Source organism: Aestuariibaculum marinum (genome assembly GCF_014596975.1).
Lineage (GTDB): Bacteria > Bacteroidota > Bacteroidia > Flavobacteriales > Flavobacteriaceae > Aestuariibaculum > Aestuariibaculum marinum.
This window is the reverse complement of the sequence record NZ_JACVXD010000002.1, coordinates 366,280-423,950: the sequence shown is the minus strand read 5'-3', so window position 1 is coordinate 423,950 and position 57,671 is coordinate 366,280. Positions and strand designations below refer to the sequence as shown.

Below are 57,671 nucleotides of genomic sequence, written 5' to 3'. Positions count from 1 at the left end.
TATTAAAAACGATAAGCATGATGAACCCTGTACTAATTGCAACGTCAGCAATGTTAAAAACAGGTTCAAAGAAATTAAAGCGTTTACCTCCTGAAATGGGAAACCATTCGGGCAAATCAACAGAAAATAAAGGAAAGTAAAGCATATCGACAACCTTACCATGCAAAAGAGAATCGTAACCTCCTGCTTCAGGTAAAAACTGCGCCACCTGATTAAAACTATCGTCGAACAAAACACCATAAAATACCGAGTCGATAATATTCCCGAGAGCTCCAGCGAAGATTAAGGCTATTGCTAGAATTAATGTTTTAGAGCTTTGCTTTTTAGTCGCATCATACAGCCAGTAACCAATACCAAATATGGCAACTATTCTAAAAACGGTTAAAGCTATTTTAGCCGTACGCTCTGAAATAAAAGAAGTGAAATCGCTAATTTTTGTACCCCATGCCATCCCGTCGTTTTCAATAAAATAGATTTGAAACCAACTAAAAATTTCAATATTCTCCTGTAACTTAAAATGAGTTTTAATGTAAACTTTACTCACCTGATCGATAAGTAAAATAATAAAGATTAAGACTATTGATTTTTTTAAGGACATAAATAGTTTAGCGATTATATAGAAGCATCCCTCTATAAAAGAAAACGCCCCGATAATTAAACCGGGACGTTAATATTGTATACGTTAAGATTTATTGTTGCATATTTTTAGCCTCGATGCTTAAAGTAGCATGCGGTACTAATTTTAAACGCTCTTTATTAATTAACTTACCAGTAACGCGACATACACCGTATGTTTTGTTTTCAATTCTAATAAGCGCATTTTTTAAGTCGCGAATAAATTTTTCCTGACGGATTGCTAAAGCCGAATTCGACTCTTTACTCATTACTTCACTTCCTTCATCGAAAGCTTTAAAAGTAGGTGACGTATCCTCAGTTCCATTGGTATGGTCGTTCATATACGCACTTTTAATAAGCTCTAAATCGTGCTGTGCTTTAACAATTTTCTCTTGAATAAGTTCCTTGAACTCCGCTAAATCCTTGTCAGAATATCTAACATTTAAATCTAAACTCATAACTTTAATGCTTTTGTATAAACAATTTGGTATTTACATCATCAAATACAACATCTATACCATTCTCTAATTCATCAATTATCTCGAGTTCATTAGCTAATGTTTCAGCTTTAATATATGCCATATTCGCACCTACAGCATTAGCAACTTGCTCGTCGTTCTGAAGGATTACGTCTATTCTATCGGTAAGCTCGAAGCCTGAATCTTTTCTTAAGTTTTGAATACGATTTATAAGCTCTCTCGCAATACCCTCTTTTCTTAAGTCGTCGGTTATGGCAACATCCAGAGCAACTGTTAAAGCTCCTTCGTTTGCGACTAACCATCCTTCAATATCCTGAGATGTTATCTCTACATCTCCTCGCTCTAAAGTAATACTTTTTCCGTTGATATCTACGTCTAAAATACCATTTTGCTCGATTTTTTTGATATCATCTGCAGTAAAGTTATTAACTAACTGAGCCACAGCTTTCATGTCTTTTCCAAATCTAGGTCCTAACACTTTAAAGTTTGGTTTTATGTTTTTCACCAGAATATCTGATGCATCTTCTAAAACTTCAACTTCTTTTACGTTAACCTCAGACTTTATAAGGTCTGCCACTGCTAAAATCTCATTTTTCTGTGTTTCGTTATCGATAGGAATCATGATTTTTTGAAGCGGTTGACGCACTTTTATCTTCTCTTTAGCTCTTAACGAAAGCACTAAAGATGAGATAGTTTGAGCACTTTCCATCTTTCTTTCTAATGACTTATCAACAAACGATTCATCGAATTTCGGGAAATCAGCTAAGTGAACGCTGTCAAATTCTTCTTTCTTCGTTACCGAATTTAAATCTAAATACAAACGATCCATAAAGAAAGGAGCGATAGGAGCACCCAATTTAGCAATGGTTACCATACAGGTATATAACGTTTGATATGCCGAAATCTTATCTTTTTGATAATCGCCTTTCCAGAAACGTCTTCTGCTTAAACGCACAAACCAGTTACTTAAGTAATCTTGCGTAAAATCAGAGATGGCACGCGCCGCTCTTGTTGGCTCGTATTCAGCGTAAAACTCATCTACCTTCTTAATTAAGGTATGCAATTCTGAAAGAATCCAACGGTCTATTTCCGGACGCTCATCTAATGGAATATCGGCTTCAGCATAGGTGAAGTTATCCAGATTTGTATATAGTGTAAAGAACGAATACGTGTTATATAAGGTTCCGAAGAACTTACGTTTTACTTCCTCTACTCCATCTAAGTCAAATTTTAAGTTATCCCAAGGATTGGCATTACTAATCATGTACCAACGTGTCGCATCGGCACCGTAGTTTCCTAAAGTTTCAAACGGATCGACAGCATTTCCAAGACGCTTAGACATTTTTTGTCCGTTCTTATCTAATACCAATCCGTTAGATACTACATTTTTATACGCTACAGAATCGAATACCATGGTACCAATAGCATGGAGTGTATAGAACCAACCACGTGTTTGATCGACACCTTCAGCAATAAAGTCAGCAGGATACGAGGTTCCGTTATCAATTAATTCTTTATTTTCAAATGGATAATGCCACTGTGCATAAGGCATAGACCCCGAATCGAACCACACATCGATTAGATCGCTTTCGCGGAACATTTTCTGTCCTGATGGCGATACTAATACAATCTCATCAACGATATTTTTATGTAAATCTATTTTATCGTAGTTGTCTTCCGAATTGTTTCCAACTTCAAAATCAGCAAAAATATCTTTTGCTAAGACACCCGCTTCAACAGCTTTTGCCATTTCAGCTTTTAATTCTTCAACAGATCCGATACAAATTTCTTCCTTACCATCTTCTGTTCTCCAGATTGGTAACGGAATACCCCAGTAACGTGAACGTGATAAATTCCAGTCGTTCGCATTGGCTAACCAGTTTCCAAAACGACCTGTCCCTGTAGCTTTCGGTTTCCAGTTGATGGTGTCGTTAAGCGCTACCATACGTTCTTTAACATCGGTAACCTTAATAAACCAAGAATCTAATGGATAGTACAAAATTGGTTTATCGGTTCTCCAGCAGTTCGGGTAGCTATGTTTATATTTTTCAACCTTAAAGGCTTTGTTTTCTATCTTTAACTGAATAGCGATTTCAACATCAACTGATTTCTCTGGTGCTTCACCTTCGTTATAGTACTCATTCTTCACATATTTACCGGCATACTCACCCATTTCTGGTCTGAACTTCCCTTGTAAATCTACCAACGGTACTAGATTTCCATTTTCATCTTTCACCAACATTGGTGGCACTTCAGGTGTTGCTTGTTTCGCCACCAAGGCATCATCGGCACCAAAGGTAGGCGCAGTATGTACAATACCTGTACCGTCTTCAGTGGTTACGAAATCTCCGGAAATGACTCTAAAAGCGTTTTCAGGATTATCGTTTGGTAATGCATAAGGTAATAATTGTTCGTAAGTGATGCCTACTAAGTCTTTACCAACAAACTCTTTTAAGATGTAAAACGGTATTTTTTTATCACCTTCTTTGTAAGCAGCAACTTCAGACTGATCTTCAACCTGCTTGAATTTCCCCGAAAACTGGTAGCTTACTAATTTTTTAGCTAACACCACTTTAATCGGCTCGAAAGTATACTGGTTGTATGTTTCAACTAAAACATACACAATTTTTGGCCCAACAGTTAACGCGGTGTTACTTGGTAAGGTCCAAGGTGTCGTCGTCCAGGCTAAGAAGTGAATATCACCTTCGTTCTGTAAAAATTGAGGTAATGACTCCTGCTTCGTTTTAAACTGAGCAACAATGGTTGTATCGGTAACATCCTGATAGGTTCCCGGCTGATTCAACTCATGCGAACTTAATCCAGTTCCTGCTTTAGGCGAATACGGCTGAATGGTATACCCTTTGTACAACAAGTTTTTGCTGTAAATCTGTTTTAGTAACCACCAAACAGACTCCATGTATTTTGGCTTGTAGGTAATGTACGGATCGTCCATATCTACCCAATATCCCATCTTTTCCGTCAAGTCATTCCAGATATCTGTATAACGCATGACTGCCTTACGACACGCTTCGTTATATTCTTCAACAGAAATGGTTTTACCAATATCTTCTTTAGTAATTCCTAACTCCTTTTCAACTCCTAACTCCACAGGAAGACCGTGTGTATCCCAACCTGCTTTACGTTTTACCTGATATCCTTTTTGCGTTTTATAACGGCAGAAAATATCTTTAATGGCTCGTGCCATAACGTGGTGTATTCCTGGAAGACCATTTGCAGAAGGAGGTCCTTCGAAAAACACATAGGATTCGTTGTTTTCTCTGGTAGAAACACTCTTTTCAAAAATATTGTTTTCCTGCCAATAGTTAAGAATTTCTTCTGCTACTTTAGGCAAGTCAAGACCTTTATATTCAGGGAATTTAGCACTCATTTTATCAATTTTCATTTCGAGCAGCGAAATTAAGGAATTTTGATAAAATAGCGGTGCCGATTACAAGTAAATTAAACAATAAAACCAACCAAATCTTCTATTTTTGATATCATTTGAACTTTTATAGCCGTATTCTTGAGAGAAATCTTATTGTACTTAGACACGAAGATGGTTGAAAACCCTAATTTTTCAGCTTCTAAAATACGTTGCTCTACGCGTTGAACGGGACGAATTTCTCCAGACAAACCTACTTCTGCTGCAAAACAAAAATCCTTTTCTAAAGCAACATCTTCGTTTGAAGATAAAATAGATGCAACTACCGCCAAATCGATAGCCGGGTCATCGACCGTAATTCCTCCCGTAATATTTAAAAAGACGTCTTTTGCTCCAAGTCTGAATCCAGCTCGTTTTTCTAAAACTGCCAGTAACATGTTCAATCGCTTAGCATTAAACCCTGTCGCACTGCGTTGTGGCGTACCATAAACTGCGGTACTCACTAATGCCTGAACTTCAATCATTAACGGACGCATACCTTCCAACGTGGCAGCGACAGCATTCCCTGAAAGCTCTTCATCTTTTTTAGAAATTAAAATTTCGGAAGGATTAGTCACTTCTCGTAATCCAGAGCCCTGCATTTCGTAAATTCCCAGTTCGTTAGTGGAACCAAATCGGTTTTTATTTGCTCTTAAAATTCTAAATATATGATTGCGATCACCTTCAAACTGAAGCACTGTATCAACCATATGCTCTAATATTTTTGGTCCAGCGATATTCCCATCTTTGGTTATATGACCAATTAAAATGACAGGCGTCGCCGTTTCTTTTGCAAATTTAATCAGCTCTGTAGTACACTCTTTAATTTGGGAAATACTCCCTGAAGACGATTCGATATAATCGCTATGCAAGGTTTGAATAGAATCAACAATAACCACATCAGGTTCTAAAGCTTCAATTTGCTTAAAGATATTCTGAGTTTTTGTCTCGGTAAGAATATAACAATTGTTGTTATTCGGATTAATACGCTCGGCACGCATTTTAATCTGCTTTTGACTTTCTTCACCAGAAACATAAAGTGTTTTATAAGGCAGCTTTAAAGAAATTTGAAGCAGCAAGGTGCTTTTTCCTATTCCCGGTTCACCTCCTAAAAGCGTTAACGACCCCGGAACAATACCTCCACCTAAAACACGATTTAACTCCCCATCGAACGTATCTAAACGCGGTTCCTTTGATACATCAATATCTTTTACGCGTAAGGGTACAGCTGCCTTTTTAACTGTTGAAGTTGGCGATTTCCAATCACTTTTTTCAGGTGTTTGAATCACCTCTTCAACAATAGTATTCCACTCCTTACAAGCATTACACTGTCCTTGCCATTTCGCATATTGCGACCCGCAACTCTGACAAAAAAATGTTGTCTTAACTTTTGCCATTAATACCCAAAATCTGTTTTAATTGCTTCTGCTTTCTCTACCATTAAATCTTTGGTAATGCCACCAATTTCATCTAAAATATATGCAGACTGATACGTTTTCATTGCCTTTTTTGCTTCTCCGGTTTCTTCATAAAAACGGGCCAAATAATAGTTTCCTAACAAAGTTTCAGGATACGCATCTCGTGCTAAATCGCCCAGACGTTCATAATATTCAAAAGCCTCTTTCTTCTCAATAGCCGCGGCTATCGCCCTAAAATCATTTACTAAAATCGGTTTTTTAATTCCGAATAAATCGAAAATTGACTGATACTTTTCTTCTAAGTACGCAACTGGAGAGTCTTCTAATTTTAAAATTACATCCTGATATTCCTGCTTACTAATAGGTTTATAGATACTAAAAATAGTTTCTATAGCATTTGGTAGCGCATGCGCCGGAGCCGAGTAATGTGAAGGCCCTTCAAACCCCTGATATTTATAAACCACATTGTCATTACTAACTGCAGCCATATCTTGATTTAACACCTTAGCCATATCTTTTACAGAGCCAATATCGTTATTGGTATACGATAAATAGTAAAATATTTTAGAAGGTGTTTTACTTAACTGCCCCGGAAGATAGGAAATCATTCCGGGCGCCAAAACCGGACTAATAGCAATATAGCCCTGAAATAAAGGCTGTGATTTTAACAAAAAGTAGTTTATAAAATTGGCTGTTTCGCCATGACCTACAGCTACTTTAAAATTTCCGACGTTATAATTCTTTTCTATATGAGGAATCAATTCCATACCAACAAACTCGAAAAAACTTGCTCCGGTTTCAATAGGTAATGAATTTTGCTCAGAATATAAACAGTCATCATACCGCTTACCATACTGGTTAACCCCGACAACAATAGCCTCCGGCATATCTTCCCAATACGAGTAATAATCTGTATTTCCGGCTACAGCTTCAAATAAATAATCACCATCAAAAACAATAAACAATGGATAGGTTTTGTTTTTATCACCACCATATCCACGAGGTAACTGGATTTTTATTTCGCGAGTATCGCCCAATCTTGAAGATTCGATTTTCTCGAATTTTACCTGAGCCTGAGTTACATTAAACGAAACCAAAAGCACTAAAACAGAAAGTATACATTTCATGGCTAGAAAATGATTTGAGATTTATTACGGCAAGTTATGAAATAAACTACAACTATAAAACGGGTTAACCCTTGTTTTTTCGGTTGTAGATTGGCAGATATACGAGAGAGAGTCCGCCAAAAATAATAATCATAAGGGTTTGAGACGCCCACATAATCCAACCAAAAGCAATACTTGGCTCTTCCGCAATTCCAAACAATGAAAAGGCGGCGTAAACCGCCAAAGGATAGGACCCAATACCACCATTTGTGGCCGCTATACTAAAGCTTGCAGATATAAACCCTACTAAAATAACACCCAACGATATACCTTTTAAATCAGGAATTGCAAAGGACGTCACGTAAAACATAAGCACATACATAGCCCAGATAAACAAGGTATGAAAGATGAACGCCCATTTTTTCTTCATTTTAAAAATACTCAACAAACCTTCAACTAACCCCGAAATAAAGGTTTTGATTTTTTGAGCATATTTAGAATCGCTTCGCTTTAAATAATTAAAAAACAGAAGCACCCCGATAATCCCCACAATGACCAAAATTCCAATTTTTATGGGATTTAATCGTTCAATAAAAAAACCGTAAATAAAATCGAATTGAAGAAAAAGGGTTGCAGTAATAATTCCCATCATAACAATTAAATCAGCAATACGCTCAGCAACGATGGTACCGAAACCTTTTTCAAAAGGAACCTCTTCGTAATTTGAAAGAATAGAAGCACGCGCAACCTCGCCTGCTCTAGGTATGGTATAATTAATTAGGTAGGTGGCAAAAACCGCCATAAAGCTATTAGCGTAGCGAACATGATATCCCATAGGTTCCAACTGAAATCGCCAACGGTACGCTCGAGACATGTGACTCAATAGTCCCAAAAACACACCAAAAACAATCCAACCATAATCAGATTCTTTTAGATATTGCCATATTTCACCTATTGAAACTTTAGACAACGAATACCAGACTAAAAACACTCCCAATAAAAGAGGAAGTACGATTTTTAAGACCTTGGTTATCTTCAGCTTCAAATAATTGAAAATTTATTTTAACAGATTTGTTGCTTCGTCTGGGAATACTAAAGAAGGCTTAAAAGTTTTAGCTTCTTCAAAATCCATTATAGCATAGGTAATAAGAATTAATGTATCTCCTACCGCTACTTTACGCGCTGCTGCACCGTTAAGAGTAATCTCTCCAGTATTACGAGGGCCAGGAATACAATACGTTTCTAAACGCTCACCATTGTCGTTATTTACAATTTGAACTTTCTCGCCTTGTATAATATTGGCAGCTTCCATTAAATCCTCATCAATAGTAATACTACCAATGTAATTAAGTTCCGCACCGGTACACTTAACTCTGTGAATCTTAGATTTTACGACTTGAATTTGCATGTGGCAAAGGTAATTAATTTAGAGCAATATTATCAATCAGTCTAATATCATCTGCATATACTGCAATAAACGCTCTGTATTGTTTATTATTTTCTTTTTCTGTTACGGTTTTAAGAGTTAAAACGTCGGCTATGATAAAATATTCCAATTCTAACAACTTCTGACTTCGAAACTCATTTTCAACCCATTGCGTTACTTCCTCAGCACTTTTTGTGCCAAAATAATCTTTGGCAGTTGTTAAAGTTTTGTAAATAAAAGGTGCTGCTTCCAGGTATTCTGATTTAAGACGTGTATTACGAGAACTCATTGCCAAACCAGAATCTTCTCTATAAATATCACACCCTACAATATTTACAGGTATATTATGCTTTTCTACCAGCTTTTTTACAATTTGTAATTGCTGAAAATCTTTCTCTCCAAAATAGGCCGAATTCGGTTTTACGATTTCGAATAACCGCTTTACAATCGTTCCTACGCCATTAAAGTGTCCGTCGCGAAAACGTCCTTCCATTTCATGCTCCAGACCATCATAATCGAAATGCTCTGCTTCCAGTTTTCCTTCATAAACATCATCAACCGATGGCGCATAAACAATTATATTATCTTTACTAACCCCCTCTAAGAGTTGCACATCACGCTCTAACGTTCGTGGGTATTTTTGTAAATCGTCTTTATTATCGAACTGCGTTGGGTTTACAAAAATACTAACAACAGCCTTATCGTTATCTTGTAATGCTTTTTCTACTAATGCCAAATGACCTTTATGCAAAGCCCCCATAGTTGGTACCAAGCCAACGGTTAAATTTTGGTCTTTAAAAGCACTTAATACTTTCGTAATTTGTTGTTTTTCTGAGTAAACTTCCACAGTTCTATATAAATTAAGCGGGTGCAAACTTAAGATTTTACAGCCAATCTGCATAAATTTTTGTACTTTTGCGTGTTTTTTATTTTGAACTAAAAAAAGCAAAGCCTTATTAAAACAAAGAAACTGTATTTCTAAAACCATAGAAATACCGCATTATTGTTGCATTAGGCTACGAAAAACAAACTAAAACAAACGTTATGTAGGTTAGCCCCTGTTTAACATCAATAAGTACTTATAAAGCAATAAATAAAAACACATGAAAGATAAGAGGATATTGTATGTATCATCTGAAGTAGTGCCTTATTTACCGGAAACCGAAATTTCTTCAATGTCTTTTGAAGCCCCAAGATTAGTGAATCAGCAAGGTGGACAAATAAGGATTTTTATGCCCCGATACGGCAACATTAACGAGAGAAGACATCAATTACATGAAGTTATAAGACTTTCAGGTATCAATCTAGTAATTAACGACCTAGACATGCCGCTAATTATAAAAGTAGCATCGATACCAAAAGAGCGCATTCAGGTGTATTTTATTGATAACGACGAGTATTTTAAAAGAAAAGCCACGTTAACCGACGAAGACGGAAACTTATTTCCAGACAATGATGAGCGTGCTATCTTTTTCGCCAAAGGCGTTATCGAAACGGTAAAAAAATTAAACTGGTCTCCCGACATTATTCATGTTCACGGATGGTTGGCTTCATTACTTCCTGTATACCTTAAAGAATACTATAAAGATGAGCCTTTATTTAATGAAAGTAAGATTGTTACTTCGGTTTACAGCCAAAGTTTTAACAATTCATTAAATGAAGATATGGTTAATAAAGTTAAATTTGACAATATTAACGAAGATGCCATCAAAGTTCTTGAAGAACCTTCGTATACAAATTTAATGAAAGTAGCCATAGATTATTCTGATGCTCTTATTATTGGATCTGAAGATATCCCTGAAGATTTAAAAGCTTATGTAGAAGCATCTGAAAAACCTACTTTAGAATACAAACCTAAAGACGAATTTGGTCCGGCTTACACAACATTTTTTAACGAAAGTGTGTTATAAGTAAACCAAATATTCTTTTAAAATTACATATGAAAAAGACCATTAGTGCCCTTAAATTTTGTGCAGTTTGTTCAGTAATTATCTCTTCCTTTTTGGCTTGCGACAAGGAGTTTGCTTCTGTTGACAGTGACGTTTTAGGAGAAGACAACACAAATTTCCAAACCAATAAAGAGTCCTTACCTATACTAGCGTACAACAAAAAATTAAACGCGTTACAAATTGACGGGTTAACATCTAACCTTCTTGGTGTTTTTAACGATCCTGCTTTTGGTCAAACTACAGCAAGTATAGTAACTCAGGTTACACCTTCCAGCTATAGTCCAAATTTTGGAGATGATACCGTTATTGATTCTGTAGTCATGACCATTCCTTATTTTAGTCGTGTTATCGGGTTGGATGACGAAGGATTAAATGAATATACAATTGCAGATTCGTTATATGGAAATGACGAAGCTCCTATAAAATTAACGGTTTTTAAAAATGAATATTTCTTAAGAGATTTTGATCCTACTGCCCCATTAGGAGAGGCGCAGTACTACTATTCAATAGCTGACGGAGAAATAAATGTTACCGATAATTTCGCATTAAACGGATCTTCAACCATTAATTTTGACGAGCATAAATATACCAATGATACGATTTTAAAAATTGCATCTTTTTTACCTGATCCATCCAGAATTCGATTAGATACATACGACGATGAAGGCGAGACGACTGGAACAACTTATAGCGCTCCTGCGCTTAGAGTAAAATTAGATCACGATTTCTGGCAATCACATATTATAGACCAAGAAGATAATGATGTATTAACAAGTGCTAGTGCTTTTCAAAACTATTTTAGAGGTTTGTATTTTAAAGCTGAAGCAACTTCGGCCGATGGGCATATGCTTATGTTAAACTTAGGCTCTTCTGATGCTAATATCGTTATTTACTACTCCTATTCAACCACAACAGGTACGGGCGAAAATGAAACTACCACAACTTCAAATAGCACCTACACCCTAAGTTTTTCAGGGAAGCGTTTAAATACATTCATAAATAATTATAATTTACAAACTTTAGCTGACGGAAACACTACCGAAGGTGATGGTAAATTATACTTAAAAGGAACCGAAGGTTCTATGGCTGTTGTAGATTTATTCCCTACGGATGAAGATTTAAAATCATTTATAGACAATCATAGGGTACTTCTTGAAAACGGCGAATACAAAAAAGACGAAAGAGGCAACTATATTTTACAACGTTTAATTAATGACGCCCAATTAATCGTTTATGAAGACCAAAGCATAAACACTGGAGGTGACGAAGATTTTCATAAATACGACCGTCTTTACGCCTACGATGTTAATAATAATATACCTTTAACAGACTATGCTTTAGACCCAATTTCGAATACAGCAGATCCTTTCAATTCAATTATTGTGCATTTAGGGCAACGGAGAGAAAATGATGAAAACGGACAAGCTAAATACAAAATCCGAATCACAGAGCACCTGAATAACATCTTATTAAGAGATTCTACAAATACAAAAGTTGGTTTAGTTTTATCGACTAATGTAAACTCAACCACGAATGCTAGAATATTAAATAGTGAAGGTAGCGACGTTACTACTGTCCCTGCTGCTTCCATTATAACTCCAAGAGGAACCATTTTGCACGGAACAAATACAACTGTTCCTCAGAAAATGACATTAGAAGTATTTTTTACTGAACCTAAGGAATAAATTTTATGTGTGGAATTGTTGGATATATTGGCAAGCGTGAAGCCTACCCTATTATTATTGAAGGCTTAAAACGTCTTGAATATAGAGGTTACGATAGTGCCGGTATAGCACTTTATGATGGTGACAACCTAAAAATTTCTAAAACCAAAGGCAAAGTATCCGACCTAGAGGAACGTTGCGAAACCGAAAACAATAAAGCTGGAAATATAGGCATTGGTCATACCCGTTGGGCAACCCACGGAGTACCAAACGATGTTAATTCACATCCTCATGTGTCCAACTCAGGTAATCTGGCGATTATCCATAACGGAATTATTGAAAATTACGAATCGCTTAAAAAAGAATTAATCTCAAGAGGCTATACGTTTAAATCTGATACAGACACCGAAGTTCTAATCAACCTTATTGAAGACATTCAAATACAAGAAGATGTAAAACTTGGTAAAGCCGTTCAAATTGCATTAAACCAGGTTATCGGAGCCTACGCCATTGCGGTGTTCGACCAAAATAATCCGGACGAAATTGTTATTGCGCGTTTAGGAAGCCCGTTAACAATTGGTGTTGGCGAAGAAGAATTCTTTATTGCCAGTGATGCATCCCCGTTTTTAGAATACACTAAAAATGCCATTTATCTGGAAGATGAAGAAATGGCTATTGTTAGATTGCATCGTGAGATTAAAGTTAGAAAAATTAAAGACGATTCTTTAGTCGACCCATATATTCAAGAATTAAAATTAAATCTTGAGCAAATAGAAAAAGGCGGTTACGAGCATTTCATGTTAAAAGAAATCCACGAACAGCCAAAAGCTATTACCGACACCTATCGCGGTCGATTATTAAGAAATGAAGCCATCATTAAAATGGCTGGTGTTGAGGATAACATGAAGAAATTCCTTAATGCTAACCGAATTATAATCGTTGCTTGTGGAACCTCTTGGCACGCTGGTTTAGTTGCAGAATATATATTTGAAGACTTATCAAGAATTCCTGTCGAAGTTGAATATGCTTCAGAGTTCAGATACAGAAATCCGATTATAGACGAGAACGATATTGTCATTGCTATTTCACAATCTGGTGAAACAGCAGATACCTTAGCCGCTATAAAACTTGCAAAATCTAAAGGCGCTTTTGTTTTTGGTGTTTGTAATGTAGTAGGATCTTCTATTGCGCGTGAAACTCACGCCGGTGCTTATACACATGCCGGACCAGAAATTGGGGTAGCTTCAACCAAAGCCTTTACAACACAAATTACCGTGTTAACGCTTATGGCTTTAAGATTAGCTAGAGCTAAAGGAACCATTAGCAGCTCAGAATTCCGTCAACATTTATTGGAATTAGAAATGATTCCTAATAAAGTAGAAAAAGCCTTAGAAGCCGATGCTCATATTAGAGAAATTGCGGATTTATATAAAGATTCTCGTAACTGCTTATATCTAGGTCGTGGATACAATTTCCCGGTTGCCTTAGAAGGCGCATTAAAACTTAAGGAGATTTCATATATCCATGCTGAAGGTTATCCTGCTGCAGAAATGAAGCACGGACCAATTGCTTTGATTGACGAAAATATGCCTATCGTCGTTATCGCCACCAAAAAAGGGCATTACGAAAAAGTAGTGAGTAACATTCAGGAGATTAAATCAAGAAAAGGAAAAATTATCGGAATTGTCACCGAAGGAGACGAACAAGTTAGAGCGCTTGCTGATCATGTGATTGAAGTTCCGGAAACCTTAGAATCGTTATCGCCATTATTAACGACCATTCCTCTTCAATTGCTATCCTATCATATTGCGGTATTATTAGGTAAAAATGTAGATCAACCTAGAAACTTAGCAAAATCGGTTACTGTTGAATAGATAAAATAGGAACACATTATAAAAAGCGCCAAAATTCGAAATGAATTTTGGCGCTTTTCTTTTCATCAGAACATCTAAAAATATGTACTAATTTATCTATCAGATATCATTTCGGACACCTCTTACATAGCCTAAACTTAATTTTAGTAAAAATCTAAAATCGGCTATTATGAAGACTCTAAACAAAACCATCTCTCTTTTTATTACGCTATTTAGCGCAACATTACTTGCGCAAACCACCATTTCAGGATCGGTTGTAGACTCCAATAACCAACCACTTATTGATGCACATATTATTATAGAAAATTCTATTTATGGAACCTATACCGACACAGAAGGTCATTTCATTTTAACAGTGGATATGAGACCTCCTTTTAATCTTTCAGCGAGTCGCATAGGTTACGAAACTCTTTCAATTCAAGTTTTAAATAATAATCAAATTATTAACTTCATCTTAAAAGAAGGAACCGACCTAGATGACACGGTCGTTTATGGCTCTAGAAAACCAGAAAGTGTTCGGGAATCTCCAGTTCCTATTGAAATTTTTGACGCGACAGATATTAGAGTAAGTACAGCAACACCAAATTTCTATACCAGTCTTGAAAATTTAAAAGGTGTTGATATCAATCACGGTAGTTTAACCTTCAATTCCGTTAATACACGTGGTTTTGCAACTTTCGCAAATAACCGATTCGTTCAGCTTATTGACGGTATGGATAATGCCTCTCCAGCCCTAAACTTTGTTATGGGAAATCTGGTTGGTATGAACGAGCTCGATGTACACAGTGTCGAGTTACTTCCGGGTGCTTCTTCCGCCTTATATGGCGCCAATGCGTTTAATGGTATTTTATTCATGACCAGTAAAAACCCTTTCAATTTTGAAGGCATTAGTGCTTATTACAAACAAGGTATTACTTCGCAAGACGCAGCAGGCGACAACACTTACAGAGATTTCGGAATAAGAGCAGCTCACAAATTCAGTGATAAATTTGCCGGAAAAGCTTCCTTTTCATATTTAAAAGGTACCGATTGGTATGCTACAGATTATAATGAATATAATAGAGGATCTGTTGGTACACCTGATAACATTTCACCCTTTAGATCAAGTCCCGCCCACGACGGATTAAATATATATGGAGATGAAATTTCATTAGGTGCTGCCCTGGGAATGAATTTAAAAGAACTCGTTCAAACTTATGAAGGAATCCTGTTCCCTATAGGTTCATCTATATTGGTTCCTGAAAACAATGTTGCCAGAACAGGATACAGAGAGCAAGATTTAACAGATTATAATGCCAATAGTTTAAAGGCAGACTTTGCTTTACATTACAGACCTCTTGCTGACGATTTAGAAATTATCTGGAATTCCAGATTAGGTCGAGGTAATACCATTTTTCAGGGAGGCAATAGGTATCAACTCAAAAACTTCTTTATTCAGCAACATCGACTGGAAATCAAGAACGATGATTTCTTTTTAAGAGGGTACACAACCAGTGAAAAAGCTGGCGATTCTTACGATATGTTTTTTACAGGTCTTAATATGAACAAAGTTGGCGCCGAAGAATGGTTTGGTACCTATGCCGGGGCTTACCTTCAAGGAGCAGCTCAAGTTCAGGCAAGTGGAGGCAATCCATTTGATCCAACTATTCAGGAACAGCTCCACACTGCTTCCAGAAATGCTGCCGATCAATTAGTAACCATACAACCAGGAACCCCCCAATTTAAAACCCTGTTTAATCAAATAACGTCAGATCCAGATGTTAATACTGGTTCTAAATTTATCGACAATTCTAAAATGTATGTTGTTGAAGGTAATTATAACTTTAGTCGTCTTTTAAAGGATGCTGTGGATTTACAAATTGGTGGCTCTGCCAGACAGTATGCATTGAATTCTCAAGGAACTATTTTCACAGATTACGATGGCCCAATTAAGTACGATGAATTCGGTGCTTATATTCAGGGCATAAAAAAACTAGCTGATGACCGATTAAAAGTTACAGCCTCGATTCGCTATGACAAAAATGAATTTTTTGATGCGAATTTGTCTCCAAGAATTTCCCTAGTTTATTTTGCGGGAGCAAACAAAAACCATAACATTAGAGCCTCCTTTCAAACAGGCTTCAGAAATCCTCATACCCAATCCCTTTTTATTGGACTTAATGTTGGTGATGTTCTTTTGGTTGGAGGTGCCCCAGCTAATCTAGATAAAAACTTACCAAACACGAACTTAACGGCCAGAGATGCCTATTTCGATTCCTACTCGCTAGCTTCCTTTCTGGCTTTTGCCGCATCGCAAGGTACCTCCCCCATAGAACCAGTAAATGGAACGGGAATGACCCCGCTTGTAGAGCCAGAAAAAGTAAAGGCATTCGATCTTGGTTACCGCGGCACAGTTGGCCCTGTAGACATCGATTTTAGTGCGTATTATAACAATTACGACAATTTCCTCGCCGAGAAAGTAGTTATAACTCCAAATTCAGGTTCAACTAGTGATTTAAGCGGTATTGCAGATATTGCCTCAGGAAATTATACTATATTTCAATTGAATACAAATTCATCTGCAGACATCAGTTCTTATGGCGCCATTATAGGATTATCAACACGAATAGCCAAAGATTTTAAATTGAGTGCAAGTTATAACTTTGCCAAATTCGACTTCGATCAATCTTCCGACCCGGATTTCAGTGCTGGATTCAACACCCCTGAACATAAAGTTAAAATATCCTTTGGTAATACTAATCTTTTTAAAAATTTGGGGTTTCAAGTTAACGGACGTTGGAGTGACGAATACCTATGGCAAGCCAATATAGCCAACGCCATGATACCCTCAAGAACTGTTATCGATGCTCAAATAAATTACACCATACCCGCTATAAAATCAATTTTTAAAATTGGCGGAACCAATTTAGGAGGAAAAGAATATCAAAGTGCTGTGGGTACAGGTTATATTGGGCAACAATACTTTATTTCGTGGACAATCAATAACTTATAAATTATTCTATAATTTTAGATAAAAAGCGTATTGAATTCAATACGCTTTTCTTTTATTTTAGCACTTTGGATTAAAGAATACACAAAATACAGTCATTTTTTTTGCAAAATATACTATGCATGCATAATTTTTTATATTTTTAGCAATACACAATTGCTTTTTGTGTCATACTAAACTAAAACGTAACTAATTTTAAATGAAAACATTTCTCCCTCTCTATGTATTATTATGGTGTTTTGCCTCCTATGCGCAAACAAAAATTTCTGGTGTTGTTAAGGATGATAATAATCTCCCTCTTCCAGGTGCAAACATATTTGTTTTAGGAACATCTACTGGAACCGTAAGTGATTTTGATGGAAATTTCAGTTTAACTGTAAATCTAACTCCACCGTTTAAAATACAAGCCAGTAGTGTTGGTTTCGATACGGCCACTGAAGAAATAACTACAGATGGACAAGTACTCACTTTTATATTAAAAGAAGGAACCTCATTAGATGAAGTGGTTATTTCAGCATCGCGAACTCCTGAACGTATTTTTGAATCACCCGTTACGGTTGAACGCTTCGGCCTTCGTGATATTAAAAACACAACCTCTGTCGATTTTTATGATGGACTGGAAAACTTAAAAGGTGTCGATGTCAATACCAATAGTTTAACCTTTAAATCGGTTAACACACGTGGTTTCGCAACCTTTGCCAACAACCGTTTTATGCAATTGGTTGATGGTATGGATAATTCTACTCCTGCTTTAAACTTCCCGATAGGAAATTTAGTAGGTATGACTGAAACTGATGTAGAAAGCGTAGAACTATTACCGGGGGCTTCTTCTGCGTTATATGGGGCTAATGCCTTCAACGGAATTTTATTCATGAGAAGTAAAAACCCCTTTAAACACCAAGGTATTAGTGCCTCGGTAAAACGTGGTATTACCTCTCAAAACGCAGCAGGAGACAACCCTTATACCGATGTTAGTTTTAGAGCAGCACATAAATTCACCGAACACTTTGCTGCCAAAGTGAATTTTGGGTATTTAAAAGGTACCGACTGGGCTGCAACCAGCGAAGCCGATAAAATGACCCCCGGTGGCACCAGACAAAATCCTAACTACGACGGAATAAATGTATATGGAGACGAAGTTTCCACTAACATAAAAGAAGTTGCTGTTGCCCTAGAGGGCTTAGGCATTTTACCTGCCGGTGCTAATGCGCTGGTTCCATCTGTAGACGTAAGTAGAACAGGATATAACGAGAAGTATTTAACCGATTATAACGCAGAAAGTATTAAAGCCGATTGGGGTTTATATTTCAGACCTTGGGCTAACGACTTCGAAATTCAATATGTTGGAAAAGTAGGTACAGGAACCACTTTATACCAAGGCACCAACCGCTACTATATTGATGGTTTCTTTCAGCAACAACATAAACTAGAAGTTAAAAACGATAACTTCTTTGTTAGAACTTATGTAGTAACCGATAAAGCTGGTGATTCTTATGATATGGTCTTTACCGGAATCAATATCAACAGAGCATGGAAAGATGATGAAACCTGGTTTGGTGAATATGCGGGCACTTTTGTTCAGGCATCCCTTGGTGGTGCTACAGAAGAACAGGCACATGCCATGGCGAGATCGGTAGCCGATACAGGGCGTTACCTTCCGGGGACACCACAATATATTGCTGCATTTAACAGAAGTATTAATGACCCGGATTTATCGACAGGTTCAAAATTTCAGGATGCTTCAGAATATTATCATACCGATGCCAATTACAATTTCAGCCATTTAATTGACTGGGCTGAAATTCAAGTTGGAGGGTCGTACAGAAAATATAGTTTGAATTCCTTCGGAACCATTTACACAGACACCGATGGCACTATTGATTACTCTGAATATGGTATTTACACACAAATTCAGAAAGCATTCGATTTAAATGAAAGTTTAAACCTAAAATTAACCGGATCGATTCGTTACGATAAATCGGAGTTTTTTGACGGGTTCTATTCCCCAAGACTTTCGGCCGGTTTAACCATTAATAAAGACCATAACATCAGAGCTTCTGTTCAAACCGGGTTTAGAAATCCAACAACTCAGGATTTGTTCATCGGTCTTGATGCAGGTCGTGCCATCTTAGTAGGATCGGCTCCTGAGAATTTAGATCGTTGGTCCAGAACTTATAATGTTAGTGCTACAGGACAAACGTTATACGGTCAACCATCAACCATCACACAAACCGGGGCTGTTGCCTACAATAACTCTTATACATCAAGTTCAGTTGCCCTATTAGAAGAAACAGGAGACCCTGGCGTATTAGAAATTTCTAACCCGGAACTTGTTAAACCAGAAAAAGTAACATCGGGAGAAATAGGGTATCGCGGAAAAATAAACAGTTTCGTGATAGATTTTAGTGCTTACTACAACTCTTATAAAGATTTCTTGTCACAAGAAGTAGTGGTTTCACCTTACTACGGAACCGTGGGAGATGGCGGTTTATCGGTTGCGGCGATTTCTAATAGCGATTTTCAGGCTTATAGTACGTATACCAACTCCCCTGCAAACGTTAATTCCTATGGAGCATCGATCAGTTTATCGACTAAACTTTTTGGAAATTATGATTTAAGCGGAAGTTATACCTATGCAAAATTAGATTTCAACCAAAGTAGGTATCCGGATTTTACGACATTCTTTAATACACCGGAACACAAATTTAAAGCTGCTTTTGGAAACCCTGAAGTTATTAAAAACTTAGGCTTTAATATCTCGTACAGATTTAGTGACGATTATTATTGGGAAGCTACTTTTGGGAATGGCGCTATTCCAGAATTCCACGTTTTGGATGCTCAAATCAGTTACACCGTACCTAAAATTAAATCACAATTTAAAATTGGAGGTACCAACCTGACAGGTAAAGAATACTATACGGCGTTTGGTACCGGTTACATTGGTTCTATGTACTATGTGTCTTGGGTAATTAACAACTTATAAAATGAAAATCATGAATTTAAAATATATTGCCCTGTTATTCATTGCTTCAGGGTTTACAGCGTGTAACGACTTGGAAGATGTTAACCGGGAAGAAGCAGAAGTTATTCTACCGGAATTAAATTCGGGAACCGCCGATTTTTCAACCTATGTTTCTTTAGGCAACTCACTTACAGCTGGATTTACAGATAACGCTCTGTTTATTGCCTCACAGGAAAATTCAATGCCCAATATTCTGGCTTCTAAATTTGCTTTAGCCGGTGGTGGGGAATTCAAACAACCTTTAATGAACGATAATTACGGCGGATTAGCTTACGGCGGAAACAGAATTACCGAGCCTCGTTTAGTCTTTAACGGCTCAGGTCCTGCGGCTTTAGAATCTGTAATTGGCCCAGTAACAGTTTCAACAGATTTAGCATTAAATAATCCAACAGGACCATTCAACAATATGGGAGTGCCCGGAGCAAAATCCTATCATTTATTATATGATGGCTTTGGAAATCCTTCGGGGTTACTAACAGACCCAATGACAGCCAATCCATATTTTGTACGCATGGCATCAAGTAATTCGGCAACGGTTTTAGGTGATGCTATGGCACAATCGCCGACCTTCTTTTCGTTATGGATTGGGAATAATGATGTTTTAGGATACGCCTTATCAGGCGGAGATGGCAGCAACCCAATTACACCTTTAGATGGTGCCATTGGAGTTGGCTTTACCCAAACGTATGGTGCTATAATTGCAACACTAACCTCACAAGGAGCTAAAGGTGTTGTGGCTAATATTCCTGATGTGACCAGCATTCCACATTTCACGACAGTACCTTATAATCCAGTTCCATTAGATGCTACCACTGCTGCGTATTTAAATAGTACATCGGCTTACGGTGCTTATAATGCAGGCATTGTTCAGGCATTTGCATATCTTGTTGGAAATGGACTAATAACGCAAGAAGCTGCCGATACAGAAATTGCTAAAAGAACCATAACTTTTGAGGCTTCAGAAACTAACGCTGTAGTAATTATGGATGAAAGTTTAACCGATTTAACCGGTTTAAATCCAGCACTAATAAGCATGAGACAAGCTACAGCAGACGACCTATTAGTCTTATCGGCTTCAACATTTATTGGTACCGAAGCTGTTCCTGGGAATCCTCAAACAGTTAATGGCGTTGCAATTCCTTTAGCCGATAAATGGGTTTTAACCCCTGAAGAACAGGAAGAAATCGCAACAGCTACTACAAGTTTTAATGCGATAATAGACAATATAAGACAACAAGCCGGTTTAGCCTTGGTAAACACGAATGAAATACTAAATCAATTGGCTAGTGGTGGTATAACAAGCGGAGATTACACTCTAACATCGAATTTAGTTGTAGGCGGTGCCTTTTCTTTAGATGGCGTTCATTTAACCTCGAGAGGATATGCTTTTTTAGCTAATGAGTTTATGAAGGCTATTGATGAAACTTACGATTCTAATTTTGTTGATTCTGGACAGTTGGTTGATATAGGAAATTACCCTACCAATTATTCACCAACACTGCAATAACAAGCCTTTTAATAACATTTTTTAACACCTTCATTATGAGGGTGTTTTTTTATTCTAAAAAACCTGAAAAAACAAGTTTCATTTTAAATTAAAAAAATTATCTTTGCAGCCGAAAACTAGAAGTGTTTTCATTGAATTAAAACGCATAATATTAAACATATAAGTAATGTCTAAAGTTACAGGTAAAGTTGCACAAATAGTAGGTCCGGTTATCGACGTTGAGTTTGGAGCTGGTTCAGAACTTCCAAAAATTTACGATTCATTAGAAATTAAGAAAGCTGATGGTTCTACATTAGTATTAGAGGTACAGTCTCACATTGGTGAAGATACTGTACGTACCATTGCTATGGATTCATCAGATGGTTTAAGTAGAGGAACTGAAGTTGTTGCAACTGGAGCGCCTATACAAATGCCGATTGGAGATGATGTTTACGGACGTTTATTCAATGTAATTGGTGACGCTATCGACGGACTTGGTGATTTACCTAAAGCTGGTGAAGCTGGTTTACCAATTCACAGACAAGCACCAAAATTCGAAGATTTATCAACTTCTACAGAAGTTTTATTTACAGGTATTAAAGTAATCGACTTAATTGAGCCTTACGCAAAAGGAGGTAAAATTGGATTATTTGGTGGTGCTGGTGTAGGTAAAACAGTATTAATTCAGGAGTTAATTAACAATATTGCAAAAGGTCACGGTGGTTTATCAGTATTTGCTGGTGTAGGAGAAAGAACTCGTGAAGGAAATGACCTTTTAAGAGAGATGTTAGAGTCTGGAATTATCCGTTACGGTGAAGACTTTATGCACTCTATGGAAGATGGCGGATGGGATTTATCTAAAGTAGATAAATCTAAAATGAAAGAATCTAAAGCGACTTTCGTATTCGGACAGATGAATGAGCCACCAGGAGCACGTGCACGTGTTGCTTTATCTGGTTTAACAATCGCTGAGTACTTCCGTGATGGAGCTGGAGACGGACAAGGAAAAGACGTACTTTTCTTCGTTGATAACATTTTCCGTTTTACACAAGCTGGTTCTGAGGTATCTGCATTATTAGGTCGTATGCCTTCTGCGGTAGGTTACCAACCAACATTAGCAACAGAGATGGGTGCGATGCAAGAGCGTATTACTTCAACTAAAAAAGGATCGATTACATCTGTACAAGCGGTTTACGTACCTGCGGATGATTTAACTGACCCGGCGCCTGCAACAACCTTCGCTCACTTAGATGCTACAACCGTATTATCTCGTAAAATTGCTGAGTTAGGTATTTACCCAGCGGTAGACCCGTTAGATTCTACGTCTCGTATCTTAACAGCTGATATTTTAGGAAATGAGCACTACGATTGTGCGCAACGTGTAAAAGAGTTATTACAACGTTACAAAGAGTTACAAGACATTATTGCTATCCTTGGTATGGAAGAGTTATCTGAAGAAGATAAATTAGCCGTATCTCGTGCTAGACGTGTTCAACGTTTCTTATCTCAACCATTCCACGTAGCAGAGCAGTTTACTGGTATTCCAGGGGTGTTAGTAGATATTAAAGAAACGATTAAAGGATTTAACATGATTATGGATGGTGAATTAGATCACTTACCAGAAGCAGCGTTCAACCTTAAAGGAACTATTGAAGAAGCAATCGAGGCTGGAGAGAAAATGTTAGCTGAAGCTTAATATTCAATAGAAAACTATAAAACATTATGAATTTAGAAATTGTATCACCAGAAGCTACCCTTTTTAACTCAGAAGTTGATTCTGTAGCATTACCTGGTATTAATGGTGAGTTTCAGATTTTAAATGATCACGCCGCAATCGTGTCTATTTTAACTGAAGGAACCATTAAAATTCATACCCACACACAAAGTCACTTAGAATTTGATGCGTTACATTCTGAAGTTAATCCTCACCATGATGATAACAAAGTTTTAACCTTGAAAATCAAATCAGGGACTATTGAAATGAAAGATAATAAAGTGATTGTTTTAGTTGACTAAACACTACTTTATTCAGAATAGAAAAACGCGAAACCTTTAGTTTCGCGTTTTTTTATGCGCATTTTTATACGATGCTTATTTCTGAATTTTGTTTTAATAAATCGTTTACAAGTTCGTCGTTACTTTCGGGAGCAATATAAACCTCATCATATTTATTAAACTTAACAATTAATCCATTTGTTGACAAAGCAGGTTTAATACCGCTCCACTTTGTTTTTCCCTTAGCAATTTCTCTAATACTGCTTATTTTAATTTTACCCCTTAGAAAAGCTGAACGATAATATAAATTACCATCACTTACCTTATAAGTAGTATCAAAATAAATCCAAATCAATAAAATTAATGGCCCTGCAAGTGGCATAAGTAATATCGGACGCTGCGCGAAAGTATTTTTATCGAGAATGAAGATAACTATTGGTAATACTAAGGCTCCAAAAAGCAAATAATTAATAAGTCCTTTTCTCTTAGCCTTGTATATTTTCATTATAAAAAATCAATAAAATTTTACACCTTTTTAATCACATTGGTTACAATACCCCAAATGATGAATTCGTTCTCTTCGGTTATTTTAATAATGGGGTAATTCGGGTTTTCTGGTTTTAACCAAATCTCTCCCTGTTCAACCCGAAGTCGTTTCACTGTAAATTCGCCATCTAAAAAACACACAGCTATACGGTTGTTTTGAGGTTCAAGACTCCGGTCTATGACTAACAAATCGTTATCTTCTAATCCAGCACCAATCATACTTTGTCCGCTAACACGTGCAAAAAAGGTGGTTTCCCGGTTTCTTACTAACTCTTTATCTAACGATAAACGTTGCTCATTAAAATCTTCGGCAGGTGCCGGAAATCCACAGGAAATACCTGTATCAAAAAATACAGTACCAAGCTCGTTTGAAGCTTCAGGTGTAAAAAAAGTTAAGCTATTAGATTCATTTGCTATCATAACCTTTCATTTAGCTCAAATATACATATTTAAAGCTTTCATTGTACTTTAAACGCATCATTCTCAACAGAATTTTGAAACCCACTTAAACTTTAATAAAAACCTTCTTTCGGTACAAGTAGAAACCTAAGCCTAAGTAAAATAATACCACAACCATAGCGTAGCAAAGAGAAGAAAACTTATTACTTAATGTTTCGTGGGCAAAAACTGAGCTATACAACCAATTATGAATATTTGAATCTTCACCGATAGGAATTAAATAAAAGCTTTTCGCAATAAACTCTGAAAGAAAATAAATAGTAATCGCATTCATACCAACCATTTTAAAGACTCCTCCAAAATGCCACTGTTTCACATCAACAATATAGTAGATTAAAGATAAAATAATGGTTCCATACCCAGCTGTTACCAAAACAAAACTACTACTCCAAAGTGCTTTGTTTATAGGGAACCAAATACTAAACAGACATCCGGAAGCTAACAAGATTATACCTATAGAAAACAATATAAACGCTTTACGGTCTATAGGGTTATCTAGCACCTTTCCTACTAAGACACCAAGTAAACAGGTGGCTATCGAAGAAACTGTTCCTAGCAGTCCTTCTGGATCGTAATCGGGTTGCCACATGTGTGTACCTAAAACTTGAAAATCGATATAGTTAGCCCAATTATTAGGTGCACGGTCAAACGTTGGCATCGTACCACTTGGTAACGGCACAAAACCAAGCCATAACCAATAACCTAAAAGAATAACAACTACGACTCCTGACAGCGCTTTCCAATTAAAATTTAAATACATGATGGCTGAGATGAAAAAGACAATACCTATGCGTTGCAACACACCCATAAATCGGATACTTTCCCAATCCTGAATAAAAGGCACCGTAGGGATAAATGCCTTTAAAAAAAGTCCCAACCCAATTAATTTTAAACTTCTAACAGCTATCTTTTTATAAGTTGTTGTATTTGGTTGCTTATTCTTATAGGCGTAGTAGATTGATATTCCGACAATAAACAAAAAGAACGGAAAAATAAGGTCGGTTGGTGTTAAACCATGCCACTCCGCATGTGACAATGGCGTGTAAATATGTGACCAATCTCCAGGGTTATTAACTAAAATCATAGCGACAATAGTGATACCTCGTAATAAATCTACCGACTGAATTCTTTGCTTTGCTACCATATTAACATACCGCTTTCTTTTTATTAGTTATCGGTATCATCATTAGTGTTCAGAATACGTTCGCGGGTTATTTTAACATAATTCCTACCTATAGGAATTCTTCTGTTCGATATTTCAACCATATTTCCTTCTACAGAATTAACCTTATTTATTGAAATAGTATACGAGCGATGCACCCTCAAAAAGTTTGACTGCGGTAATTCTTCTGAAATGGCTGTTAGGGATTTGTGCACAACGTAATCACCAAGGGTGGTAATTACTTTTATATAGTCTTTAAGGCTTTCGATAATTAAAATATCGTTCAGGTTTACCTTTACTAATTTCTTTCCCACTTTTAGAAAAATATGTGGTTCCTGCTGAAAACCTAAATCATTGGAAGTATTATTAACATATACCTGCTGATACACTTTATTAATGGTTTTTAAAAAGCGATTAAACGGAATAGGTTTCACGAGGTAATCTAAAACATCGAGTTCGAAGCTTTTTACTGCATATTCTCTGTAGGCCGTTGTGATAACGATATGAGGCTTATAACTTAAGTTCTCGATAAACGCAAACCCGTTAAGTTGTGGCATATTAATATCAAGAAAAACCACATCAATTTTTTCTTGCTCTAAAACACCATAGGCTTTTAAAGGGTTGGTAAAAGTCCCTACAATTTCAACATGATCGAAGTTCTTTAAATGATCTTCAATTACCTCAATCGCCAGTGCTTCATCATCAATGATTACACATTTTATTTTCATCGAATAGGTATTTTTAAGTAAAGGTTGTACATATTGTTCTCTACAGTAGTTTTAAACTCATAATCACTGTTAAACAAAAGGCTTAACCTGCGTTTGGTATTGGCTATTCCAATACCTTGTTCGTTGTTTATACTAGATTTGGCATTAAAAGTATTCGACAATTTAAACTCTAAATAGTCTTTATTTAATACTTCAAAACTCATGTTTACCCTTACGTTTTCACAACCTTTTAATCCATGTTTGAAACAATTTTCGATAAACGTCAGGAATAACAACGGCGGAACATTAATATCTTCAATATCTCCGATAATATCCATTTCACATTCTACACGCTCATTAAAACGCATACGCTCCACATCAATATAGGTGTTAATATGATTAATTTCTTCAAGTAAATCGGCCTTAGAGCTATTAACTTCATACAAGACATACTGCATGAGATCTGATATTTTAATTACCATTTGCGGGGCACTATCAGACTTTTTTAAAGTCAGTGCATATAAATTATTAAGCGTATTAAAAAAGAAATGTGGCTGTATCTGGGTTCGTAAATATTTCAATTCGGTACTTAATTGAAGCTTTGCCAGTTTTTCATTTCTTCGCTTTTCCAGACTCCAATCGATTACGAGTTTTATAGCCGATACAAAACCTATAACGTAGAGTTCTCCTAAAACAACCGCGATGATATGATTAAGCTGCATAAACTCCCCCGTTCCACCGGCTTCTGGCCATATATCTCTGGTAACTAGCACATAATTCAAACTGGTTCTCACCAAATACACAATAGCCAACATAAAAACCAGACTTAACACATAGGTTAAATACCGTCGTTTTAGTATAAGTCGAGGAATCAAGTAGTAAATATTAATATAAACCACAATAACATGGATTGGAAACTCTACAAGGTTCGATTTAAAAGAATACCAGTAATCATTAAAATAACTACCCCATCTAATAACATTAAACAGGAAATAAACAAGCCAAAAAAGCACATGGTATTTAGGGGAAATGGTATTCTTGATCTTAAGTCTCAACAAGGGTCTTGGTTTAAATTATTATTAAAAATTCGACAAATAGATTAAATTATCTCAAGCAATTTTAAGAATATAATAATTAATTAACAATAATTTCATTAAGAGTTTATATTCGCAAAATCATTTATCGATAATTCTCTGTCTTCTGTGTGTAAAATGGTGTAGTTCAGATATTTTTTTTTAAAACAACTTTTATAATAAATAACATTGATAGCAAATAACAAGACTAAACATTCAAATTATGAAGTATTACTTAAAAACGACACTCTTGTTTTCCTTCTTATTCTTCAGCATACAGTTGTTTGCTCAGGAAAAGGAAATTAAAGGAACTGTTACCTCGAAAGCAGACGGTATGCCAATCGCCGGAGGTAATGTTATTATTGATGGCACAACTACAGGTACGCTTACCGACTTTGATGGAAAATACACCATCATGGCTAAAGCTGGTGACGTGTTAACATTTTCATTCTTAGGAATGACTACCGAAAAAGTAACCGTTTCTGGTTCAAACACTATCAATGTTCAATTAGCAGAAGACAACGAACAGCTTGCTGAAGTTGTTGTTACGGCTTTAGGTATTAAGAAAGAGAAAAAAGCACTTACCTATTCTGCTCAGGAAGTTGGCGGTGACGAACTTACTCGAGTAAAACAAACCAACCCAATTAACAGTTTATCAGGTAAATCTGCCGGAATTACAATCGCCAGAAGTTCATCTGGTTTAGGGGGTGCAACTAAAGTAATTTTAAGGGGTAATGCCTCTACAACTTACAACGATCCGCTTTATGTTATTGATGGTATCCCTGTGCTAAACAGTGGTAACGGAGCCAACGGAAATGAGCCAGGAACAGACATTTTTGGTAGTCAGACTGGTAACCGAGACGGTGGTGACGCGATGTCGTTAATCAACCCGGATGATATTGAAAGCATGACCGTGTTAAAAGGAGCATCTGCTTCGGCACTTTATGGTAGTCAAGGGGCAAACGGGGTTATTTTAATTACCACAAAAAAAGGTAAGGAAGGCGCTTTAAGCGTAAACTTCAATTCTAGTTTTACTGCCGACAACGTGATGTCGTTACCAAAATTACAATCAGAATACCAAAGTAATTCAGTTGGACAACCAATCGCTGAAAACGGAAATGTAACCGACCCTAAATCTTGGGGAGCACAATCTTCAGGATTGAAAAATGATGCTGAATCGTTCTTTAATACAGGATTCACTTCTATTAATGCGCTTTCGTTAACCGCAGGTAATCAAAAAGCGCAAACCTATTTATCATACGCTAATACAATTGGTGAAGGGGTTATTCCTGAAAACCGCTTAACAAGAAACAATATTACCTTAAGAGAAACCGCTAAGTTTTTAGATGAAAAAATAGATGTTTCTGCAAGTGTAAACTTATCAGACCAACGCATCTGGAACCGTCCTACAAATGGTTTATACGCCAACCCACTAACAGGTCATTATTTAAACCCTGTGGGAATCGATAGAAATAGTTACAAAGACCAATTTGAATATTTCAATACCGCTTTAAACCAAATGGATCAGTATGCCACTTCTTTCGACGAGAACATTCAGCAAAACCCATATTGGTTAGCATACAGAACACCAAGTAAAGATATTGCGCAACGTGTTTTAATTAACGCTTCGTTAAAATATCAAATTACTGATGCCTTCTCTTTACAATCGAGAGCAAGCTACGATAAATCATTCTTTACTTACGAAAAGAAACAATACGCCGGAACAGACCCAGTAAACTCTGGTGATAACGGACGATATATTTTAGAAAAAACTGAAAACAATCAACAGTACGTTGATTTCATTGCAAACTATAACAAAGATTTTGGAGAGAACTTTTCTTTCACCGGATTATTAGGAACAAGTTTAACCAAATCTACGATTGGAGACAAAGTTCTTTTAGATTCAGGTCGTGATGGTGCTGGACTTAAATACCCTAATTACTTCACGATTGCCAACTTTGTAACAACAAATAATATTTCACAAAGTATCGGAAGAAAAGAAATGCAATCGGTATTTGCTTCGGTAAACTTTGGTTATAAAAACATGTTATTCTTAGATGTTACAGGGAGAAATGACTGGTCTTCAACTTTAGCGCTTACAGACAGCTACTCGTTCTTCTACCCTTCTGTTGGTTTAACAGGAATCATTAGCGATATGGTTGAATTACCACAAGCTATCTCATTCGCAAAAGCAAGAGTATCGTATGCCGAAGTAGGAACCGATATTCCAAATTATGCAACCATTCCATTATACAACATCAGTGCTACGTCTAATAATATTCTTAAACCATCTGTTGGCCCAAAAGAGGGAGAAACTTTAAAACCACAGTTACAACAGTCTCTAGAATTTGGTACAGAGTGGCGTTTCTTTGGTAACCGTTTAGGATTCGATTTCACATATTACGACACAAAAACTACAAATCAGATTTTCTACATTCAGGCAGAACCAAATCCTTACGGATATTCTCAAAACATTGTAAATGCTGGTGAAATTTCTAATAAAGGTTTCGAGATTGTTCTTAACGGAAAACCTGTAGTTGGAGAAAACTTTAACTGGGATACAGCATTTAACTTTGCCCAAAACGATAATACAGTGGTGTCTGTTCACCCTGCTTTACAAAACGGAGACGCAGTTATTACGGCTCGTGGTGTAAACGGTTATGAGTACTCTTTAATAGAAGGAGAAGACTTTGGTAGTATTAAAGCGCGTTCTTTAGTTAGAGATGAAAACGGAACTCCTGTCATCAACGATTCAGGAGCTTTAATGTCTACAGATTTTGAAACTGTAGCTCATGCACAACCAGATTTCACTTTAGGATGGAATAACAACTTTACATTCGGAAACTTCAACTTTAACTTCTTAATCGATGGTAAATTTGGTGGTGACGTTATGAGTGTAACTGAAGCAGTAAATGATTACTACGGAGTGTCTCAATCCACTGCCGATGCCAGAAATGCTAACGGAGGTATGATTAATGTTGTTGACGAATCTGGGAACGCATCACAAATTACAGCTCAAGAATATTACAATGCTGTTGGTGGTAGGGCCGGGATGTTAGGTGAGTATGTATACGATGCCACTAATGTGAGCTTAAGAGAACTTTCTGTAGGTTACAAATTAATTATGGGACAAAGTGATTTTATAGACAACATTAACTTCTCAATCATCGCAAATAACTTATTCTTCTTCTATAAGGATGCACCTTTCGATCCAAATATTGCAGCAAGTACCGGTTTAGGATTACAAGGTGTAGATATTTATAACCAGCCTTCTACAAGAAGCGTAGGGTTAAACATTAACATAAATTTCTAAGACATATGAAAAATATATTAAAATATACTCTGGCTTCGGTTGTGGCCATTAGCTTAACAAATTGTACCGACCACTTTGAAGACTTAAATACCGATCCTTACGGTGAAGAACTGGTTGGTGGATTAACACAACAAAACAACCACATTGGTTCTAATTTTGCTCCAATGTTCGCCAATGTTATACGTGTAGAACCAGCATGGAACTACCAGTTACAGCAAAACCTGAATGCTGATGTATTCTCTGGTTATATGACAGCACCAACACCGTTTGCCGGTAACATCAATAACCAAACTTATGCTTTGGTGAATGGTTGGAACGGTTTTATCTGGGCTGATGCCTACGATTCTCAAAATGGGAATGGGGTTATGCCTTATGCCAGAGACATTGCTCAAATGGTTGAATTAACCGGAGATCCATCGGGAGAGAAATTTGTTTTCTTAGGAAACATCATAAAAGTAATGGCAATGCACCGCGTATCGGATGTATTCGGACCTATCAGATATTCAAAATTTAATGACTTTTCAACCACTGGAGAATACGACTCTCAGGAAACCGCTTATAAAACATTCTTTGCCCAATTAGGCGAAGCTATCGACGGTCTTGAAACTTATGAAGGTGATGCGCAATTCATTCCTTTCGATCAATCGTCTTTAGGTGGAGACATTGCCAAGTGGCGTATGTTCGCAAACTCATTACGTTTACGTTTAGCCATTCGTGTATCGAAAGTTGATCCGACTTTGGCAAAAACTGAAGGTGAAAAATCCTTATCTAATAATGCGGGTTTAATGGAAACAGAAAACATGTTGGTTGATATGGGTGGCTTTGTTCACCCTGTATATACCATTAGTAATGTTTGGGGAGACATTTGTATGAGTGCCGAAATGGAATCTATCTTAAAAGGATTCAATGATGGCAGAATAGAAAAATACTTTAACGCTCCGGCTGATGCATCTTTAGGAGACTATAAAGGTATTCGTCAAGGTATTGAAATTGAAGCCAAAGGACAATACGGAAGTCACTCTACTATTGGTCAGGTGGTGGAAGGCACCGATAAAATCTGGATGACCTCTGCCGAAGTTTATTTTTTGAAAGCAGAAGCCGCTTTGCGCGGATGGGCAGGCGCAGGCGATGCAAAAACAAACTACGAAATGGGCGTTAAGGCTTCTTTCTCTCAGTTTGGTGTTGGTGGTGTTGATTCATATTTAGCCGATAACACAAGTACTCCATCCGACTTCGTTGATGCTTTAAATGCTGCTAACGATTATGCTTACCCAAGTGATGTTACTATTGCTTTTGATGATGCCGGAACCAACGAAGAAAAGCTAGAGCAAATCATTACTCAAAAATGGATTGCTATGTTCCCTGATGGTCAGGAAGCATGGAGTGAATTCAGACGTACTGGCTACCCAAGAGTATTCCCTGTAGTTATAAATAACAGTGGTGGTACTATAGACACCGATATTCAAATCCGTAGAATCAACTTCGTAGATGTTGAGAAAAACACCAATGGTGCCAATGTAGAAACTGCAGTAGGCATGTTAAAAGGTGCTGACAATGGTGGTACGAGATTATGGTGGGATACAGGAGCTGCAAATTTTTAAGATTTTCATAAGCATATATTTTTTGGTTTAGTTTAAACAGAGCACGCTCTAATTGAAGAAGCTCTCAACAAGCAAGCAGAACAATGTTCTGCTTGCTTTTAAAAACAGATGAAATGAAAGTAGATATCACTGATTATAAAAGTATAGCCTACAGAGAGGCTGGTAAATTTGAAGAAACACGCTTTGAAAAAATACACAATGTTATTTTCGAATCTTCACTTGAAGCTTCAACTATTGTAGCCCAGGAAATCGCCTCTTTAATTCGTGATAAACAATCGCAAGGTCTACCTTGTATTCTTGGTTTAGCCACCGGATCGTCTCCTATAAAAGTGTACGAAGAACTGGTACGTATGCACAAAGAGGAAGGCTTAAGTTTCTCTAATGTAGTCACCTTTAACCTGGATGAATACTTTCCAATGGATAAACACAACATTCAGAGTTATCACTACTTTATGCACGAACATTTGTTCAACCATATCGATATCCTTTCTGAAAACATCAACATCCCCGATGGTAAAGTACCTACCGACGAACTATACCAATTCTGCATAGATTATGAAATGAAAATTAAATCCTATGGCGGACTAGATTTTCAATTATTAGGCATTGGACGAACAGGGCATATCGGTTTTAACGAACCCGGATCACACCTCAACTCTGGCACACGAAGCATTACTCTAGATCACATTACACGTGTTGATGCCGCCTCATCTTTTTTAGGCATTGATAACGTGCCACGTAAAGCCATCACTATGGGTATTGGCACCATAAAAAGCGCCAAACGTATTGTGTTATTAGCATGGGGAAATAATAAAGCACAAATTATACAACAAGCCATTGAAGGCGAAATAACCGCAAACATTCCTGCAACTTATTTACAGGAACATCATAACACCACTTTTGTATTAGATCATGAAGCAGCACTGGAACTTACCCGAGTAAAAACCCCTTGGTTAGTTACCTCTTGCTTATGGACCAATATTTTAAAATTAAAGGCCGTGGTTTGGCTTAGTGAACTACTAAATAAACCTATTTTAAAACTAACTGATAAGGATTATAACGATAATGGCATGTCTGGTTTATTAACCGAAGAAGGCACTGCTTACGATTTAAACATTAAAATGTTTAATCAACTACAACATACAATTACAGGATGGCCCGGAGGAAAACCTAATGCCGATGATACTTACCGTCCTGAACGGGCTACACCCGAAAAAAAGCGCATCATCATTTTTAGTCCACACCCCGACGACGACGTTATTTCTATGGGAGGTACTTTCGATCGCCTTGTGGAGCAAGGTCACGACGTGCATGTGGCTTACCAAACTTCAGGAAACATTGCTGTTTCGGATGAAGAAAGCTTAAAATTTGCAGAAATAGCAAACCTTTTCGAACCGAATGCAGAAATAGATAAAATAATTTCATACCTCAAAACAAAGCGAGAGAGCGACATCGACTGCTTAGAAGTACGCAATTTAAAAGGAAAAATTCGTCGAGGTGAATCTCTTGGCGCTACAAGATATTTAGGCTTGAAAGATGAAAATGTACACTTTTTAGATCTTCCGTTTTACGAAACCGGAACCATAAAAAAAGGCCATTTAACGTCTGCCGATATTAATATCATCTGCGATTTAATTGAACGCATAAAACCGCATCAAATTTATGCTGCAGGCGATTTAGCCGATCCGCATGGCACACATCGTGTGTGTTTAAATGCCTTATTTATGGCTTTAGATGAATTAAAACTAAAACCCTACATGAACGATTGCTGGGTGTGGTTATATCGCGGCGCCTGGCACGAATGGGAATCGTATGAAATTGATATGGCGATTCCTATGAGTCCCGATCAAGTGCTTAAAAAACGTCATGCCATTTTCTATCACCAGTCGCAAAAAGACGGGGTGATGTTTCAGGGAGATGACTCCAGAGAGTTCTGGGTACGCGCCGAAGATCGAAACCGCCTGACCGCAAAAAAATACAATGATTTAGGCTTAGCCGAATATGCCGCTATTGAAGCCTTTAAACGCTACCACTTTTAAAAATTAAAATGAATAGACTAATTGCCATACTTTGCCTAATCGCACTAAATTGTTTCTCTCAATCCAATTTGAAAGAGACTTATAATTTAATGCCCTGGCCAAAATCAATAGAGGAAAATAACCACCGTTTTGTTATAGATGAAAACCTAACCGTATCCATTGAAGGTGATTCCCCAAAACGGGTTCAACATGCAGTAACATCTTTTTTAAGACGCCTATCAAACCGAAGTGGCGTATTTATCAATGAAGGTTTTGCAATGCCTTTATCTGAAAACCAGCAAGCATCAATTCAAATATCTTTTAAAGAATCTGCTAAGTTAATCGTTGACGACGACGAGTCCTACAAATTAGATATACAGTCTAATAAAGTAACGCTTGTTGCCCATACAGATGTTGGGGCTATTCGTGGATTGGAAACCCTTTTACAATTACTAACGAATAACGATTCTGAATACTATCTACCCGGTGTTTCCATCTCCGATGCCCCGCGTTTTGTTTGGCGTGGCTTAATGATTGACGTGTCTAGACACTTTCACCCCATAGACGTGATAAAACGTAATCTGGATGCTATGGCTTCGGTTAAAATGAATGTCTTTCACTGGCATTTAACAGACGACCAAGGCTTTAGAATCGAGTCAAAAATCTATCCAAAGCTTCATGAATTAGCTTCCGACGGACTGTATTATACTCAGGACCAGATTAAAGAAATTGTAGAGTATGCCTCTATTCTTGGTATTCGAGTAATTCCGGAATTTGATGTTCCTGGGCACGCAACGGCTATCTTAACCGCTTACCCAGAATTAGGAAGTAAACCCGGAGCAACCTATAAAATTGAACGTTATGCCGGTGTTTTCGATCCGACCTTAGACCCTACAAACGAGGACGTCTATGTTTTTCTAGAAAACTTATTTACTGAAATAGCGCCGTTGTTTCCAGATTTTTATTTTCATATAGGTGGTGATGAAAACGAAGGTAAACACTGGGATGCCAACGAACAGATTCAAAAGTTTAAAAAAGACCACAATCTTTCTACTAATCACGATTTACAAACCTATTTCAATATCCGATTAGAAAAAATTCTGAATAAACTGGATAAAAAACTAGTAGGCTGGGATGAAATAATGACACCAAACATGCCCAAAACGGCAATCATTCATTCATGGCGAGGTGAACATGAAGGTTTAGCAAAGGGCGGCACTTTAATTGAAGCTGCCAAAAAAGGCTATAACACGATTTTATCTAACGGATTTTACATCGACCGTATGGAATCGGTGGTGAAACATTACCAAACCGAACCGATTGGAGATGTACAATTAACTGAAGACGAACGCAGCCGTATTTTAGGAGGCGAAGTAACCATGTGGAGCGAATTGGTAACACCCTTAACCATCGACTCCAGAATCTGGCCACGAACAGCTGCCATAGCCGAACGTTTATGGTCTCCTAAAAATATTACCGATACCGATAACATGCTTAAACGCCTAGAAGTTATCAATTACAGACTTGAAGATGTTGGCATTACCCATATTAGAAACAAAGATGTTATTTTAAGAAACCTCAGTAACAATCAGGATATTTCGGCATTAGAGGTACTATCTCACGTTTGTGAACCGCTTAAAATTTACAGCCGAAATGAAGGAGGCACAGAATATAAAACCTACTCCCCGTTCACCTTGTTTGCCGACGCCTGCAATGTAGACGCTAAAGATGCTTTAAAATTTAAAAAAGCCGTTACAAACTATTCCAAAACCCATTCCGAAGCTCATAAAACAGACATTATTTCGCTATTAGAAATCTGGTCGAAAAACCATGAAGCTTTTCAAAAAATAGATAAAAACCCTAAGATAACTCCATTGGAAACTTTATCGTATAACCTATCAGAAGTTTCAAAGTTCCTGTTAAAAAGAATTAAAAATGAAAGGACATCGAAAAAAGATATGAAGACATTTAAGTCTCAAATTGAAACTTTAAAACAACCTTTTGCAGATGTAGAACTGGTAATTGTAAACGATTTGGAAAACTTATTTGAAGCCTTAAAATAACTTACCAGCTTCAATAATGGTAAATCCGGTTCGCTTATAATCGACTTTTTTACCATTAGCACAAAACTGATATCTGCCTTTAGATTTTTGCTCTGAGGCAGATATTAAAACAACCTCATCTACCGAACAATTATAATCTTTAGCCACTTTTCGCTTAACATCATCAATAGTTGCTCTACCTTTCTTTAACTGCGATTGAATTTTACCATTCAACTTAGGCTCCTCATAATCGGCTCCTAAATTACAAGCATCATCAGTTTTAGTTGCTTCTGAAATATCATTTTTTGAAACTTCCTTAGGTGCAGCATCAATATATTCCCAGGTATAATCAGCTTTTAGCAACACTCGGCGACCGTCTTCCGTTTCAACAATGTAATTATTTTGAGCAAAAGTCGCAGACGTGATAAAAAATAATAAAAGGAAAATAATAGATTTCATAAAAAGAAAGTTAATTCGATGAATTCAAAAGTACAAATTTAATCTTCAACATATTCCAGAATATCACTTGGCTGACATTCTAAAGCTTTGCAAATGGCTTCTAATGTTGAAAAGCGAATAGCCTTTGCTTTACCCGATTTTAAAATAGAAAGATTCGCCTCGGTAATTCCAATAATTTCAGCCAAATCTTTACTCTTTATTTTACGCTGCGCCAACACAACATCTAAATTTACAACTATAGACATGGTTATATGGTTAAGTCGTTTTCTTGTTTTAACAAAACACCTTCCTTAAATATTTCGGCCATTACAAATGATAATAACACCAAAAAAAGAGGCACAAATGGAATTGAAAGTTTACTTATTCCTCCCTGTTCAAAACCAATGTAATAATAACTCGTTAAAAAAGCATATATTAAAATGAATACGCCCAATCTTCTGAAAGATTTCACATTCCCCAAACCAAATGTTTCAACTTGTTTTACCGATTTAATAACTTTTGAAAATTCTTTTACACATAAAAACAAAACAACTAAAATTCCTGTAAGCTTTAAATACATTCTGTAAAGTGAAGTCATCTTAATTTTATTGAGTTTATAAATCTGACTATAGTCCTCAACTGACTTATCTTTCCATTTATATATCAGACTATACCCACCTGAGTTGGTTTCAAAATTAAATGTTCCTTTATCAAAGTAACTTTTATCTATTTGGAGATAAATGAATACAACTGTTAATCCTAAAAAAGAAAAAACTAAAAAACCTCTTAAAATATTGCATATCGCAATGGTCATTTTAAGCAAAACATTTTTTGTCATAGCAAATTTTATTATCGTTTAACAATAACAAATATAACAAAATTATTGAAAAACAATAATAATTTATTGAAAAAGAGATATTTCTAACGCTGTTTAGACGACAACCACGCTTTTCTGGCTACTTTTTGTTTGGTATTCAACTTTAGATGGTTAGCTTCAAACAGGCTTAAACTATATGCTCTGTTTGGTAGTAAAGTCACTTTTGTTTGCTTCGTCACACCAAACCGTTCAAACTCAATTTGAATACTATCGTTTGGTTTTAAACTGGCTATTAAAGCATTGAAATCCTTAGCAGAAGTAAAATCTGTTCCGCTTACCTTTAAAATTCTATCTCCTTCCTCCAATCCAGCGTTATAGGCTGCTGTTCCGATAATGGTGTTTTTGGAAATAAAACCTTCGTCATTTACTGAAACTCCAAAATCGGGTTTATCTAAATCCTGAGTTAAAGTCACACCTACAGAATTTAATAAAGCCTTCATATCTGGCATATCACTTTTATAGATGTAATTCTTAAAAAAGTGAGCCCCAAAAGCTTCTCCGGCATATTCATTTAAGGTATTATGCAAATCTTCAACAGTATATGGTTTTTCCTGTTTTCCAAATTTGTTCCAAACCAGTTTCATAAAATCATCAAGATTTAATCCGTTTTGACGCAACGACAAGTCTAAAGCCAGGCCAAGCATATTTCCATAAGAATAATATGAAATAAACGTGTTGTCTCTATTTACGGGATCTACCGAACGAGCTGCATCTACAAAAGGCGCCTGATAACTCATTTCAATCGGGTTAAAAAACTGTCGTGCCGGCGAATTCCATACATAATTAAATGTTCCCGTAATGCCTTTTACATATTGCTCTTCACTGATTAAACCGGCTCGGCATAAGGTTAATGTCGTGTAATAACTGGTAAACCCCTCGGCAAACCAAAGCTCACCACTCATATTCGCTTCTTCAAAATCAAACGGTTCTAATGCATCGGGACGAATGCGCTCCACATTCCAGCAATGAAAAAACTCATGAGCTACAGTTCCTAAATTAGCATCCATACCGCCTTCGGATAAACTGCGTGTGTTGGTAACAATAGTTGAATTTCGATGTTCCATACCATCGCCTGAGGCATTAGGAATATAACACACCAAAAAAGTATACTCACCGTAATCGAACTTTGGCAATTCGCCATACACCTGCTCTTCCTCCAAAACAATCTTCTTAACGCGGCTAAAATATTCATCTAATTCGGCTTCGGTGCCGTTGTGATGTAACACAAAATTTATGGTTTGTCCGTTTACCTGAAAAGAACGCTCACTAAAATTGCTCACTTCGGTTGGGCTATCCATAAAATACTGCAAGTTTTCAGCGTAATAGGTGTTACCTTCAACATGTTTTAATTGTGTCGCCACTTTCCAGTTTAAGTCTTCCCGCACATTAAAAGTAACCTCCATAGGTTTCTCCTCTAAACTAGGAACATACATGAACGTGGCCGGCATATTTAAATGCGCATGCGTATCATCTATTTGCGAATAGGTCCCCCCGCCTCGATTTGCGAATAAAACATAGTTTACTTTTATCGTGCCATCATGTCCTGAAACCGTCCAGGAATACGGATCAGGTCTTGAGGTTTTTAATTCCTTCCCTTTACCATCGGTCACTTTCACATCATAGACATTTTTCATAAATTCATGCAAAGCATAACGCCCTGGCGAAGTTCTGCTCATTCTAAACTCGACAGTTTTTTCTTTTAAATCGGTAAAAACAGCTTCAACAACTGCTTCATGGTGTGCCGAATTTTCAAAAGAAATGGTATAGGTTGAAGCTACTTGGGCTATAATCGTGGAACTACTGAAAATTAAAAGGAATGAAAAAAGAATTCTATACATAACGAAATTTTAGAGGACTAATATAACATTTTTGAATCACCAATATTTTCAATTAAAAGATCAACAATACCTTATTTTGTAACATTTCGTTTACTTTACTTACATATAATAAAAACATTCATTTAAATTTCAATAAAATTACTGCCTTATGAATCCAACATTTAAAACCATAGCCAGGTTTCAGTACTCTACCGAGGCTCAGATTATTAAAGGCAGATTGGAATCGGAAGGCATTAAAGTTTTTCTTTCAGACCATATTACTATAGACACAGATCCATTAGTAAGTAACGCTATTGGAGGTGTGAAATTAAAAGTTCTTGCGGAACAGGAAGAAGACGCCTTACTTATTTTAGATTCTATTAAAAAATACTCTGTTAATGATACCGGTGAAGAAATTCATTGTCCAAAATGTGATGGTATCAAAATAGAATTATTTTCTACCATTAAAGAGGCTAAATCTCTATTCTCATTTCTGGTAGGCCTTGTTTTTGGGTTATTTCCCTTTTACACGAGATACAAGTATAAATGTGAAACTTGTAAAACAGAATTCGACTTAAAATAAATCCCCTTTTTAAATTAATAATTGTAACAAATAACAGATTTCACCTACATATAAAATGAAATTAAGATTAATTCACAACTATTAAACTCAATAAGAACACGTTAACTACTTACACGGAAATTTCTAAAACTTGTGTTGATTTTACTTTCGAAAGAGTAATATAAAACCGTAAAAAGGTTTTATATTGATATCATAAAATTTAAATCTTTTAATTATGACCGAATGGTTTTACAGCTTAGAGCTCTTTCCTCAGATTTACTGGGGTATTGCCCTAATTGCTTCAGTTGTTTTTATAATCATCATGGCGCTAACCTTTATCGGCGGCGATTCTGATGGACTTGAACTTGAAACAGATGCCGAAATAGAAGCCGATACCGGTATCGGTTTTCAGTTTATCACCTTTAAAAACTTGGTCGGGTTCTTTACCATTTTTGGATGGAGCGGTATTGCATGTATAGATAGTGGCCTATCAAAACCGCTTACCGTAATCATTTCACTTGGTGCAGGTTTGTTAATGATGGCTATTATGGCTGCCATGTTTTATTATATGAGAAAACTAAGCCATAGCGGTACATTAGATTTTAAAAATGCCATTGGCGCTGTTGGTGAGGTCTACCTGACTATTGGTGCTAACCGCTCTTCTATTGGAAAAGCTCATGTTCGCATTCAGGGTGCACTCAGAGAACTTGAAGCTTTAACCGATGCACAAACTAACTTAAAATCGGGAACTGTAATAAAAGTAAAAGATGTTACCGATAACGGAATTTTAATTGTAGAACAACTTAATAACTAATTTAATGCTAACACTTATCACTCAGGACGCCTTTAGTTTCGGGCTTCCAGTGGCTGTTATCGCAGCCATTATGTTCATTTTTGTATTTTTTATCGTGCTTATTCGCCGCTATAAACGCTGTCCTTCCGATCGCATTTTGGTGGTTTATGGTAAAGTAGGCGGCGGGCAATCGGCCAAATGTATTCATGGAGGTGCTGCCTTTATTTTTCCAGTCATTCAGGATTACGAATTTCTGGATTTAACACCTATTTCCATTGAAGTTAATCTGGTTAATGCCCTGTCTAAACAAAACATCCGTGTTAATGTACCTTCAAGATTCACCATTGGAGTATCTACCGAACCTGGCATTATGCAAAATGCCGCTGAACGTTTGTTAGGTTTATCGATGAACGATGTTCAAGAGTTAGCTAAAGAAATTATATTCGGTCAGTTACGTTTAGTTGTGGCCTCGATGGATATTGAAGAAATCAATTCCGATAGAGATAAATTCTTAACCAACATTTCTCAGAGTGTCGAGTCGGAACTTAAAAAAGTAGGTTTAAAACTCATCAACGTAAACATTACCGATATTGTCGACGAGTCTGGGTATATCGAAGCATTAGGTAAAGAAGCTGCCGCACACGCTATTAATGCCGCTCGTAAATCGGTTGCTGAGAAAAACAGAGATGGTTCTATTGGTGAAGCTAACGCTGTTCAAGACGAAAGAACTCAGGTTGCTGCTGCCAATGCACAGGCTGTAGAAGGTGAAAACACCGCTAAAATTGCAGTTGCCAATTCCGACTCTCTTCGTCGTCAGCGTGAAGCAGAAGCAGAACGTGTTGCTATCGCTTCAGAAAAAGTACAAAGTGCAAAAGCATTAGAAGAGGCTTACGCCGCAGAACAAGAAGCAGAAACTGCCAGAGCAGAACGTGAACGTTCTTCACAAATGGCCGATGTAATTGTACCTGCTGAAATTGATAAAAAGAAAGTTGAAATTGATGCTGAAGCTGAAGCAGAACGTATTAGAAGACGTGCCAGAGGTGAGGCTGATGCGATTTTATTTAAAGCGCAAGCGGAAGCACAAGGTATTTACGAAGTCTTAACCAAGCAAGCTGCTGGTCTTGATGAAATCGTTAAAGCCGCCGGAAACAACTCCAGAGATGCTGTGTTATTATTAATTGCCGACAAACTTCCTGAACTTGTTAAACTACAATCTGAAGCCATTAAAAACATTAAGATTGATAAAGTTACTGTTTGGGATAATGGTAGCACGAGTAAAGATGGTAAATCATCTACAGCAAATTTCCTTTCTGGCATGTATAAATCGGTGCCGCCATTACAAGACATGTTTAATATGGCCGGTATGCAATTACCTGAGTATTTAAAAGGTAAAGATGTTGATATTAAATCCGAAAATCCGGTAGATAACGAAGAATCTTCAACAGATAAAGAGTAATATTTAACTTTTATAAAAAGGCTGTGTAAAAATTAAATTTTTACACAGCCTTTTTAATTAAACTAGCGCCTTATAAGCTGAATACAATTTTTCAACAACCACTTCAATTTCTTCTTCATTCAACTGTCCGAATCCAAAGCGGATCGCACAGGTATTTTTATCCTGATACAAAATAGTTTTCGGAATAAATAAATCGTCCTTTTCGGCAGCCTCAGTCAATTTAACAAGTGAAATTTTAGGCTCAAATTGCAACCACAATGCCAGACCTCCAGTAGGTGTTTCAAAATGGATTTTATCACCAAAATACTTTTTTAATTGCTTACATAAAACATCACGTCGTTCTTTATAAACCAAAATGTTCTTTTTAATTAGCCGAGAAATTTCACCCTCATGAATTAATTCAGCCAACATTTGCTCCTGAATTAAATCCCCTTGTTTATCCAATAGCTGTAAGTAGTTTTTGGCTTCCAAAATCAGGTTTTCGGGAGCCACTACAAACCCTGTTTGAAAACTAGGAAACAAGGACTGCCCCAACTTCCCGAGATAAATCACCATACCATTAGCATCAGCACTTGCCATAGGCAACATAGCCGAACCTTCGTATTGAAAATCGTAATCATAATCGTCTTCAATAATAGCAAATCCATAATCTTTTGCCAGTTGCAATAACTTTAAACGGCGTTCGGCACTTAGGGTTCTCGTGGTAGGGTAATCGCGTTGTGCACAAACATAAACACAACGAATACTCCCTTTTTCAAAATGTGTTTCAATATAATCAACGTCGAGTCCTTCCTTATCTACGGGAATGGTTTTAATAGAAGCTCCTACTTCCTGAAAAATCATATTCGATTCATAATTACTCAACTGCCCTACCAATACCAAATCTTTCGGTTTAATGAGCAGCTGTGAAACGATATACAAACTCATTTCAGTACTGCGCGTATTAATGATATTATCAGGTTTAATATGAAACCCTCGGGTCGCATTTAAATAATTACACAACTGATGCAGGAAAATAGAATGTGTATTCTCCCCTACTCGATTCCACTTGTTAATGAGCGTTTTTCGCTTCATAGCCGCACTATACCATTTAGAAAACTGGTGAATAGGATGCAATCGTAAATCAGGTTTTCCATCGGTAAGACTATATTTTGCAGTAGTAATTTGAGTGGTAGATGCTAAATGTAAGGAAGTTTGAAACGGAAAACCGGTGGTTTTCGAATACGTATATGCCTGATCGATTTGCTGTGCAGATGCAGTGATCTTAGCCGTTCGTTGTTCAGGCACCAAAACAAAGGTCCCTCTATTGGGTAAAATCTCAACCCAACCTTGGGAAGCCAACTCATCGTAAATGGCAACTGCCGTGTTTCTGTGCACTTTTAGCAACTGACTCAAACCTCGAGTTCCGGGTAACAATGTTCCCTTTAATAAATAACCACGCTGAATTAAATTAATAATTTGTTCAGCAACCTGCATAAAAACGGGTTTCGCTAAGGACTTATCGAATGAAACAAGTTTTTCAAAAAGACTTTCAACCGGACTATTTATTGTTTTCAAACTGGACTATTTTAATAGTCCGCTAAGTTACGACTTTTGCACTGTTTTTAATTTTAAACTTAATCATGAAAAACAAACTGACTCTTATATCATTTGTAATGCTTTATACCTTATTCGCTAAAGCACAAAATGAACCTGTTAAAATAGATTCACTGCAGGAAATCACCATTACCTCAACACGAATCGATTTGCCTTTTAAAGAAAACTCAAGAACAATAAATATTATAACTTCAGAAGATATTAAAAACAGTGCAGCTACTAATGTTGCCGACCTTTTGCAACAAGTTGCAGGTGTAGATATAAGACGTCGCGGTACAGCTGGAAGCCAGGCCGATTTATACATTCGCGGTGGTAGTTTCGACCAAACATTATTACTTATCGACGGTATAAAAATGGACGATGCACAAACCGGTCACCACACCATGAATGCCGCTTTACCCATTGAAGTTATTGAGCGTATTGAAATTATAAAAGGGCCTGCAGCTAGAGCATTTGGACAAAATGCGTTTGCCGGAGCAATAAACATTGTAACTAAAAACCAACTAAACAATAGTATTTCGGCAAATCTTGAAACAGGCTCTTTTAATCAGCTAAACGGATCGGTAACTGTGGGATCTGACTTAGAAAACTCATCCCATATTGCACACATGGGAAAATTATCGTCTGATGGCTACAGAACAAATTCAGATTACGATAATTCAAATTACTTCTTAAAAAGTATATTTAACAAAAATGCGCTTCCAATAGAAATGCTTGCCACATTTTTCGAAAGAAAATTTGGTGCTGAAAATTTCTACACAAGTAATGAAACCTTTCATGAATATGAAGAAACTCAAAATAGTTTAATTGGTATTTCTACAGCATTTAAAACGTCTAAACTAAAAATAAAACCAAGACTATACTGGAAACGTAACCAGGATATGTTCTTGCTAAGACGTGACGAACCAAGCTTTTATAGAAACTTACACATTAGCAATAAAGTAGGAGCTGAAATTAATACGTCATATACTTCAAATCTTGGAGTCACTGGCTTAGGTATTGATGTCTCACAAATTTATATGACGAGCAATATATTAGGTGACCGTGAACGCTTTATGACTACAGCATTCTTAGAGCATCGCTTTAAATTAGAGAATCTGGATATTACGCCTGGTGTAGCAGTGACTTACTTTTCAGATTTTAAATTTCATGCTTTCCCTGGTGTAGATTTAGGATATAAAATTTCTGAAAACTTTAGAGCTTATGGTAATATAGGATACACTTACCGTGTGCCGACTTACACCGATTTATATTACAGCGACCCGGCAAGTATTGGAAACGAAAACTTGGAACCAGAGGAGGCGCTTTCTGGAGAAGTTGGAGGTAAATTTTTCTCTTCAAGATTTAATGCCTCGTTTGCATTGTTCTATAAGGATGCAGAAAACTTAATTGATTACGTAAAAGCGAATGCCGACGATCCTTTTATGGCACAAAACATTAGAGATTCTAAAACGAAAGGATTTGAAGTTAATACCTCTTACAATTTTACAGTTAACAACTTAAAGCAAAATTTATCGGTTGGGTACACCTTCATGGAAGATAAAATTGAAGACATCAACCTTGATTTTTCTCGATATTCCATCAACTCGTTAAAGCATCATTTCACATCACGTTTAAGCACTCGTATTACAAAAAGTATCAACTTTAATGTGATTTATAAATACGCTGAGCGTACTCAGGGATTAAGTTATAACGTGCTAGATGCTTCGGCAATTTTTAATCTAAATCAATTAGAATTAAGTGTTACAGCCAATAACATTTTCGATACCGATTATATTGAAACTGGTATTGTACCAATGCCTCCAAGTAATGTATTGTTTGGTTTACGTTACAACTTTAAATAACTAATTATGGCGGCAAGGCACAACTGGACAAAGGAAGAAATTTTAGTCATCTACAACAAACCATTAATGGAGCTACTTTACGAAGCAGCTACTATTCATCGTTTGCATCACGATCCGAATACCGTTCAAGTAAGCACCTTACTGCCTATTAAAACAGGAGGCTGCCCTGAAGATTGCGGGTATTGTCCCCAAGCCGCGCGCTACCATACTAATATTGAAGGCAACGATTTAATGTCCGTTACGCAGGTAAAGGCTCAGGCTTTACGTGCCAAAGCGTCTGGCAGCTCCCGTGTTTGTATGGGAGCCGCTTGGCGTAATGTTAAAGACGGCGAAGAATTCGATCAGGTGTTGGAAATGGTTCGCAGCATTAACAAACTGGATATGGAAGTCTGCTGTACTTTAGGAATGCTTACCGAAAATCAGGCGAAGCGTTTAGCAGAAGCTGGTTTATATGCTTATAACCACAACTTAGATTCTTCGGAAGAGTATTATAAAAAAGTGATTTCTACACGAGGTTTTGAAGACCGCCTGAAAACCATCGATAATGTTAGAAAAACCAATGTTACTGTTTGCAGCGGTGGCATTATAGGTATGGGTGAAACTGAAGAAGACCGGGCAGGTATGTTAGTCGCGTTATCCACTTTAAATCCGCAACCAGAATCGGTGCCTATTAACGCTTTAATCGCTGTTGAAGGCACACCTTTAGAAGACCAAAAGCCTGTTTCTATATGGGATATGGTTCGCATGGTTGCCACAACGCGTATTGTTATGCCTGAAACACAAGTACGCTTAAGTGCTGGTCGAACACAAATGTCGCAAGAAGGACAGTCCCTATGCTTCTTTGCAGGAGCGAATTCCATTTTCGCTGGCGATAAGCTTTTAACCACACCTAATCCGGATGTGAATGAAGATATGGAATTATTTAAACTTCTCGGATTAAATACCCAAAAGCCTTTTATAAAAAAGATACAACCACAAACCGTAGAAGCTAAAGATTCAAAATACGAAAGCTTGGGAGAAAAACCTAAATGGAGTCGACCCGAACATACCATTGAACGAAATGAATCAGCAAAAGAAAAAGCCAAATCTTTAAAATAGTTAGCGAAATATGACTTAATAGGAAACGGCTCAATTTCTATTTTACAAGTGATAACCTTTTCTTAACTTTGGCTCACTAAATTTTTTCACCTTGTCGTTAAACTTACAAGACATTCCTCGGGTAAAAAACATTACCAAAGAGGATTTTATAAAGCATTATTTTATACCGCAACAACCTGTGGTTATTGAACGTTTTATAGAAGACTGGCCGGCTTACAACAAATGGAGTTTAGATTATATGAAGGAACTGGGTGGCGATATTACCATTCCGTTGTATGATGACCGTCCTGTGGATTATAAAGATGGTTTTAATGAGCCGCATGCCAAAATGAAACTTGGCGATTATATTGATTTACTAAAACGGGAACCCACCAAATTCCGCATATTTTTATGGAATGCAATCAAGGAAATTCCGCAATTACAAGACGATTTCACCTTTCCTGATTTTGGCTTACGCCTAATGAAAGGTATCCCTATGTTGTTTTTTGGTGGGCGTGATTCGTACACGTTTATGCATTACGACATTGATTTGGCTAACATTTTTCATTTTCATTTTGAAGGAAAAAAACAGATTATCCTGTTCGACCAGCAACAAAATAGATACCTGTATAAAATACCATATTCGTTAATTACCCGAGAAGACATTGATTTTAATAATCCAGATTTTAAAAAATGGCCTATGCTTAAAAAAGCAAAAGGCTATCAAACGGAATTAAATCATGGAGAGGTACTTTATATGCCTGAAGGCTACTGGCATTATATGCGTTATGTAACACCTGGTTTTTCGATGAGCTTACGTGCTATTGCCAGAAACCCTAAAAACTTCAGTAAAGCAGTTTCAAATCTTGTTTTCATGCGTAGTTTCGACAATGTTATGCGGCGTTTAGGTGGCCAGAAATGGATTGACTGGAAAAACACCCGTGCTATTGTTAAAACTCACAAAGCTTTGTAAATAAATACGGCGTTTTGTAAAAGTTATAATATATTTGTTTACCAAAAAATACTAAATTCAAATTATGAAAAAATTAATTTTATTAGCTGTTGCTGTTCTTAGCTTTTCGTTTGCAGATGCACAGGCTTACAACGGTGTAAACGATAATAAATTTCAAGTTGGTGTTAACCTACAAGATAACGCCACGAGTATCAACATTACTTACGATTATGGTCTTGGCGATAATATCTCTATTGGTTTTTCATCGGCTTATGCCTTAGGGATTAATGAAGATATCGATGCTAATTTTGGTGACCGTTTTGATATTAAAGGACGTTTTAATGCGAACTTAGGAAACGTAATTAATATTGATGAAAACTTCGATTTATATCCAGGTTTAAACTTAAGTCTTAAAAATTTTGGAGGTCATTTAGGAGCTCGTTACTTCTTTACGCAAGGTTTTGGTGTTTATACCGAGTTAAATACCCCTTTAGCAAAGTATAAAACTGAAGATTTAACACCTGCTGAGGAAATTCACAATCAGTTTACAATAAGCTTTGGTATGTCTTTTAGCTTATAATTAAAACTGAAAACATAAAATAAAAAAGGGTTAAGTTTCAACTTAACCCTTTTTTATTTTATCAATTCGTTGGCTTTCTCATAAACCAGATAAGATTCCCAGCCCCGATATAAAAAGTAATCGGCGAACTTCTTTTTCTTTTTATAAACATTGCTTTCTTTAATACTATGTATCCTTTTCTCTGCTATTGCATTAAATAACTCCAAATACTCTTCTTCTTCAATTTCATTTAACGCCTCCTGAATATTTATTTTACTAATATCTTTTTTCTTGAGTTCGAATGAAATTCGATTTTTCCCCCAGTGCTTTATTTTAAATTTACCACTAGCAAACTGTTTTGCAAAACGCGATTCATTAAGAAAATTATGCTGAAGCAAATGCACCACAATCACATCTATCGCTTCAGGTATCATATGCATTTGGATGAGTTTCTGAATAACTTCCTTATGGCAACGTTCCTGATAAGCGCAATAATGTTCTAACTTTCGCTTCGCCTCCTCTACCGTGTATGTTTTTTTAGATTGCTCCATTTTAGCACTAAAATAGTAATTCTACTTTTAGTGAATTTTCGTTAACTAAAGACCTGATTTAATATTTCAAGAGACTTTGGTTTTCTAAAACTCTCCAGATGCAATTCGTAATACTGTAATAGCATATTTAAGAAGGACTGCCGTTGTCTTCCATTAATTTTTACAGATGACAAATCGTCGAACGACATCCCTAAAAGCTCTTTTAGCAACCTTAAACTTTCACCCGATACAGAATGCTTGCCATATTCTTTTAAATCGAACATACCATCAATTAGATTGAAATAAGGAAAATGGATACTTGATGTATCAGGGTAAAAACCGAGATATTTTGTTAGATTCAGCAGGAACAATAAATGGAAATTAGAAAAATCAGACTGTTCATCCAACCATAATAAAGCAGCTTCCAAGTAACGATAAAGGGTTTCATTTTGTTCTTCCTCTCGCAACGACGAATACATTACTTCCGCCAAAAACATTACAATAGAACTCTTTAAAATATTAGTATGTAAGCTAGAATAGACATTAATAGGTTTAGATTCTTTAACAAGTTGTAATGAGCGATTACTATTATAATTTATGATTAATTGTAATTGAGATAACAACTGAAAGTAAGCTACCTTATTACTCGATTTTTTACTTTTTAAAACCCCTTTTAGCAAAAAACCAACAACGCCTAATTCCTGAGTATAACAGGTAACGATGAGATCGTTATCCTTATATTTTAATTTAGAAAGAACAATAGCATTTGTGGTAACTAACATTATCGTACAACCATTATTTTAAGCACTTTGGTTTCGTAAGTATCTAAATCGGATAACATAACTAAATAGACACCTGATGCCACAACATTATTCGCAAGGTTTTTACCGTTCCAATACGCCGTACCGCCATCGATTTCTAGATTATACCCACTGTATCTTTGATTGGTTCTCGATTGTCCTTCGGCAACTAGATTCCCTTCGATATCAGTAATCTTAATATTGACATTTTCTGAAATATCTTTAATCTTAACTTTCTTTTCAACAATATCAAATCCTGGTCTGACCGGATTAGGATACGCATAGGCATTCTCTAAAGTTTCAAGAGCGCCTGAACTTCCCGATCGAAACGACACCAAGCCTCGCGTAGTTGCGATATATACAATACCATTAACATCGTCAATAGAAATATCTCGAATGCTGTTTGATGGTAAAGGGGAATTATCTGTTGTAAAATGATAAATGGTTTTCTGCCCATCTGATGATAAATAAAATAGTCCAGAATCACTGGTTCCAATCCATTTGTTATTAGATCCATCTACTTTAATATCTGTAATATACTGTTGATATAATAATTCTTTAGCAATGCCATCTTCTTCTATAATAATCTCATCGACTTCAATATTTCCATTATCAAAAACATTAGATGTGTTATATAACACACGTAAACCTCTATAAGTCCCTATCCATAATTGGTTACGCCTATCTAAAGCTAAAGCGGAGGCAAATGTAAAAGGCATATTTTGCTCTTCAGAGTAAATACCTTTAACTAATGGATTCCCTCCATTTTCATTAAAGGCTATTACACCATATGAATAACCTGCAGTCATCCATTTTGTCCCATTACTATCTATAATTATATCTTTAAATCCATTATTCCCTTCTGCTCCAGAAATGATGGTATTTAGGGTATATGATCGCCATTGATTATTTGATAAATTAAATGACTTAATTTGATTATTAACAATCCCTGAAGTCGTCCATAATAATCCATTTGAATCGAATGTAGTTGCCCCTACTCTTATATCATCTACTACTTGATTATTTGACAAATCTAAAGGCTCTAACCCACTATTTGTATCATCATAAAGTATAGTAGGGATTTCATCTTTTATTTCCAATAGTCCACTAAAAAAGGAACTTATAAAAACCTGATTATTATTAAACGGATTTATCGATATAGCATTTAAAGATCTTGCTCCTAAAACTTCACTATAAGGTGTATTGATCCATTCTTCTCGATTTAAATGACTAATACCCCTCCTATGTGGTCCTCCATTAGTATAAGGGTTATAGAACAAATCATATTCTCCATAAACAACCCAAACACCATTAGCTGTTGCCTGTAAAGAAAAAGGTGTATTTAGTAGTGGACTCTCCGGATGAATTTCCTCAAAAGCTACCGGATTTAACAATTCGGTTTTTAGAACTCCAAAATTCTTAGTTCCTGTATAAATAAAATCAGAATCGATTGTTGCTGAAGTAAACTCTGTTGAAAAATTATTAGTATCCATAACCGTCTGCGACAAAAGACTAAAGTCAGAGTCATAAACAAAAACATTATTCTTAGTTGTGACAATTAAATTATCATTTACTACTCGAAAATCTAATGGTTGATCTGCATAAAGAAACATTTCAGTTAAAACACTATTATCAACTTTAAAAAGTCGTTTATCAGATCTTACGGCATATAAGTTATCTAACTGCGATTCTACTCCTGTAAAATTACCGGAAGTTATTGTTTGCCAATTACTAAAATCTATTAGATTCGTATTTGTAGTTAATGCTCGTCTTAATCCATTTCCTCCAGAACAAGCCGCATAAATATAATCCTGATACACTGTCGTTTGGTTAACCTGAATCTGAGTGCCTCCATCTCCTATAAAATAGGTGTCTCCAAACTCTAAACGTGCTAAATCAAAAACCGAAATACCATAATTGGTGGATATATAAATTAAATTATCGTAACTATTAAAATGATTAATTCGTTTGCTTGTTGGAGGAATGGTTGGTTTATCAATAATACCAACTATCGTTAATACGTTATCATCATTATCAAAAACAATCTCCATTAAGCCATTTTCATATCCAACCACCAAAAGTTCATAGGTTTCACTATAGTAAATTGTAGAAATTGTTTCTCCAGACAAACCATTAATCGTCGTAATTTGATCTAACTGATTGGTAGCTGGATCTATACTAAAAATAGCATTTTCTGATGCGGCATAAACTTTGTTATTTCCTTGAGCAACTTCCTTTATATTATAATATGAAAAATGCCCTTGCCATGATGCTGAAAAATCCTGAGCATAAAAACAAAACGGAATGATAAAAGATATAAATACTATGAGCTTTTTAAACATACAAACCTTTTAATTGGTCAAATATATTTATTACTAACGAGTTTTAACTGAAAATCATATAAATTAAAACAAAAAAGCTTCCTGAAATTCAGGAAGCTTTTGATTTATTATTTAAGTCGTTATATTAGACAATACCCTGTGCTAACATGGCATCGGCAACTTTAACAAACCCAGCAATATTTGCACCTTTTACATAATCGATATAACCATCTTCACCTTTTCCATAAACAGTACAAGAATCGTGAATATTAGCCATAATCTCTTTAAGTTTCTTATCTACTTCCTCTCTGGTCCAGTTAAATCTTAAAGAGTTTTGAGTCATCTCTAACCCTGAAGTTGCAACACCTCCCGCATTAGAAGCTTTTCCAGGAGCAAATAAAATCTTTGCTTCATGGAATGCTACAATAGCTCCTTTAGTAGAAGGCATATTAGCACCTTCGCTAACACAAATACAACCGTTAGCTAATAATGCTTTAGCATCTTCTTCATGAAGTTCATTTTGCGTAGCACAAGGTAAAGCGATATCACATTTAACACCCCAAGGCGTTTTACCTTTTACAAACTCAGCATTTGGATACGCTTCAAGATACTCACTAATTCTTCCGCGTTTTACATTTTTAAGTTCCATTACAAATGCTAATTTATCAGCATCAATACCATCAGCATCAAAAATATAACCTGAAGAATCAGATAAGGTCAATACCTTACCTCCTAACTGTAAAACTTTTTCGGCTGCAAATTGAGCCACATTTCCAGAACCTGAAATCACAACTTGCTTCCCTTCAATCGTATCATTTTGGGTTTTCAGCATATTTTCTGCGAAATAAACCGTACCATAACCCGTTGCTTCAGGTCTAATTAAAGATCCTCCCCAAGATAATCCTTTACCCGTTAACACCCCGGTAAATTCATTTCTAAGCTTCTTATACATTCCGAAAAGGAATCCTATTTCACGTGCACCAACACCTATATCCCCAGCAGGAACATCGGTATTTGAGCCAATATGTCTAAACAATTCACTCATGAAAGCATGACAGAAACGCATAATTTCTCCATCACTTTTTCCTTTAGGATCGAAATCACTTCCTCCCTTTCCACCGCCCATAGGAAGTGTGGTTAAACTATTTTTAAAGACCTGCTCGAAAGCTAAGAATTTTAAAATACTTAAGTTAACCGTTGGGTGAAAACGCAATCCTCCTTTGTAAGGACCTATTGCCGAATTCATTTGCACACGATACCCTCTGTTTACCTGAATTTCTCCATCATCATCAACCCAACATACTCTAAACATAATAACACGCTCTGGCTCAACCATCCTTAAAAGAATGTTTTTACCATAATAAATATCATGTTCTACAATATAAGGCAGAACCGTTTCAGCTACTTCCTCTACGGCCTGTAAAAACTCTGGCTCATGACCATTACGCTCTTTAACTTGATCTAAAAAAGCTTCAATATTTCTTTTCATCAATTACTTTAATGTTTTTTAGTTTAACAAAAAACTGTACAAAATTTCAAAATAGACTAATGACTAAATTTTAATTCCGCTTAATTAAGCCTCTAAAAACCGCATCAATTTATTGAATATACAATTTATTGATGCAAATATACATTATCTATAAAAAAAATGTTGTTTTTTTCTGAATTTCATAATTAATATTTTAATCATTATCTTGTACTAAGTTAGGTTATTTGTTTCTATGGGCAGTTTTTTTATATTTGTTTTAACAATGGCTCCATTAAACAAACCCCTATTATGCTTAACTATAAGTGTTTAGCGCTACTTTTTTTCATGTTTGTTACTTCGCAAACTGTGTTCTGTCAACTGGGGTTTTCTCACGAAATTGGCGTTATTGCTGGTCCTGTTGAATTTCGATCAGATTTTGGTAGCCGTAACGAAGAAGCCACCAACCTCGGTAATTCAGGAATTGGAATTGGGCTAATTCATTATATTAGTTTTGCATATACTGCAGATTGTAACTGTTACTCCACCGATACTTATTTTAATGATCATTTTAAGTTACGAAGTGAAATCTCATATAACTATACGCGCCTAGATCATCATGGTTTTTGGGTCGCACCTGACAAAACTAGTATTGAGGCAGACAAACTAAGAGCGCATAGTGGTGCCGCTGAAAATTTTGATATTGGTATGCAATTGGAATACTTTCCGCTAAGTATTCGTTCGTTTCAGGCTTTCGCCTACAGAATTGCCCCATTTGTAAGCTTGGGAGTTCATTATACATCATACAACCCAAAAGCTAGCACGAGATATAATAACCCGAATCCTGATGCTTATGGCGACATCTACGACCAATCTAATCTTTACCCATATTGGTTTGACGCTTATAATGCTGGTGAAGCCCCTTATCCTATTAATATTGATGGAGGGAGCACTTGGTCCGTTGTTAGTAGTATAGGTGTTCGATACAAACTAGGCATACTTTCAGATCTAATGCTGGATTTAAGATGGCAATATTACTTTAGTGACTGGATTGACGGATTTGATCATAATTGGAATAATTATGACCGTAAAAATGACTGGTTGGTTTGGTTAAACTTTGGATATGTATATTACTTAGACTAGCCCTTTTTAAATTATTCTTAAGTTTATAAAGATTAATTGTTGAATTACTCTACAATAATTACCTTTATCAGACTTAAGCCTCTTGATATGTTTCTTAAAACCTTTTTTTCTACCATCTTTTTAGTACTAGTATTATTTTCATGTGCTGAAGACCACGAAACAAAATTTTCATCTATAAATGTTACAACTAACAATAATAAGTTGGTAGAAATTAACATCCCAAAAGCGGAAGGCAACGATGAAATCGCAAAAACTATAAATACCGAAATAAACAAGGTGGTTTCAGCATCATTACACATTGGTGAAGGCGCACCTAACACCGAAACTTCCATTGAAGAAAATATTGAAAAGTTTAATACAGAATATAATACTTTCGCTAAAGATTTTCCAGAAAGCACGTTCCCTTGGGAAGCACAAATAGACGGGGAAGTCATGTTTCAATCCCCAGCAATTATAAGCATCTCTATTACCTCCTACCTAAATACAGGCGGCGCTCATGGCAATGTTCATATTTCATTTTTAAATTTTGATGCTGGCACCGGAAAACGACTAGAAAATGAAAGCCTGTTTATTAGTCAAAATGATTTTGAATCTTTAGCCAAAACTTATTTTGAAGAATCGATAGAAGATAAAAGTATCCTTTTTGACCCTGAAAACTTTCAGCTTGCTAAAAATATTGGTTTTAGTGAAGATGGACTAATCTTGCTTTATAACACTTACGAAATTGCTCCTTATTCAGCAGGAATTATAGAATATACAATTCCTGCCGAAGAGCTTAATTCTTTATTAACCATTAATAGCCCTTACTAAAGCCATTACATAGCCTAGATGCATCCCCTCATGAAATAAGATAAAATCGAAAGCATCTTCAATAGTATTTAAAGTATTTCCAGTAGTTGAAACTGTATAACTGTTAAAGGTTTTAAATATATCATTATCCAGATCTTCTTTGGTTCTTTCTAAAGTTGAAAACAATAAGGTTTTAATCTCATTTACTTCAGCTTGAGACACATCGCTTTCAGGTTTTGTGCCTTTCATATACTTTGAAATCAAGACCTCATCAATCATCATCGGTAAGCCTGACAACTTATAGGCTAATAATTGCTGAGTCACAACAATATGACCGATATTCCAAATAATATTATTATTAAATCCTTCTGGAATTTTATTCAAATCTTCAAGTGAAGCATTTTCTAAATACTGATTAAAAAGATGTCTTGTTTTAGTTAAAGCGTCTAGTGTAAAATGCATGGTTTATTTTTTTGATAAATATACTTTAAATGATAAAATTACTTTTATTTTGCTATAAATTTTTACTACAATAACATCATGAAAAAAGTCTATTACCTGAAAACCTGCAGTACTTGTGTTAGAATTCTAAAAGAATTAGACCTGCCATCCGACTTTATTTTACAGGATATAAAAACTGAAGAAATTACAGTTAAACAATTAGAAGAAATGCATGCCCTTTCTGGGAGCTATGAATCGCTTTTCAGCAAACGATCGAAGCTTTACAAGGAAATGGATTTAAAAAACCAAAACCTTACAGAGCGCGACTACAAAAACTACATTTTAGAACATTATACGTTTTTAAGTCGTCCAGTAATTATAATCGATGATGCTATTTTTATAGGTAACAGCAAAAAAACTATTGAAGCTGTTAAGACAGCTTTGTAAAACACTTACCCCATTATAAGGCTCTAAGACTTTAAGGGCTTTTTTTAAGGTGTTAAAAGTAGTAGCCTATATTAATATTAAACCGTATTTCCCAATTTGCATTTGCAGTACCTGCGGCTAAAGCATCTGTCCAAACCGGGCCTAACCATGGTTGATTCTTACCTGCGGCAAAATCGACGTAGGTATAGACATTTCCTGCAGTAATTAATGCGCCTGTGACATTCATTAAGGTGTTTTCAAAATCAGATTCATTTTTATTAATATAACCGAAATCATTATAAATTTGAATACTGGATACGGGATGCCATTTTACTGGTATGTTATAGGCTGCTCCCAAGGTATACGTGCTTCCTTCCGATGCCACTAGGTATGGTGCCCCGTAAGCCGTCATCGCAATAACATTACTAGCTTCTCCTAAAGGATTCTCAGGATTATATTTATACCTTGATAACTGCGCTTTAACATCAAAATGACCAACAAACAACTCATAATGCATTGCTATTGCATAATGGCTCCCCATATTTTCTGTATCTAAATTATACAATCCGCCATATTGGGTTGATGCTCCCAATTTATGTTTCGCGGTTTTTCCTGAAAAAAGATAATTAATCTTTGCGTTTACTTGATTTACTTCTTTATTTCGATAATCTAAATTACCATCTCCATCAAAATCTATAGAACCTACATCGTAAGAGTATCTACTATCTGACACATCAGAATTACTTCCAAAATTCAATTCTTCAGCATTCTTAAAAAACGCTAAGGCATACTCCCAATTAACCCCCTTGTGGCTAAATTTAATTCCCATATCATGATCATCTTCCATACCTAAATAATAGTTGATCCCAAAGAACCAGTTATGAGAATTATATTGTGTAATACCAAATGGTACCTGAGTTAAACCCATTTGTAAATTATTCTGAGCATTAAAATCATAACCGATCCAACCTTGCTTCAACATTCCTCCACCAAAACTTTTAGAATAAAAACGGTATTCTGCATTTAGCTTAACTCCTTTGTATTTAGCCTTTGTATTAATTCTAAAAAAATCATAACCAAAATCGCCACCTCGCTTTTTTTGTCCGTCTTTCCATGAAGATAAATTGTAGTTAAACCTTAAAGCTCCGCCTAAATTGACTTCTGGCTTATCTTGAGAAAACACCCCATAACTAATAATAGTAGCAATATAAAAGCATAATGTTTTAGAGGTAAGAATCATTTTATTCGTTTAAGCTATTACTTAAATATAATGAAATTGATTAAAATGACTTTTAGATATGTTTTATGGAAAGCAAACCCTTGCAAAACCCCTAATTTTACTCCACAAAAAAAGCCTCACATTTCTGTAAGGCTTAAATTTTGCTCCCCCTCTTGGGCTCGAACCAAGGACCCTTTGATT

46 protein-coding genes (1 of these 46 running past the window's edge) are annotated in these 57,671 nt (G+C 36.2%); 22 read left to right on the top strand and 24 right to left on the bottom strand.

The features are described 5' to 3' along the window. The 8 genes from ICJ85_RS05775 to panC all read right to left on the bottom strand — a co-directional run. Positions 1-598: the 5' portion of a lipoprotein signal peptidase gene (locus ICJ85_RS05775; RefSeq protein WP_188222824.1), read on the bottom strand. 29 nt of this gene lie to the left of the window's left edge; the window shows 598 of its 627 coding nt (coding positions 1-598); its start codon is at positions 596-598; its stop codon lies off the left edge, out of view. 91 nt (positions 599-689) lie between these two features. Further along, a complete protein-coding gene (locus ICJ85_RS05770) occupies positions 690-1,073 on the bottom strand; it encodes a TraR/DksA family transcriptional regulator (RefSeq protein ID WP_188222823.1) in 384 nt (127 codons plus the stop codon). Positions 1,074-1,077: 4 nt separating this feature from the next. Beyond that, positions 1,078-4,482, bottom strand: a complete 3,405-nt coding sequence (gene ileS, locus ICJ85_RS05765) for an isoleucine--tRNA ligase (protein WP_188223135.1) — start codon at positions 4,480-4,482, stop codon at positions 1,078-1,080. Positions 4,483-4,553: 71 nt separating this feature from the next. Further along, the gene (radA, locus tag ICJ85_RS05760) at positions 4,554-5,912 is read right to left on the bottom strand and encodes a DNA repair protein RadA (RefSeq protein WP_188222822.1); all 1,359 of its coding nucleotides are present in this window, start codon (positions 5,910-5,912) and stop codon (positions 4,554-4,556) included. Continuing rightward, positions 5,912-7,060: an alpha/beta hydrolase gene (locus tag ICJ85_RS05755; RefSeq protein ID WP_188222821.1), complete on the bottom strand. Its 1,149-nt coding sequence runs from the start codon at positions 7,058-7,060 to the stop codon at positions 5,912-5,914. The genes radA and ICJ85_RS05755 overlap by 1 nt, the downstream gene beginning before the upstream one ends. 64 nt (positions 7,061-7,124) lie before the next feature. Continuing rightward, positions 7,125-8,084, bottom strand: coding sequence for a lysylphosphatidylglycerol synthase transmembrane domain-containing protein (locus ICJ85_RS05750; protein ID WP_188222820.1), 960 nt, complete (start codon positions 8,082-8,084; stop codon positions 7,125-7,127). 12 nt (positions 8,085-8,096) lie between these two features. Further along, positions 8,097-8,447 (bottom strand): aspartate 1-decarboxylase, encoded by a 351-nt coding sequence (gene panD / locus ICJ85_RS05745; RefSeq protein ID WP_188222819.1) that lies wholly within the window; start codon positions 8,445-8,447, stop codon positions 8,097-8,099. Between the two features lie 13 nt (positions 8,448-8,460). Then, a complete protein-coding gene (gene panC / locus ICJ85_RS05740; RefSeq protein ID WP_317173044.1) occupies positions 8,461-9,312 on the bottom strand; it encodes a pantoate--beta-alanine ligase in 852 nt (283 codons plus the stop codon). 256 nt (positions 9,313-9,568) lie between these two features. Between panC and ICJ85_RS05735 the strand changes: the two genes are divergently transcribed. The 8 genes from ICJ85_RS05735 to ICJ85_RS05700 all read left to right on the top strand — a co-directional run bounded on the left by ICJ85_RS05735 (position 9,569) and on the right by ICJ85_RS05700 (position 23,465). Continuing rightward, positions 9,569-10,375 (top strand): glycogen/starch synthase, encoded by an 807-nt coding sequence (locus ICJ85_RS05735; RefSeq protein ID WP_188222817.1) that lies wholly within the window; start codon positions 9,569-9,571, stop codon positions 10,373-10,375. 29 nt (positions 10,376-10,404) lie between these two features. After that, complete coding sequence (locus tag ICJ85_RS05730; RefSeq protein WP_188222816.1) at positions 10,405-12,099, top strand: DUF4270 domain-containing protein; 1,695 nt, start codon at positions 10,405-10,407, stop codon at positions 12,097-12,099. A gap of 5 nt (positions 12,100-12,104) precedes the next feature. Then, positions 12,105-13,952: a glutamine--fructose-6-phosphate transaminase (isomerizing) gene (gene glmS, locus ICJ85_RS05725; RefSeq protein WP_188222815.1), complete on the top strand. Its 1,848-nt coding sequence runs from the start codon at positions 12,105-12,107 to the stop codon at positions 13,950-13,952. A gap of 169 nt (positions 13,953-14,121) precedes the next feature. Next, a complete protein-coding gene (locus tag ICJ85_RS05720) occupies positions 14,122-16,944 on the top strand; it encodes a TonB-dependent receptor domain-containing protein (RefSeq protein ID WP_188222814.1) in 2,823 nt (940 codons plus the stop codon). A gap of 196 nt (positions 16,945-17,140) precedes the next feature. Beyond that, entirely contained in the window at positions 17,141-19,924 is a 2,784-nt protein-coding gene (locus ICJ85_RS05715; RefSeq protein WP_188222813.1) for a TonB-dependent receptor, read from the top strand. Between the two features lie 10 nt (positions 19,925-19,934). Further along, on the top strand, positions 19,935-21,470 hold the full coding sequence (locus ICJ85_RS05710) for an SGNH/GDSL hydrolase family protein (RefSeq protein WP_188222812.1): 1,536 nt from the start codon (positions 19,935-19,937) through the stop codon (positions 21,468-21,470). Positions 21,471-21,636: 166 nt separating this feature from the next. Beyond that, a complete protein-coding gene (gene atpD, locus ICJ85_RS05705) occupies positions 21,637-23,145 on the top strand; it encodes a F0F1 ATP synthase subunit beta (RefSeq protein ID WP_188222811.1) in 1,509 nt (502 codons plus the stop codon). A 26-nt stretch (positions 23,146-23,171) separates the two neighbouring features. Next, positions 23,172-23,465: a FoF1 ATP synthase subunit delta/epsilon gene (locus ICJ85_RS05700; protein WP_188222810.1), complete on the top strand. Its 294-nt coding sequence runs from the start codon at positions 23,172-23,174 to the stop codon at positions 23,463-23,465. Positions 23,466-23,529: 64 nt separating this feature from the next. On the opposite strand, the gene ICJ85_RS05695 is transcribed toward ICJ85_RS05700, so the two are convergent. From ICJ85_RS05695 to ICJ85_RS05675, 5 genes are all read right to left on the bottom strand, one after another. Next, positions 23,530-23,949 (bottom strand): PH domain-containing protein, encoded by a 420-nt coding sequence (locus ICJ85_RS05695; RefSeq protein ID WP_188222809.1) that lies wholly within the window; start codon positions 23,947-23,949, stop codon positions 23,530-23,532. Positions 23,950-23,969: 20 nt separating this feature from the next. Further along, entirely contained in the window at positions 23,970-24,410 is a 441-nt protein-coding gene (locus ICJ85_RS05690; protein WP_188222808.1) for a LexA family protein, read from the bottom strand. 85 nt (positions 24,411-24,495) lie between these two features. Further along, positions 24,496-25,593, bottom strand: coding sequence for an acyltransferase family protein (locus ICJ85_RS05685; protein ID WP_188222807.1), 1,098 nt, complete (start codon positions 25,591-25,593; stop codon positions 24,496-24,498). Between the two features lie 23 nt (positions 25,594-25,616). Next, positions 25,617-26,339: a LytR/AlgR family response regulator transcription factor gene (locus tag ICJ85_RS05680; RefSeq protein ID WP_188222806.1), complete on the bottom strand. Its 723-nt coding sequence runs from the start codon at positions 26,337-26,339 to the stop codon at positions 25,617-25,619. Continuing rightward, positions 26,336-27,373 carry a sensor histidine kinase gene (locus tag ICJ85_RS05675; protein WP_194420820.1) on the bottom strand — a complete coding sequence of 346 codons (1,038 nt, stop codon included), beginning with the start codon at positions 27,371-27,373 and terminating at the stop codon, positions 26,336-26,338. The genes ICJ85_RS05680 and ICJ85_RS05675 overlap by 4 nt, the downstream gene beginning before the upstream one ends. 241 nt (positions 27,374-27,614) lie before the next feature. On the opposite strand from ICJ85_RS05675, the gene ICJ85_RS05670 reads away from it, so the two are divergent. From ICJ85_RS05670 to ICJ85_RS05655, 4 genes are all read left to right on the top strand, one after another. Next, a complete protein-coding gene (locus ICJ85_RS05670) occupies positions 27,615-30,704 on the top strand; it encodes a SusC/RagA family TonB-linked outer membrane protein (protein WP_188222805.1) in 3,090 nt (1,029 codons plus the stop codon). Positions 30,705-30,709: 5 nt separating this feature from the next. Further along, positions 30,710-32,305: a RagB/SusD family nutrient uptake outer membrane protein gene (locus ICJ85_RS05665; RefSeq protein WP_188222804.1), complete on the top strand. Its 1,596-nt coding sequence runs from the start codon at positions 30,710-30,712 to the stop codon at positions 32,303-32,305. A gap of 113 nt (positions 32,306-32,418) precedes the next feature. Then, on the top strand, positions 32,419-34,344 hold the full coding sequence (gene nagB / locus ICJ85_RS05660) for a glucosamine-6-phosphate deaminase (protein WP_188222803.1): 1,926 nt from the start codon (positions 32,419-32,421) through the stop codon (positions 34,342-34,344). An 8-nt stretch (positions 34,345-34,352) separates the two neighbouring features. Next, a complete protein-coding gene (locus tag ICJ85_RS05655) occupies positions 34,353-36,386 on the top strand; it encodes a beta-N-acetylhexosaminidase (RefSeq protein WP_188222802.1) in 2,034 nt (677 codons plus the stop codon). Here the strand turns inward: ICJ85_RS05655 and ICJ85_RS05650 are convergent. The 4 genes from ICJ85_RS05650 to ICJ85_RS05635 form a co-directional block, all read right to left on the bottom strand. Further along, positions 36,378-36,824, bottom strand: coding sequence for a DUF3157 family protein (locus ICJ85_RS05650; RefSeq protein ID WP_188222801.1), 447 nt, complete (start codon positions 36,822-36,824; stop codon positions 36,378-36,380). The two genes, ICJ85_RS05655 and ICJ85_RS05650, sit on opposite strands and share 9 nt — an antisense overlap. A 38-nt stretch (positions 36,825-36,862) precedes the next feature. Next, complete coding sequence (locus ICJ85_RS05645) at positions 36,863-37,069, bottom strand: helix-turn-helix domain-containing protein (RefSeq protein WP_188222800.1); 207 nt, start codon at positions 37,067-37,069, stop codon at positions 36,863-36,865. Positions 37,070-37,071: 2 nt separating this feature from the next. Next, a complete protein-coding gene (locus ICJ85_RS05640) occupies positions 37,072-37,641 on the bottom strand; it encodes a DUF2975 domain-containing protein (protein WP_188222799.1) in 570 nt (189 codons plus the stop codon). 83 nt (positions 37,642-37,724) lie between these two features. Next, complete coding sequence (locus ICJ85_RS05635) at positions 37,725-39,518, bottom strand: M61 family metallopeptidase (RefSeq protein ID WP_188222798.1); 1,794 nt, start codon at positions 39,516-39,518, stop codon at positions 37,725-37,727. Positions 39,519-39,666: 148 nt separating this feature from the next. Here ICJ85_RS05635 and ICJ85_RS05630 point away from each other — a divergent pair, with 148 nt between their 5' ends. From ICJ85_RS05630 to ICJ85_RS05620, 3 genes are all read left to right on the top strand, one after another. Further along, positions 39,667-40,080: a putative signal transducing protein gene (locus ICJ85_RS05630; protein WP_188222797.1), complete on the top strand. Its 414-nt coding sequence runs from the start codon at positions 39,667-39,669 to the stop codon at positions 40,078-40,080. Positions 40,081-40,294: 214 nt separating this feature from the next. Continuing rightward, on the top strand, positions 40,295-40,873 hold the full coding sequence (locus ICJ85_RS05625; RefSeq protein ID WP_188222796.1) for a hypothetical protein: 579 nt from the start codon (positions 40,295-40,297) through the stop codon (positions 40,871-40,873). Between the two features lie 4 nt (positions 40,874-40,877). Then, positions 40,878-42,308 (top strand): flotillin family protein, encoded by a 1,431-nt coding sequence (locus ICJ85_RS05620; protein WP_188222795.1) that lies wholly within the window; start codon positions 40,878-40,880, stop codon positions 42,306-42,308. 57 nt (positions 42,309-42,365) lie between these two features. Here the strand turns inward: ICJ85_RS05620 and ICJ85_RS05615 are convergent, their stop codons facing one another. After that, on the bottom strand, positions 42,366-43,856 hold the full coding sequence (locus tag ICJ85_RS05615; protein WP_317173060.1) for an aminotransferase-like domain-containing protein: 1,491 nt from the start codon (positions 43,854-43,856) through the stop codon (positions 42,366-42,368). Between the two features lie 74 nt (positions 43,857-43,930). Here ICJ85_RS05615 and ICJ85_RS05610 point away from each other — a divergent pair, with 74 nt between their 5' ends. The 4 genes from ICJ85_RS05610 (at position 43,931) to ICJ85_RS05595 (ending at position 48,357) form a co-directional block, all read left to right on the top strand. Then, positions 43,931-45,748: a TonB-dependent receptor plug domain-containing protein gene (locus ICJ85_RS05610; protein ID WP_188222794.1), complete on the top strand. Its 1,818-nt coding sequence runs from the start codon at positions 43,931-43,933 to the stop codon at positions 45,746-45,748. Positions 45,749-45,751: 3 nt separating this feature from the next. Further along, complete coding sequence (gene bioB / locus ICJ85_RS05605; protein WP_188223132.1) at positions 45,752-46,846, top strand: biotin synthase BioB; 1,095 nt, start codon at positions 45,752-45,754, stop codon at positions 46,844-46,846. A gap of 91 nt (positions 46,847-46,937) precedes the next feature. Then, a complete protein-coding gene (locus ICJ85_RS05600; RefSeq protein ID WP_188222793.1) occupies positions 46,938-47,798 on the top strand; it encodes a cupin-like domain-containing protein in 861 nt (286 codons plus the stop codon). Between the two features lie 64 nt (positions 47,799-47,862). After that, the gene (locus ICJ85_RS05595; RefSeq protein ID WP_188222792.1) at positions 47,863-48,357 is read left to right on the top strand and encodes a DUF6646 family protein; all 495 of its coding nucleotides are present in this window, start codon (positions 47,863-47,865) and stop codon (positions 48,355-48,357) included. Between the two features lie 53 nt (positions 48,358-48,410). On the opposite strand, the gene ICJ85_RS05590 is transcribed toward ICJ85_RS05595, so the two are convergent. The 4 genes from ICJ85_RS05590 to gdhA form a co-directional block, all read right to left on the bottom strand. Further along, positions 48,411-48,887, bottom strand: a complete 477-nt coding sequence (locus tag ICJ85_RS05590; protein ID WP_188222791.1) for a regulatory protein RecX — start codon at positions 48,885-48,887, stop codon at positions 48,411-48,413. Positions 48,888-48,928: 41 nt separating this feature from the next. After that, a complete protein-coding gene (gene recO, locus ICJ85_RS05585) occupies positions 48,929-49,648 on the bottom strand; it encodes a DNA repair protein RecO (RefSeq protein ID WP_188222790.1) in 720 nt (239 codons plus the stop codon). Further along, positions 49,648-52,008: a type IX secretion system anionic LPS delivery protein PorZ gene (gene porZ, locus ICJ85_RS05580; protein WP_188222789.1), complete on the bottom strand. Its 2,361-nt coding sequence runs from the start codon at positions 52,006-52,008 to the stop codon at positions 49,648-49,650. Before porZ ends, recO begins: the two co-directional genes overlap by 1 nt. A gap of 124 nt (positions 52,009-52,132) precedes the next feature. Next, positions 52,133-53,476, bottom strand: coding sequence for an NADP-specific glutamate dehydrogenase (gene gdhA / locus ICJ85_RS05575; RefSeq protein ID WP_188222788.1), 1,344 nt, complete (start codon positions 53,474-53,476; stop codon positions 52,133-52,135). 288 nt (positions 53,477-53,764) lie between these two features. On the opposite strand from gdhA, the gene ICJ85_RS05570 reads away from it, so the two are divergent. Together ICJ85_RS05570 and ICJ85_RS05565 are read left to right on the top strand one after the other, a co-directional pair. Beyond that, positions 53,765-54,595 carry a THC0290_0291 family protein gene (locus ICJ85_RS05570; protein WP_188222787.1) on the top strand — a complete coding sequence of 277 codons (831 nt, stop codon included), beginning with the start codon at positions 53,765-53,767 and terminating at the stop codon, positions 54,593-54,595. Between the two features lie 87 nt (positions 54,596-54,682). Continuing rightward, positions 54,683-55,405 (top strand): DUF3298 and DUF4163 domain-containing protein, encoded by a 723-nt coding sequence (locus tag ICJ85_RS05565; protein WP_188222786.1) that lies wholly within the window; start codon positions 54,683-54,685, stop codon positions 55,403-55,405. Here ICJ85_RS05565 and ICJ85_RS05560 read toward each other — a convergent pair. Then, the gene (locus ICJ85_RS05560; protein ID WP_188222785.1) at positions 55,382-55,846 is read right to left on the bottom strand and encodes a DinB family protein; all 465 of its coding nucleotides are present in this window, start codon (positions 55,844-55,846) and stop codon (positions 55,382-55,384) included. The two genes, ICJ85_RS05565 and ICJ85_RS05560, sit on opposite strands and share 24 nt — an antisense overlap. A 78-nt stretch (positions 55,847-55,924) precedes the next feature. Here ICJ85_RS05560 and ICJ85_RS05555 point away from each other — a divergent pair, with 78 nt between their 5' ends. After that, entirely contained in the window at positions 55,925-56,272 is a 348-nt protein-coding gene (locus ICJ85_RS05555) for an arsenate reductase family protein (protein WP_188222784.1), read from the top strand. A gap of 52 nt (positions 56,273-56,324) precedes the next feature. Here the strand turns inward: ICJ85_RS05555 and ICJ85_RS05550 are convergent, their stop codons facing one another. Next, positions 56,325-57,491 (bottom strand): hypothetical protein, encoded by a 1,167-nt coding sequence (locus ICJ85_RS05550; RefSeq protein WP_188222783.1) that lies wholly within the window; start codon positions 57,489-57,491, stop codon positions 56,325-56,327. Positions 57,492-57,671 lie beyond the last annotated feature (180 nt).

Bases quoted from the DNA above. Each gene is read 5' to 3' on its own strand.
- ICJ85_RS05685 (WP_188222807.1), bottom strand. From the start codon at position 25,593: ATGGTAGCAAAGCAAAGAATTCAGTCGGTAGATTTATTACGAGGTATC.
- nagB (WP_188222803.1), top strand. From the start codon at position 32,419: ATGAAAGTAGATATCACTGATTATAAAAGTATAGCCTACAGAGAGGCT.
- ICJ85_RS05715 (WP_188222813.1), top strand. From the start codon at position 17,141: ATGAAAACATTTCTCCCTCTCTATGTATTATTATGGTGTTTTGCCTCC.
- ICJ85_RS05555 (WP_188222784.1), top strand. From the start codon at position 55,925: ATGAAAAAAGTCTATTACCTGAAAACCTGCAGTACTTGTGTTAGAATT.
- recO (WP_188222790.1), bottom strand. From the start codon at position 49,648: ATGTTAGTTACCACAAATGCTATTGTTCTTTCTAAATTAAAATATAAG.
- ICJ85_RS05665 (WP_188222804.1), top strand. From the start codon at position 30,710: ATGAAAAATATATTAAAATATACTCTGGCTTCGGTTGTGGCCATTAGC.
- ICJ85_RS05595 (WP_188222792.1), top strand. From the start codon at position 47,863: ATGAAAAAATTAATTTTATTAGCTGTTGCTGTTCTTAGCTTTTCGTTT.
- ICJ85_RS05630 (WP_188222797.1), top strand. From the start codon at position 39,667: ATGAATCCAACATTTAAAACCATAGCCAGGTTTCAGTACTCTACCGAG.
- ICJ85_RS05700 (WP_188222810.1), top strand. From the start codon at position 23,172: ATGAATTTAGAAATTGTATCACCAGAAGCTACCCTTTTTAACTCAGAA.
- ICJ85_RS05755 (WP_188222821.1), bottom strand. From the start codon at position 7,060: ATGAAATGTATACTTTCTGTTTTAGTGCTTTTGGTTTCGTTTAATGTA.
- atpD (WP_188222811.1), top strand. From the start codon at position 21,637: ATGTCTAAAGTTACAGGTAAAGTTGCACAAATAGTAGGTCCGGTTATC.
- ICJ85_RS05640 (WP_188222799.1), bottom strand. From the start codon at position 37,641: ATGACAAAAAATGTTTTGCTTAAAATGACCATTGCGATATGCAATATT.
- radA (WP_188222822.1), bottom strand. From the start codon at position 5,912: ATGGCAAAAGTTAAGACAACATTTTTTTGTCAGAGTTGCGGGTCGCAA.
- ICJ85_RS05610 (WP_188222794.1), top strand. From the start codon at position 43,931: ATGAAAAACAAACTGACTCTTATATCATTTGTAATGCTTTATACCTTA.
- ICJ85_RS05710 (WP_188222812.1), top strand. From the start codon at position 19,935: ATGAATTTAAAATATATTGCCCTGTTATTCATTGCTTCAGGGTTTACA.
- panD (WP_188222819.1), bottom strand. From the start codon at position 8,447: ATGCAAATTCAAGTCGTAAAATCTAAGATTCACAGAGTTAAGTGTACC.
- ICJ85_RS05645 (WP_188222800.1), bottom strand. From the start codon at position 37,069: ATGTCTATAGTTGTAAATTTAGATGTTGTGTTGGCGCAGCGTAAAATA.
- glmS (WP_188222815.1), top strand. From the start codon at position 12,105: ATGTGTGGAATTGTTGGATATATTGGCAAGCGTGAAGCCTACCCTATT.
- ICJ85_RS05590 (WP_188222791.1), bottom strand. From the start codon at position 48,887: ATGGAGCAATCTAAAAAAACATACACGGTAGAGGAGGCGAAGCGAAAG.
- ICJ85_RS05730 (WP_188222816.1), top strand. From the start codon at position 10,405: ATGAAAAAGACCATTAGTGCCCTTAAATTTTGTGCAGTTTGTTCAGTA.
- ICJ85_RS05560 (WP_188222785.1), bottom strand. From the start codon at position 55,846: ATGCATTTTACACTAGACGCTTTAACTAAAACAAGACATCTTTTTAAT.
- ICJ85_RS05770 (WP_188222823.1), bottom strand. From the start codon at position 1,073: ATGAGTTTAGATTTAAATGTTAGATATTCTGACAAGGATTTAGCGGAG.
- ICJ85_RS05650 (WP_188222801.1), bottom strand. From the start codon at position 36,824: ATGAAATCTATTATTTTCCTTTTATTATTTTTTATCACGTCTGCGACT.
- ICJ85_RS05720 (WP_188222814.1), top strand. From the start codon at position 14,122: ATGAAGACTCTAAACAAAACCATCTCTCTTTTTATTACGCTATTTAGC.
- ileS (WP_188223135.1), bottom strand. From the start codon at position 4,482: ATGAGTGCTAAATTCCCTGAATATAAAGGTCTTGACTTGCCTAAAGTA.
- ICJ85_RS05655 (WP_188222802.1), top strand. From the start codon at position 34,353: ATGAATAGACTAATTGCCATACTTTGCCTAATCGCACTAAATTGTTTC.
- ICJ85_RS05680 (WP_188222806.1), bottom strand. From the start codon at position 26,339: ATGAAAATAAAATGTGTAATCATTGATGATGAAGCACTGGCGATTGAG.
- ICJ85_RS05735 (WP_188222817.1), top strand. From the start codon at position 9,569: ATGAAAGATAAGAGGATATTGTATGTATCATCTGAAGTAGTGCCTTAT.
- ICJ85_RS05570 (WP_188222787.1), top strand. From the start codon at position 53,765: ATGCTTAACTATAAGTGTTTAGCGCTACTTTTTTTCATGTTTGTTACT.
- ICJ85_RS05635 (WP_188222798.1), bottom strand. From the start codon at position 39,518: ATGTATAGAATTCTTTTTTCATTCCTTTTAATTTTCAGTAGTTCCACG.
- ICJ85_RS05670 (WP_188222805.1), top strand. From the start codon at position 27,615: ATGAAGTATTACTTAAAAACGACACTCTTGTTTTCCTTCTTATTCTTC.
- ICJ85_RS05565 (WP_188222786.1), top strand. From the start codon at position 54,683: ATGTTTCTTAAAACCTTTTTTTCTACCATCTTTTTAGTACTAGTATTA.
- ICJ85_RS05690 (WP_188222808.1), bottom strand. From the start codon at position 24,410: ATGATAGCAAATGAATCTAATAGCTTAACTTTTTTTACACCTGAAGCT.
- ICJ85_RS05625 (WP_188222796.1), top strand. From the start codon at position 40,295: ATGACCGAATGGTTTTACAGCTTAGAGCTCTTTCCTCAGATTTACTGG.
- ICJ85_RS05695 (WP_188222809.1), bottom strand. From the start codon at position 23,949: ATGAAAATATACAAGGCTAAGAGAAAAGGACTTATTAATTATTTGCTT.
- porZ (WP_188222789.1), bottom strand. From the start codon at position 52,008: ATGTTTAAAAAGCTCATAGTATTTATATCTTTTATCATTCCGTTTTGT.
- ICJ85_RS05550 (WP_188222783.1), bottom strand. From the start codon at position 57,491: ATGATTCTTACCTCTAAAACATTATGCTTTTATATTGCTACTATTATT.
- gdhA (WP_188222788.1), bottom strand. From the start codon at position 53,476: ATGAAAAGAAATATTGAAGCTTTTTTAGATCAAGTTAAAGAGCGTAAT.
- ICJ85_RS05620 (WP_188222795.1), top strand. From the start codon at position 40,878: ATGCTAACACTTATCACTCAGGACGCCTTTAGTTTCGGGCTTCCAGTG.